The sequence below is a fragment of the Mesorhizobium newzealandense genome, from assembly GCF_042682145.1.
Taxonomy (GTDB): Bacteria; Pseudomonadota; Alphaproteobacteria; order Rhizobiales; family Rhizobiaceae; genus Mesorhizobium; species Mesorhizobium newzealandense.
Window position 1 is genome coordinate 1 of sequence record NZ_JBHUGZ010000027.1, and the last position, 55,238, is coordinate 55,238.

Genomic DNA, 55,238 nt, shown 5'->3' on the forward strand with positions numbered 1-55,238 from the left:
TCGGCCTTGATCGGGCTGTCGGTCTTGGTGGCGATGCCCATGTCGGAATCATAATAGGGCTGCGTGAACGACTGCGACTTCAGCCGCTCGGCCGTGATGGTGATCGAGGAGATGGCGACGTCGATGCGCTTCGAGGTTGTGGCGGCGAACAGCGCCTGGAAACCGAGGTCGGCGATGTCGGTGGTCATGCCGATGCGCTTGGCGGCTTCGTTGACGATGTCGACTTCAAAACCCTCGAAGGTACCGCTCTCGTTCTTGTACTCGAAGGGCGGATTGGTCGGATAGGCGCCGACATTCAGCACATCGGCGGCATAGGCGGTGGCGGGGCCGGCGGCGATGCCGATAGCGGCGGCGAGAAGAAGCAGGTTGCGACGCGTGAAGCTCATCTGTGTTCCCTCTGTTGTTGATCGGGCGGGTTGGTCCCGCACGGTTTTTTGCCGCCCCACCTCCGGCAGGGCGTCAATTCATGGCCGCGACCATGCGGTCGAGCGCGGTCGCTATCTCTTTGCGTTCTCGGCACACGCACATCCGCAGGAAGGCCGTTGCCGAACTGCCGAACAGATGGCCGGGCGCCAGCCCGACGCGCGCCGTCTCCAGAATTCTGGCGCAGGCGCGACGTGCGTCGCTCTCACCCTCCATGGCAAAGAAGGCATACATGCCGCCGCGCGGTTTCGCAGGCAGTATGATGCCCGGAATCTGCGCCAGCCGGTCATAGGCGAGGTCGAGGCCGGTTCTGATCCGTTTGCCTGATCTCCTCGACCAGCGGCTCGCCCTGGCGGATCGCCGCGACGGCACCCGCCTGGATAGGGGCTGCGGTGCCGCTGTTGACATATTGCGTCATGGCGCCGAGCTGGTCGGCCACTCCCGAAGGATGCGTCAGCCAGCCGATACGCCAGCCGGTCATCGCCCAGGCCTTGGAGAAGCTGTTGACTGAAAGCACCCGGTCGCCATCCTCGGCGATCTGCAGGATCGAGGGAGCAACATCGCCATCGAAATAGAGCCGGCCGTAGACCTCGTCGGAGATGATCCAGATGCCGGTGCGCCGGCTGAAGTCGAGCAGCGCGCGCATCTCCTCGGCTGATGCGGTCCAGCCGGTCGGGTTGGACGGCGTCGACAGGAAGATCGCCCGCGTGCGGGCGTCGCATGTGGCGAACAGCCGGTCGAGGTCGAGCTGCCAGTCGCCCCTGTAGTCGAGCGAAAACGGCCGTGGCTCGCCGCCGATCAGGTGGATGGCGTTGTGGATGTTGGGCCATTGCGGCGCGACATAGACGACGTTGGTGCCGGTATCGACCAGCAGTTCCAGCGCCAGATACAGCGCCTGCATGCCGCCCGGCGTGACCGTGGTGCGCGCGACCGGGATCGGCCGGCCATGGATGCGCGTCTGGTACTCCGACAGCGCTTCATTCAACGGCCCGTGGCCGCGCATGTTGGGAACGTAGAACGTCAGGCCTTCGTCGAAGGCCGCCTTGGCGGCATCGCGGATGAAAGCGGGCGTCACCATGTCACCTTCGCCGTACCAGAGCGCGATGACGTCGCCGAGTTCGCGCGCCCGCACGGCAAGGTTGGCGATGTTCTCGGTGTGTAGGTCACGAATTTGGGCGCGCACGCCATCGAAAGCATAGCGCGCACTGGACGATGACTGGGGCAGCATGAACGACAAGGACTGAAACCCCTCCCACCGGAGCACCACGATGGACTGCCGGCAAGCCCGTCCGGCACCGCCGTCGCCATCGATTTTGGAATGCTTATCCAAAGTGCGGCGCTTTTCAAGGTGAAAGTTTTAAGCTTAAAAAGTTTGGTCGGCCTGTTGCCCTGTCGATACGCCTTTTCGCGCTAGCTGCGCCCGTCTCGCACCAGTTCGGCACGCGCAGCGGAGGTGCTGGCGGCAGCGCCCGCCCCGAGAAACATCGTGTCACTGGCCAGCACGAAGAAGCTGGCCCCGATGGCTGCCCACTTGGCCGCGTCCTGCGGCTTTGCGCAGAAGATGCCTGACGCCCTGCCGTGAGCAACCGTCACGCCGATGATCCTGCGGATCGCCTCGGTGAGCTTGTCGGCACCTTTCGGTCCGATCGCATCGATCGACACCGAAAGATCGCCGGGACCAACGAAGATCACGTCGACACCGTCGACGGCGGCGATCGCCTCGATGTTGGCCAACCCTTCTGATGTCTCGACCTGGACCGCGACGACGATCCTGTCATTGGCGCCGGCAAGATATTCGGGAATGCGATAGCCATAGCCGGCGGCACGGCCGGGTCCGACGCCACGCTCGCCCTGCGGCGGATAGCGCGAGGCTTTGACGACCAAGGCAGCCTGGGCGGCGGTCGAGACGCGTGGGACGAGTACGCCTTGCGCGCCGCTGTCCAGCGCCGCCTGGATGGCTTCCGGTGCATGGCCGGGAACGCGCACCATCGCCGGCAGGCGATGCACGTCGGCCGCGCGCACCATGGTCTCGATCATGTCGCGCGAGATTTGGGCATGCTCCCAGTCGATGCAGAGGAAATCGAGGCCGGACTGCGCCATCACCTCGACCGCGACGGGATGGGGAATGGCCACAAAGGAACCGACGAGGTTCGCCTTGCCGATGCATTTCTGGCGGAACTCGCTCATGCCCATCCCCTTTCTCGCGCAGCCGGAATCCATATCCGCAAACGGCGGTCGCGCGAAGCTATTTCAGGCTTGAAATATTTTCGCGCGGGCCTAGCGTGTGCTCTCCCGCCGCGAGTTCCAGACATGATCAAAGCGCATCCCCTGCACGGCCCGAACAAACTGAAACTCGGCGTCTTTTCGACCAATGCCGATGGCGGGCTTGCCATCACCGATGTGCCGGAACGCTGGACGGCGAGTTGGCAGGACAATCTGACGGCGGCGCAGATCGCCGACCGCGCCGGGCTGGAATTCATGCTGCCGATCGCCCGCTGGCGCGGCTTCGGCGGCCGCAACAAGGTGCGCGAGTGGTCGTTCGAGACCTTCACCTGGGCGGCGGCGCTTGCCACGGCCACCGAGCAGATCGGCCTGTTCATGACCGTGCACGTGCCGCTGGTGCATCCGCTCTACGCCGCCAAGGCGCTGGCGACGGTCGACCATATCAGCCAGGGCCGCGCCGGCCTCAACATCGTCTGCGGCTGGAACCCGAAGGAATTCGGCATGTTCGGCACGCCGCTGGTCGAGAAGGGCTACGACCAGGCGGCCGAATGGATCGAAATCCTCGAAAGGCTTTACGCGTCGGCCGAGCCTCTCGACTATGAAGGCAGCTACTACACCCTCGAGGAGGCGGTGAGCCGGCCGGCCAGTCTGCAAGTTCCGCGCCCGGTGACGATGAACGCCGCTTTCGGCGGGCCCGGCCGCGATTTCGCCGCCGCCAGATGCGACTACCTGTTCACGACTTTTTCCGAGATGAGCGATGCCGGCAAGCACGTCGCCGACATACGCGAGCGCGCCGACAAGGTGGGCCGCGATGTCGGCGTCTACACGGTGGCACATGTCGTGTGCCGCCCGACGATGGAAGAAGCGCGGGCCTACTACACGCGCTATGCCGTTGATATGGCCGACCATGACGCGGTCGATGCCCATATGGCCGGCAAGAAGGAATTCTCGCAATCGCACGACCCACACGCCTATGACCGCTACCGGCAGCGTTTCGCCGGCGGCGCCGGCACCTATCCGCTGATCGGCACGCCGGAAACGATTGCCGCCGACATGATCGCCATTGCCGAGCAGGGCTATCAAGGGATCGCGCTGTCCTTCGTCAACTACACACAGGAGCTGCCCTATTTCTGCGATCACGTATTGCCCATTCTGAGGAAGGCTGGGCTTCGCGAATAATTTATTCCGGAATAACCAATTGGTTATTCCGGAATGACCGCCGTGGCCTGGATCTCCACCTTGGCCCGGTCCTCGACCAGCGCCATCACTTGCATGGCGGCCATCGCCGGAAAATGCCGGCCGATGACCTCACGATAGGCCTCGCCGATACCCCTGAGGTTGGCGAGGTATTCGGCCTTGTCGGTGAAATACCAGGTCATCGAGGTGATGTGCTGCGGACCGGCGCCGGCCTCGGCCAGCACCGCCACGATGTTCAGAAGTGTCTGCCGCACCTGGCCGACAAAGTCGTCGGTTTCGAACTGGCACTGCCCGTTCCAGCCGACCTGTCCGCCGACGAAGATGAGCTTGCCGCGCGCCGCGACGCCATTGGCGTAGCCGACCGGTTTCGCCCAGCCTTCCGGCTGCAGGATCTCGTGCATTCAAAACCTCCCGGTAGTCCAAAACCCAAGTCTCAATATCGAATGCCGTCAATTCTTGCGGGTCAGGCAGCGCCCATCACTTGCCGCGCAATCACCACTTTCTGCACGTCAGAGGCACCCTCGTAGATGCGCAGCGCGCGGATCTCGCGATAAAGGCTTTCGACGATGTGACCCTTGCGAACGCCGTCGCCGCCATGCAGTTGTACGGCCTTGTCGATCACCTCTTGCGCCTTGTCGGTGGCGAACAGCTTGGCCATCGCCGCTTCGCGGGTGACGCGCGCGGCGCCCATGTCCTTGGTCCAGGCGGCGCGATAGACCAGCAGCGCTGCCGCATCGACATCGAGCGCCATGTCGGCGATATGACCCTGCACCATCTGCAGTTCGGCCATCGGCGCGCCGAACAGCTTGCGCTCGGCCACACGCTTGATGCTTTCATCGAGCGCGCGGCGGGCAAAGCCGAGCGCTGCCGCACCGACAGTCGAGCGGAACACGTCGAGCACCGACATGGCGATGCGGAAGCCGTCGCCCGGTCTGCCGATCAGCGCCGCGGCGGGGAGACGGACCTTGTCGAACGACAGGCGTGCCAGCGGATGCGGCGCGATCACTTCGAGGCGTTCGGCGATGCCAAGGCCCTTGGCGTCGCCCGGCACGAGGAAAGCAGAAAGCCCCTTGGCGCCCGGTGCCTCGCCGGTACGGGCAAAGACGACATAGAGATCGGCGATGCCGCCATTGGAGATCCAGGTCTTCTCGCCAGACAGGACATAGCTGTCGCCGTCGCGGGTCGCCGTCATTTCCGTGTTTGCGACGTCCGATCCGGAGCGTGGTTCCGACAGGGCGAAGGCGGAAATCGCCTTGCCGGCGCGTGTCTTTGCCAGCCATTGCTGCTGCTCGGGCGAGCCGAACAGGCTGAGCGCGCCGGTGCCTAGCCCTTGCATGGCGAAGGCGAAATCGGCGAGCCCATCATGGCGGGCGAGCGTCTCGCGCGTGATGCACAGCGTGCGCACGTCGAGTGGTCCCGGATTGTTTGTATCGAGCGCTGTCGGCTTGAGCCAGCCGTCACTGCCGAGCTTGCCCACCAGCTCGCGGCAGGCGGCATCGACGTCATGGTGGGCGACCGGCAGGTTTGTCGTGCACCATGCGTCAAGCCGTTCGGCCAGTTCGCGATGACGATCCTCGAAGAACGGCCAGGAGAGGAAACTCTTGTCAGCCATCAATTGCCCTCGAACACCGGCTTTTCCTTGGCCACGAACGCCTTGTAGGCGCGCTCGAAATCGCGCGTCTGCATGCAGATCGCTTGCGCCTGCGCTTCGGCCTCGATCGCCTGGTCGAGACCCATCGACCATTCCTGGTTGAGCTGCGTCTTGGTGATGCCGTGGGCGAAGGTCGGGCCGGAGACGATGCGCGCCGCCATATCGAGCGCGTCGCCTTCGAGGGAGGAAGCATCGACCAGCCGGTTGTAGAACCCCCAGCGCTCGCCTTCCGCCGCCGTCATCGTGCGACCGGTGTAGAGCAGCTCGGCGGCGCGGCCCTGGCCGATGATGCGCGGCAGGATCGCACAGGCGCCCATGTCGCAGCCGGCAAGGCCGACGCGGGTGAACAGAAATGCCGTCTTGGCTTCCGGCGTGGCGATGCGGATATCGGAGCTCATGGCGACAATGGCGCCGGCGCCGACCGCAACGCCGTCGACCGCCGCAATGATCGGCTTGCCGCAATTCAGCATTGCCTTGACGAAATCGCCGGTCATGCGGGTGAAGGCGAGAAGTTCCTTCATGTCCATCTTGACCAGCGGCCCGATGATGTCGTGGACATCGCCGCCGGAGCAGAAATTGCCACCATTGGAGAGGAACACCACGGCATCGACGTCGTCGGCATAGACGAGGTCGCGAAACGTGTCGCGCAACTCGGCGTAGCTCTCGAAAGTCAGCGGGTTCTTGCGCTCGGGCCGGTCGAGCCGAACCTTTGCGATCCTGCCTTCGACTTCCCAGAGGAAGTGCTTCGGCTTGCGGCCGGCCATTCCGGTCATTCGCGTCCCTCCCAGTTGCTGCGGAACGAGGTCAGCATGCCGGTCAGCCGGCGCGCGTCGTCCTCGCTTACCTTGCCCAGCAATTCACCGATCCAGCCTTCATGCGCCGCGGCGATGATGCCGAAAGACCTCACACCTTCCTCGGTCAGCCGCACCATCGACGTGCGACGGTCGCCGTTGCGCCTCGCGCGGGCGACAAGTCCCTCTGATACGAGCCGGTCGACGATGCCTGTGACATTGCCGTTGGACACCAGCAGGAAGCGCGACAGGTCGCTCATCAGCATGCCTTCCGGCGCGCGATAGAGCGCCGCCATCACGTCGAAGCGCGGCAGCGTCGTGTTGAACTCCTTCTTCAGGCGCTCACGCAGCTCGGCCTCGATCGTGCGCGAGGCACGCAGCAGCCTTATCCACAGGCGCAAGCGGTCCTTGCCGGGTCCCGTCGGCGCGGGCAGGGGTCCGGCTACCATGTTTCGCCTCCTGAGATGGAAATCGTCTGTCCGGTGATCGATTGGGCGGCATTGCCACACAGCCACAGCACGGCGGCGGCAATTTCTTGCGGCTGGATGAAGCGACCTTGCGGGTTGGTCGAGGCGAGGCTCGACCGCGCCTGCTCGGCCGAGCGGCCGGTCTTTTCGATGATGCGCTGGATGGACTCCTCCAGCATCTCGGTCTCGACGAAACCCGGGCATACCGCGTTGACGGTGACGCCGGATTTGGCCGTCTCGGCCGCCAGGGCCCGCATCAGGCCGACGACGCCGTGCTTGGCGGCGACATAGGGCGCGACGTAGGCGTAGCCCTTCAGGCCGGCGGTGGAAGCAATGAACACGATCCTGCCCGTCTTCCGCGCGGCCATGCCGGCCAGCGCCGGCTTCACCGTCAGGAAGGCTCCGGTCAGGTTGACGTCGAGCGTCCGCTGCCAGTCGGCAAGGGTGGTCTTGTGCGCCGCTACGCTGCCGGCCATGCCGGCATTGGCGACGACGATGTCGATCGGCCCGCGCGCGGCTTCCTCCGTCTCATAGAGAGACGCCATGGCCGCCTCGTTGGTGACGTCGGCGGCAATGCCGAAGATGCGGTCGCTTTCGCCAGCCACCTTGGCGAGCTCCGCCTGGCGGCGGCCGCAAATGGTCACGTCGATGCCCGCATCCGCCAGCGCCAGCGCGATCGCCCGACCGACGCCGGAGCCGCCGCCGGTGACCAGCGCATGCTTGCCGGAGATCGCTGTCGCGGCCGTCATACTTTCAGCCCCGCCGCGGCGTCGCGTTCGGCCAGCCGATAGAGCTGGTCGCGTCCGGGCAGATAAGGGTCCGGCCATTTGACGCCGCGGTCGCCGAGCGTCACGGCGGCATGCAGCGTCCAATAGGGATCGGCGAGGTGCGGCCGTGCCAGCGCGACGAGATCGGCGCGGCCGGCCATCAGGATCGAATTGACATGGTCCGGCTCGTAGATGTTGCCGACCGCCATTGTCGCCATGCCGACCTCGTTGCGGATGCGGTCGGAGAACGGCGTCTGGAACATGCGGCCGTAGACCGGCTTTGCCAAGGCCGAGGTCTGGCCGGCCGAGACGTCGCAGATATCGACGCCGGCCTCATGCAGCAGCCGCGCGATCTCGACCGCATCGGCCGGCGTCACGCCCTCGATGCCGACCCAGTCATTGGCCGAAATGCGCATCGAGATCGGCTTCTCCGCCGGCCAAGCAGCGCGCACCGCACGGAAGATTTCCAGGGGGTAGCGCATGCGGTTTTCGAGCGAACCGCCATAGGCGTCGGTGCGCCGGTTGGTGACCGGCGTGATGAAGGACGACAGGAGGTAGCCGTGCGCGGCGTGGATCTCGAGCATGTCGAAGCCGCAGCGATCGGCCATTTCGGTCGAGGCCACGAATTCATCACGCACCTTGTCCATGTCGGCGCGATCCATCGCCTTCGGCACCTGGTTCTGCGGCGACCACGCCACGGCCGATGCCGCCATGACCGGCCAGTTGCCCGAGCCCAGCGGCACGTCGGTGCCTTCCCAGCCGAGCCGGGTCGAACCCTTGGCGCCGGAATGGCCGATCTGGGCGCAGATCTTCGCCTCGGTCTCGGTGTGGACGAAATCGACCAGCCGCTTCCACGCCACCTCATGCTCTGGCGCATAGAACCCGGGACAGCCTGGTGTGATGCGCCCCTCGGGACTGACGCAGGTCATCTCGATGTAGATGAGACCGGCGCCGCCCTTGGCGCGCTCGGCATAATGGGTGAAATGCCAGTCGGTCGGGCAGCCGTCGACGGCCTTATACTGCGCCATTGGTGAGACGACGATGCGGTTTTGCAGCGCCATGTCGCGCAGCTTGAACGGCGCGAACATCGGCGGACGACGCAGGCTGTTGCCGCCGGCACCCGCCTGGCGCTGGAACCATTCCTCCGCGCCGCCCAGCCATTCGGCATCGCGCAGCCGCAAATTCTCGTGGCTGATGCGCTGCGAGCGGGTCAAAAGCGAATAGTTGAATTGCACCGGATCGAGGCCGAGATAGCGCTCGACCTCCTCGAACCATTCGAGCGAATTGCGCGCCGCCGACTGCAGCTTGAGCACCTCGGTGCGGCGGGCATCCTCATATTTGCGGAACGCGGCGTCGAGGTCCGGCTCGGATTCGACATACTCGGCCAGCGCCACCGCACTTTCCAGCGCCAGCTTGGTGCCCGAGCCGATCGAGAAATGCGCCGATGCCGCCGCATCGCCCATCAACGCCAGATTCTTGTAGGACCAGCGCTCGCATAGCACGCGCGGGAAATTGATCCAGGCCGAGCCACGGATGTGGTTGGCATTGGTCATCAGCGCGTGGCCGCCGAGATGCCTGGCAAAGATGCGCTCGCAGACCGCGATCGATTCCTGCTGCGACATCGCGCCGAAGCCGAAGGCCTGCCAGGTCTGTTCGCTGCACTCCACGATGAACGTCGCGGTGTCGCTGTCGAACTGGTAGGCATGCGCCCACACCCAGCCATGCTCCGTCTTCTCGAAGATGAAGGTGAAGGCGTCGTCGAATTTCTGGTTGGTGCCCAGCCAGACGAACTTGCATTTACGGGTGTCGATGTCGGGCTTGAAGATGTCGACGAAGGTGTTGCGCGCCCTGGAGTTCAGGCCGTCGGCGGCGACGACCAGGTCATGCGTCTCCATGTAAGGCTTGGGGTCGGCGATGTCGGTCTCGAACATCAGCTTGACGCCGAGTTCGCGCGCGCGCCGCTGCAGCAGGACCAGCAGCCGCTTGCGGCCGATGCCGCAGAAGCCGTGGCCGGTCGAAACCGTGCGCACGCCGTCATGGATGACTGCGATATCGTCCCAATAAGCGAAATGCTTCTTGATCCAGACGGCACTGACCGGATCGTTCTTCGACAGATTGTCGAGCGTCTCGGCCGACAGCACGACGCCCCAGCCGAACGTATCGTCGGCGCGGTTGCGCTCGAACACCGTCACGTCATGCGCGGCGTCCCTCAGCTTCATGGAAATGGCAAAGTAGAGGCCGGCTGGTCCGCCGCCGAGAACCGCAACCTTCATCTGTGCGATCTCCTCTTCGCTTGCTGGCTTCAGTATCGCGCCGGAGGTAAATTATTTCAAGCTTAAAGTTTCACGTTGAAACGATTATCCGGAGATGACGTAGGCGCGCTTGCGTGTCATCGCGCAAGCACGCCCTCCAATCATTTTTCCGGGTTCTTTGGGCTCCACAGCACGGTCTCCGCGCCTTTCTCATAGGCCATCCCGTCGGGATAGCTGATCGCCTCCAGCTGCAGGCCCCAGGGCGCCTGGAAGTAGAGGATGGTCTGGCCGGCGGCTGGCCCTTCCTTAACCGGCAGCGGCCCCATGCGCGTCTTGACGCCCTTGCCATCGAGATATGCCTTGGCCGCTGCGACATCGTCGACATAGAAGGCGATGTGGAAGCCGCCTATGTCGCTGTTCTTCGGCGTCAGGTCCTTCTGGTCGGGCGCGGTGTATTTGAACAACTCGATGTTCGATCCATAGCCGCAGCGGACCATGGTGACCTGCTCGATCACCGCTTTCGGATCGACACCCAGCAGATCCTGCATGAAGGTGCCCTTGTCGTCGGCGAACGGGCCGAACGACATCGCCTTCTTGCAGCCGACCACTTCGGTGAAGAAGTCGACCGCCTGCTTCATGTCGGGGACCGTAATGCCGGTGTGATCGTGGCCGCGCATGCCGGGTATCGAGCTGGCGGCGGCCATGCCGGCGCCGCCAAGCACAGCGGCGGCGAGCGTTGCGTTTCGAAGTATCGTCTTCATGTCAGTCCTCCTCCATTGGCGGGACTTGGGTCACGCCGGTCGCACGTCCGAAGCCCGCTTTTCGGCATGCGTATGCGTTCATGTCGGCGCCTTGGCAGCGGAAGGGATGTCCAGCCACCCGGCATCGATTTCCGGCAGCGGAATGGCTGAGATCAGGTCGCGCGTATAAGCCTGCCTTGGGTTGTCGAACAAGGCATCGGTAGCGCTGGCTTCGACGATCACACCTTCGCGCATGACGATCACTTGCCGGCACAGCCGCCGGATGACAGACAAATCGTGGCTGATGAAGGCAACGGTCAGGCCCATCTCGGCCGCAAGCTTTTCCAGCAAGGTCAGGATCTGCGCCTGCGTCGACACGTCGAGGCCGGAGACGATCTCGTCGGCGAGCACGAATTTCGGCGACAGCGCCAGCGCGCGCGCAATGCCGACGCGCTGGCGCTGCCCGCCCGACAGTTCGTGGCGATAGCGGCTGGCGAAGCTTTGCGGCAGGCCGACACGCTGCAGTGCCTCGGCGACGCGGGTCTTCAGATTGTCGCCAAGGCCGTTCTGCTTGAGCGGCGCGGCGATGATGCTGGCGATGGTGCGGCGCGGATTGAGCGACGACATCGGATCCTGGAAGATCATCTGCAGGTTGCGGCGCAGTGGCCTGAGCTCCGCCTCCGGCAGATGCGTGATATCGCGGCCATCGAAGCTGACGCTGCCGGCGCTGGGCTCCAAAAGCCGCACTAGGGCACGGCCGAGTGTAGACTTGCCCGATCCGGATTCGCCGACGATGCCGGTCACCGAGCCCCTGGGCAGGTCGAAATCCAGGCCCTTCAGAATCTCGGCCAGCGGCGCGCGGCCGATCAATGGCTTGCGCGTCATGTCGGGCAAAGCGACCTTCAGCCCGCTTACGGAAAACAGTGGCTCAGCCATCGGGCCGCCTCCAGTCCCGGTCGGCAGCGGCGATCTCCGCGGCCAGTCCGGCCAGCACCGCCTCGTCCACCGGCTTCAGCGAGGCGAATGGGTCGGTGTAGCGCGGCGTGGCAGCCATCAGCGCTCGTGTGTAGGGGTGCTGCGGCGCGGCGAAGAGGGCTGCCGTTTCGGCTTCCTCCACCACCTTGCCGGCATAAAGCACCGAGACTTTCTGGCTGATCTTGGCGACGACGCCGAGATCATGGGTGACGAACAGGATCGCGGTGCCGTGTTCGCGCTGCAACTGCACGATCAGCCGCAGGATCTGCTTTTGCACGGTGACGTCGAGTGCAGTCGTGGGCTCGTCGGCGACGATCAGCCGTGGTTCGGCGGCGAAGGCGGCGGCAATCAGCACCCGCTGGCGCATGCCGCCGGACAGCTCGTGCGGATAGCTTTTCAGCACGCGGTCAGGGTCGCGGATCTGCACCTCGTCCAGCAACTGGCGAATTCGGGTATCGGCCCTCTCGCCGCTCCAGCCGAGGATGCGCACCAGCCGGTCGGTCATCTGCGGGCCGATGCGGCGCGACGGGTTGAGCGCGGTCAGCGGGTCCTGCGGGATCAGCGCCGTGCGTGCGCCGATCAGCGTGCGCCTTGCCTTTGGCTGCAGCCTGCCGAGGTCTTCGCCCTCAAGCCTTATATCACCCTCGACGATGCGCACACTCGACGGCAGCACGCCAAGCACCGCCTTGCCGATCATCGTCTTGCCGGCGCCGCTCTCGCCAACCAGCGCGCGAACCTCGCCCGGTTGAACGGCGAGCGACACCGAGCGCAGCACGCGCTGGCCGTTCGGCAGCACGGCGCTCAAGCCGCTGATGTCGAGACAGGCGCTCATCGCAGCACCGGGTCGAAACGCGTCTTCAGCGCCTCGCCGAACTGGCTGAACGACAGCACGGTCAGGATCAGCGTGATCAGCGGAAACACCAGCACCCACCAGGCCTGATGGATCGACAGCCGGCCCTCGGCGATGATGCCGCCCCAGGTCGGATCGTCGGTCGAGATCGACAGATTGACGAAGGACAGGATCGCCTCGACGATGACGGCGATGCCCATTTCCAGCGACAGCAGCGCGACGATCGACGGCACCACATTGGGCAGCACTTCGCGCAGCATGATGCCGATGCGGCCATAGCCGGCGATGCGGGCATTCTCGACATAGTCCATGCGCGACTGGCCCATCGCTTCGGCGCGGATCACCCGGCAGAAGCGCGTCCAGTCGATGACGGCGATGGCGATGATGACGGAACTCAGGCCGGTGCCGAGCACGGCGACCAAAAGGATGGCGAACAGCACCGGCGGAAACGCCATCCAGACATCGACGATGCGCGAGATGATGCGGTCGGCCCAGCCGCCGAAATAACCTGATATCAGACCGAGCGTCGAGCCGACCAGGCACGCGCCGATAGAAGCTGCGAAGGCGACGATGAAGGCGATGCGGGCGCCGAAGATCAGCCTGGACAGAAGATCGCGGCCGAGGCTGTCGGTGCCGAGCCAGTAACCGGGCTCGGCGCCGCTCATCCAGAACGGCGGCAGCCGCTCCAGCATCAAATCCTGCGCCAGCGGGTCCTGCGGCGCGACCAGCGGTGCGAGGATCGCCGCCAGCAGCGCCAGCAGCAGCCAGCCGCCGGCCAACCACAGGCGTGGGGATACGCGACGCCTAGGATCACGGACCTCATCCATGGCGCAGCCTCGGATTGAGCAGCGCATACATCATGTCGACGGTGAGGTTGATCAGCACGAACAGCAGCGCGAAGACCAGCACGATGCCCTGGATCAGCGGCAGGTCGCGGTTGATGACGGCATCGATCGCCATGTTGCCGAGGCCTTCATAGGAAAACAGCCGCTCAACGATGACCGTGCCGCCGATGAGGAAGGTGAACTGCACGCCGATAAGGGTCAGTGTCGGCAGGGCGGCATTCTTCAGCGCCTCGCGCAGGATGACCTGCGTTTCCGAAAAAACCCTTGACCCGCGCCAGCACGACATAGTCGAGATCGAGCACTTCCTTCAGCGACTGTTTCAACAGCTGCGAGATGATTGCCGCCAGTGGCAGCGCCAGCGCAACGGCCGGCATCAGCATGTGCTTCAAGAGATCCCACGTCAGGTCGAAGCGCAGCCGAAGCAAGCTCTCGAACAGGTAGAACTGGGTGACGAAGGGCAGGTCGAGCTGCGGCGACACCCGGCCGGAAATGTCGAAGATCGGCACCAGCACGCCAAACAAAAGGATCAGCACCAGGCCCCACAGGAAATCGGGAATGGAAAGCGCCGCACCGCTGGCGATGTCGATGCTGGCTTCGACCGCCGTGCCGCGCTCGCGCGCGCCGAGGATCGCCGTGGTGCCGCCGATCGTCATCGCCATGACGAGGGCAACGATGGCAAGTTCAAGCGTCGCCGGCAGCCGATTGAAGACAAGGCCGAGCACATCCTGCCGCAGCGAGATCGAGGTGCCGAAATCGCCTCTAACGACGCCGGACAGCCAGATGAAGAACTGTTGCACGATGGTCTTGTCGAGACCGTAGAGTGCGCGCAGCCGGGCGATGTCGGCATCCGTGGCGCCGGGCGGCAACATCATCGCGATCGGATCGCCCGGCGCGACGCGGATCACGACAAAGACGACGACGGCCACGCCGAACAGCGTCACCAGCATCGTCAGAAGACGGATCAGGAATCTTTGCAGGAGCATGTAAATCTTTGCAGGAGCCCGCAGGCTCGAATGCCTGTTGGAAAATGCGCGCCGTCGCTGGCGACGGCGCGCGGCAATCCCGGGTCGATATCAGGCCGGGGTCATCAGAGCAGGCAGCAACGCGCCGGACACATGCTGGACGACATTGACGCCCTTGGCATGCACGATCGGCTGCGCGTATTGGATCAGCGGCAGCACATAGGCCTGCTCGGCGATGTATTTGTCGACCGCTTTCCAGCCGGCGATGCGCTTGGCCTCGTCCTTCTCTCCCCACAGCGGGTTGATCATGTCGATCAGGTCCTGGCTGTCCCACACCGAATGCGGGCTCGGGCCATACATGGCAAAGCCGGTCGAGGTGGTCGGATCGCCGATCGCGTTGCCCCAGTTGTAGAAGGCGGCCGGTGCCAGCTTGTCGGCAGCGCGCAGCTCGTAATGCTTGGCGATCTCGTAGACTTCGATCGTCGCCTCGATGCCGACCTTGCGCCACATGCCGACGATCGCCTGGATCATCTCATAGTCCTTGGGCTTGAAGCCCTTGGTCGTCTGTATGGTGAACTTGACCGGCTTTTCCGGCGAATAGCCGGAGGCGGCGAGCAGTTCCTTGGCCTTTTCCGGATTGTGCTCGACCTTGATCGACGCATCGTAGGCCGTGTATTCCGGCGTCTCCAGCGTGTCGATCGGCTGGCCATAGCCGCGCAGCAGGCGGTCGACCAGCAGCTTCTTGTCGACGGCCATCACCGCCGCCTGGCGGACGTTCTTGTCCAGCATCGCTTCGATGTCGTTGAAGAAGATCATGCCGATGTCGGAGACGTTCTTGCACGAGCCGGCCAGCCCGTCCTTGGCGATCAGCCGGTCATACTCCTCATAGGGAATTTCGAGCGTCACCTGCGAGGAACCGGACTCGATTTCGGCAACGCGGCTCGCCGCGTCGGTGACGAACTTGATCGTGACGTTCTCGAAGGCCGGCTTGCCACCCCAGTAGTTCGGATTGGCCTTCAGCCGCAGGAAGGCGTTGCGCTCGAACTTTTCCACCATGTAGGGACCGGTGCCGATCGGCGCCTTCTCGAAACCTTCGGCACCCACCTTCTCATAATAGGCCTTCGGCATGATGTAGCCGGTCAGGAACGACATCCATTTGAAATACACCGGGTCGAACTGCACGACATCGCCAGTGATCTTGTTGCCGTCGATCTTGAAGTTGTTGACGTTCTTCCAGACGAACTGGATCGGGTTGCCGGTCTTTTCGTCGCCCGCCCGCTGCAGCGACCAGACCACGTCTTCGGGTGTGAATGGCGAGCCGTCATGCCAGGTCACGCCTTCGCGCACCGTCATCGTGATCTTGGTCCGGTCGTCGTTCCAGCCCCATTCGGTGAGCAGGCCGGGCGCGAAGGACAGGTCTGGCTTCTGCGGGATGAACTGGTCGAACACCGACTGGTAGAGCCCCTGGATCGTCGGATTGACCGCCGAAGGCCCGGTGGTCGGATCCCAGGACGGCAGGTTGACGTTGTAGGCGATCGTCAGTTCGCCGGCAGCTGCCTTGGCAATCTGCGGCAGGCCGACGGCGGCCACTCCAAGTGCCGCGGCACTGTATCCGAGCAATTCGCGTCTGTTGATTGTCATGGTCGTTCCCCTTGTTGGTTTATTGTCTTTGCGCAGCAATCTCAGTTTGGTTCAGGCTCCTCGGGCAGCAGCGCCTTGCCCTCCTTCACTTCCAAGAAATCTTCGGCTCCTACCTCCCGCCAAGCTGTTGGGCGAGCATGTAACCCGAGGCGGCACCCGTGCCGGCGCCCGGCCATGTCGCGGCACCCGTGAGGTGCAGATGCGCAACCGGTGTGTTCCAGCCGGCGAAGCCGCGCGCCGGGCGAAACAGGAAATTCTGCGCCAGGTGGTGGCTGCCGCAGACCTGGTCGCCGCCGACGAGGTTCGGGTTCTCGCGCTCCAGGTCGATCGGCGAAAACACCGCCCGGCCGAGGATATTGTTTCGCAGGCCGGGCGCGTAGCTCTCGATGATGTCAAGAACGCGCTCGGCGTAGTCGTCCTTGACCTTGTCCCAATGCGCGGGTGCGATCCTGCCGGCCGCGTCGCCGAGGATTTCGGCGGGCAGCATGCGCACCTGCACCCACAGCGCGTGTTTGCCTTCGGGCGCTCGCGTCGGATCGATCGCTGTCGGCTGGCCGACGACCAGCACCGGTTCGTCCGGCAGTATGCCCGCCATCGCCTGCTGATAGGTGCTCGACATGGCATCGAGCGACGGCGACAGATGCACATAGGCAAACTGCCGCAATTCGGCGCCGGCACGCCAGTCCGGCAGGTCGTCGAGCGCCAGATGGATCATCATCGTGCCCGGCGCGTGGCGAAATTTTTTCATCGCCGTGTCGAAGCTGGCGTTACCGGACCCATGGGGCAGCAACTTGCCGGTCAGCGCCTTGGGCGCGACGCCGGCAATGACCGCCTTGGTGGCGGTATGGATTTCACCGGAAGCGAGCCGCACGCCGGTCGCCTTGCCGGCGGAAGCCGTGATTTCGGCCACTTCGGCGCCAGTGACGATCTTGCCGCCGGCTGACGTCACCATACCCGACAGCGCCCGAATGATGGTATCTGCCCCACCCTTGCCCAGCACCATGCCGAAACTCTGGTTGGCCATCGATTCCAGATAGGGGAACACGGCACCGCCGGCGATGTCGGGGGCGAAGTCGAGATGCATGCCCCAGGTGGCGAGCGTTGCCCGCACATGGGCTGACTCGAAAGTCTCCTCCAGCCAGGCGCGTGGCGATGACAGCAGCAGTCGTCCTGTGTCGAGCGCGCCGGACACACCCTTCTTGCGCCACAGGTTCCACGCGGTGCCGGCAAGCGCGCGGGCGCTCATCGGCGATCCCAGCAGCCGGAACAGATGCTCGGCCTCCGCGGGAAAGGCGGCAACCAGCCTGCGCCATGTCGCGGCATCGGCGGCGGAGAAGGCGGCCATGCGCGACGCGGTCTTTTCCAGGTCGTTGCTGACGCCGAACCAGCGTCCGTCGGGGAAGGCGGTGGCGAAACAGTCGGCGACCGGCGCGAACTCCAGCCCTTGGCGGTTCAATTCATTTGCATATTTCCGGTGGAAGGCCGAGCCGGCAAACAGGCTCAGATTCATCGCGCCGAAATCGTGACGGAAACCCGGAAGGGTGAATTCGCGGGTCTGGACGGCGCCGCCGATTGTTCCACTGCGCTCGAAAATCCCGGTTTTCCAGCCTTTGAGCGCCAGATGCGCGGCGCATGCCAGACTGTTGTGGCCCGCCCCGACAAAGATGGCGTCGAACTCGCTCACGCCCCGTTCCCATTTCCTTTATGCTTAAAGATAATTGCAGATGCATATGTTTTCGTCTAGTAGGATATTAAGGGCCGAGACGAGCCTTGATCATCATCGACAAAGAGGGAACAGAGACCATGGACACGCAAAAACTCCTCGGCGAAGTCGCCGGCCAGCTCCTTTCAGGCGCCATCAAGGTGGTCGACCTGTCGGCGCCGCTCGGGCCCGATACGCCGCTGATCAAGCTGCCGCCGGAACTCGCCGTCGACACGCCGAAGGTCGAAATCCATAGCATCTCCCGCTATGACAAGAACGGCCCGTGGTGGGCATGGAACTGGCTGAAGCTCGGCGAACATTCGGGCACGCATTTCGACGCGCCGCAGCATTGGATCACCGGCAAGGATTATCCGGACGGCGCCACCGACACCATTCCGGCGCAGAACTTCGTCGGCCCGGTCAATGTCATCGACTGCTCGAAGGAAGCCGCCGCCGACCACGACTTCCTGCTCACCGTCGACCACATCAAGGCATGGGAAGCCAAGCATGGCGCGATCAATGCCGGGGAGTGGGTGGTGATGCGCACCGACTGGTACAAGCGCAACGGCTCCGAAGCCGAGTTCCTCAACGCCAACGAGACCGGCCCGCACACCCCCGGACCGACCGCCGAAGCCATCCAGTTCCTGATCAGCAAGGATATCAAGGGCTGGGGCAGCGAGACGATCGGCACCGACGCCGGCAAGGCCGGCGGCATGGAGCCGCCATTCCCGGCGCACACGCTGATGCACAAGGCCAACCGCTACGGACTTGCCAGCCTCTGCAACCTCGATCAGCTGCCGCCGAAGGGCGCCATCCTGATCGCGGCACCGCTCAAGATCGAGCACGGCACCGGCAGCCCGATCCGCGCTCTGGCGCTTGTGTCGAAGGGCTAAGCGAAAGCGTCTGACGTGAGCCAGCCGGATCACATCATCGTCGGCAGCGGCATCAACGCGCTGGTCTGCGCGGCGATACTTGGCGGCAAGGGCGCGAAGGTGCTCGTACTCGAGCGCAACGACCGCATCGGCGGTTGTATGCGCACCGAGGAGATCACCGCGCCCGGCTTCATCCATGACGTGATGGCGACGACCTTCGTGCTGTTCATCACCTCGCCGGCCTTTGCCGCCCTTGGCGCCGACCTCGCTAGGCACGGGCTGGAGTTCTGCCACACCGGCACGCCGACCGGCGTGCTGCGACCGGACGGCAGCCATGCCGTACTGCGCACCGACCGCGCCGCCAACATTGCCGCCCTCAACGCCATCGCGACGAACGACGGCGACCGGCATGCAGATGACGTCGGCAGCATCGAACGCAACGCCGGCCTGTTGTTCGGCCTGCTCGGCGGCAGCCTGTGGTCCTATCCGACGGCGAAGCTGCTGGCCGGCGATGCCTGGCGGCGTAGCCCGCGTGGTCTTGCCGCCTTTCTCGGCGAAGCGCTGGTGCCGGCGCGCGGCTGGCTGGAAAGCACCTATCAGTCCGAGACCGTCCGCGCGTTGTGGGCGCCCTGGGTGCTGCATGCCGGGCTTGGACCCGAGGATGCCTTCTCCGGTCAGATCGCCAAGGTCATCGCTTTCGCGCTGGAGGCCGCCGGCGCGCCGATCGTCAAGGGCGGGACGAAGAACCTGCTGTCAGCCTTCGAGGCGCTCATCACCGAGCGCGGTGGTGTCATCTCCACGGAAGCGGACGTTGCCTCCATCATCCTGAATGGGGGCCGCGCCACCGGCGTGCGGCTGGCCTCGGGCGAAACGGTCAATGCGAAGAAGAGCGTTATCTGCTCAGTGACGCCGACGCAGCTTTATGGCCGGCTGCTCGGCAGCGAGGCTCCCAAAGCCGATGTCGAGGCGACGCGGAAATTCCGCTACGGCAAAGGCAATTTTCAGATTCACTACGCTCTGGACAAGCCGCCGGCGTGGCGGGGCGAAGGCCTGGACAAGGTGGCGCTGCTGCACCTGACGCCGGGACTGGATGGCGTGTCGAAAGCCTGCAACGAGGCGGCGCGCGGCATGCTGCCGGAAGTGCCGACCATCTGTGTCGGCCAGCCGCATGCGCTCGATCCGTCGCGCTGCCCGCAGGGCAAGGCGATCCTGTGGCTGCAACTGCCCGAGGCACCGCGGCATATCAAGGGCGACGCCGCCGGCACGCTGCGGACACCGGCGGACGGTCAGTGGACCGAGGCGCTGCGGGAAGCCTATGCCGACCGCGCCGAGACCATCCTCGCCAGCCATATCGACGGCTTCAAGGACAGCATCATCGGGCGCCGTGCCTATTCGCCGGCTGATCTGGAAGCGATGAACATCAATCTGGTTGGCGGCGACCCCTATGGCGGATCCTCGACCATCGACCAGTCGTTCCTGTGGCGGCCGTTCAAGACCAGCCGCAACCACCAGACCGGCATCAAAAACCTCTACCACATCGGCGCTTCGACCCATCCGGGTGCGGGTCTGGGCGGCGGTTCCGGCTTCCTTCTGGCGGGGAGGCTGTGATGGAACAGAAGGTCGCGGAAAAGCGCCAGCGCATTTCGACCTTGGGGCAGATCGGCCTGCAGCAGTTCGCGCCCTATCTGATGAATCGCATCATGGGCCGCTACAACGCCACCTTGCGCGACGATTTCCGCAAGCAGGGACTGACTATTCCGCAGGTCCGCACGCTGGCCGTGCTGTCGGTCACCGACGGCATCACCGTCAACGACCTCTCGGTCTACACGGTGATCGAGCAGTCTACCCTGAGCCGGACACTCGACACGCTGGAGGGCCAGGGCCTGGTGCGGCGCGAGCAGGGGGTCACCGACAGCCGCATCCGCCATGTCTTCCTGACCGACGATGGCCGCGCCGAGTTCACCCGCGCCTGGCCGGCCATGCACGACGCCTTCGAGGCGATGTTCGACGATATCGACGACGCCGAATATTCCGCGCTCATCGCCACGCTTTTGAAAATGCTCAAGAACATACGCAAGCACGACATCTAGACCTACGCGCCGCCAGCGCCGGGCGGCAACGGAAGGGAGAAAAAAATGGCCGAACGGTCTTTTGCCAAGGAAGTCGAGAAGCTGCGGCTCGGCGCCGGCGAGGAATTTGCCGGCGAAGGCATTCTCGCCATCACCAAGGCGCTGCTGCAATGCGGCGTCGGCTATGTCGGCGGCTATCAGGGCGCGCCGATCAGCCATCTGATGGACGTGCTGGCCGACGCGCAGGACATTCTGGGCGAGCTCGGCGTGCATTTCGAAGCCAGCGCCTCCGAAGCCACCGCCACCGCCATGCTGGCCGCCTCGGTGCATTATCCGATCCGTGGCGCGGCGACCTTCAAGTCGACGGTCGGCACCAATGTCGCCTCCGACGCGCTCGCCAATCTGGCCTCGGGTGGCGTCACCGGCGGTGCGCTGATCATTGTCGGCGAGGATTACGGTGAAGGCTCCTCGATCATGCAGGAGCGCAGCCATGCCTTCGCCATGAAGAGCCAGGTCTGGCTGCTCGACCCACGCCCCAACTTGCCGTCGATCGTCAAGGCGGTCGAAGACGGCTTCGAGCTGTCCGAGATTTCCAACACGCCGGTCATGCTGCAGGTCCGCATCCGCTGCTGCCATGTGCACGGCCATTTCATCGCCAAGGACAACAAGCGGCCGCCGATGACGGTGGCCGATGCCCTCGACGCTCCACGCCGGGACACCGGCCGCATCGTGCTGCCGCCCGCCTCTTTCCTGCACGAGAAGGAGAAGGTGCAGAAGCGCTGGCCGGCGGCGGTGGATTTCATCCGCAAGAACAAGATCAACGAGATGTTCGGCTCGGACCACGGCTCGGTCGGCATCGTCATGCAGGGCGGCATGTACAATTCGGTCATCCGTGCCCTGCAGCGTCTCGGCCTTGCCGACATTTATGGCGATACCGATGTGCCGCTCTATGTGCTCAATGCCGTCTATCCCTTGATCGATGACGAGTTCCTGTCCTTCTGCGAGGGCAAGCAGTCCGTGCTGGTCGTCGAGGAAGGCCAGCCCAACTACATCGAGCAGGCCTTTGCCTCGATGCTGCACAAGGCCGGGCGCGGCACCAGGCTGGTCGGCAAGGAGCATCTGCCGATGGCCGGCGAATACACCGGCCAGGTCATGCTCGACGGCATCGGCGCCTTCCTGCGCGCCGAGGCACCGCATCTTCTGCCGGGCGAGGTGCGGGCACCCAACAAGGTCGGAGACGGCGTCGATACCGCCGACCTGATCAATGTCGTGCCCGGCCGCCCGCCGGGCTTCTGCATCGGCTGCCCGGAGCGGCCGATCTTCGCCGCCACCAAGCTGGTCGAGCAGGAGCTTGGCAAGCATCACATCGCCTCCGACATCGGCTGCCATCTGTTCTCGATCATGCCGCCTTTCGAGCTCGGCGCCACCACGATGGGTTACGGACTGGGGCCGGCTTCGGCTTCGGCGTTCAATTCGCCCGATGCCAAGCGCCGGTCGATCTCCTTTGTCGGTGACGGCGGCTTCTGGCACAACGGCCTGACCTCCTCGATCGGCAACGCGGTGTTCAACAAGAACGACGGCGTCATCGTCATCGTCGATAATTTTTACTCGGCCGCCACCGGCGGCCAGGACATTCTCTCATCGCGCGCCGGCAACAAGACCAAGTCGACGAAGCATCCGATCACCGAGGCGGTGAAAGGCATGGGCGTCAAATGGCTGCGCCACATCGACCGCACCTATGACGTCGGCAAGATGCAGGACACGCTGCGCGAGGCGCTGACCACCGACGAGAAGGGGCCGAAGGTTATCGTCGCCTCGTCCGAATGCATGCTCAATCGCCAGCGCCGCGAAAAGCCGCTGGTCGACAAGGCGATCAAGGGTGGCGAGCGGGTGGTCAAGCCGAAGTTCGGCGTCGACGAGGACATCTGCACCGGCGACCATGCCTGCATGCGGCTGTCCGGTTGCCCGTCGCTGTCGGTCAAGTCGCTCGATGATCCGCTGCGCGACGATCCGGTGGCGCATATCGACCAGAGTTGCGTTGGCTGCGGCAATTGCGGCGAGGTCGCCGATGCGGCGGTGCTCTGCCCGTCCTTCTATCGCGCCGACGTCGTGCACAATCCGGGCCGCTGGGACCGCTTCCTCGAAACCGCCCGCCGCGCCACCATCAGCCTGTTGCAGCGCCGCCGCGAAAGCCGGCGCCTGACCTTCGCCGATGCTTGACGCTGTCCCGCCATTTCGCCCCCGGGCCGGTGCTCACGACGACGAGCGCGTCATCAAGCTCGCGGTGCTGGCGGTCGGTGGCCAGGGCGGCGGCGTGCTGGCCGACTGGATCACCGACGTCGCCGAGCGCAATGGTTATGTCGCGCAATCGACCTCGGTCGCCGGCGTCGCCCAGCGCACCGGCGCCACCATCTACTATGTCGAGATGGCCCGCGACACCGGCCGGCTGCCGGTCTTCGCGCTGTCGCCCTCACAAGGCGACGTCGACATATTGATCGCGGCGGAACTGATGGAGGCCGGCCGCGCCATCATCCGCGGTTTCGTCACGCCCGAACGTACCACGCTGATCGCCTCGTCGCACCGCATCGCCGCGGTGTCGGAAAAGATCGAACCGGGCGACGGCCGGGCCTCGTCTTCCAAGGTGCATGCGACGGCGGAGGCCGCATCGAAGCGTTTCATCGCCTTCGACATGGAAAAGATCGCCGCCGACAACGGCTCGATGATCTCAGCCAGCCTGCTGGGCGCGCTGGCCGGCTCCGACGTGCTGCCGTTCACCCGCGAAAGCTACGAACAGGCGATCGGTGCCGGCGGCCGTGGTGCGAAGGCCAGCCTTGCCGCTTTCGGCGCCGCGTTCGACCGCGCGCGCGGCATGGCGGCACCATCGCCAAAGACAGCCGAGCCTGCGATTGTCGGATCGGCCCCGGGCGCCGGACCCGTGAGTGGCCCGCAAAACCTGCTGCACGGCTGGCAGGCCCTGGCCGCCCGTATCGATGTGATGCCCGTGCCGGTGCGCGACATGGCGCTGCGCGGCTTGCGAAAAGTGGTCGACTATCAGGACATCGCCTACGGGCGCGACTATCTCGACCGGCTCGACAAGGCCATCGCGCTGGACGGGCCGGATCGCGGATATGGCTTGTCCATCGCTGCCGCAAAGCATCTGGCCAACGCCCTGTGCTACGACGACATGATCCGCGTCGCGGATCTGAAGACGCGCTCGACGCGCGACAGGCGCGTGCGCCGCGAGGTCGGCGTCAAGGACGGCTCGATCCTGCAGGTGACCGAATATTTCCATCCACGCATCGAGGAGTTCTGCGGTACTTTGCCGGCAAGCCTCGGCAGCTACATCGAGAACCGGCCGAAGCTTGCCGCCTTTCTCGATCGCCGCATCAACCACGGCCGCCGCATCCGCACCGACAGTTTCGCCGGCTTTGCAGCACTTTGGTTCATCGGCGGCCTGCGCCGCTGGCGCCGCAGCCTGCTGCGCCACAAGGTCGAAGCCGCGCATCTCGAGCGCTGGTACGCGTTGGCGCTTGGCTACGTGCCGGCTGACTACGCACTGGCCGTCGAAATCCTCAATTGCCGCCGGCTGATCAAGGGCTACAGCGACACCCATGTCCGCGCCCAATCCAAGTTCGACCGGGTGCTGTCGGCGCTCGATCTGGTCAAGGGTCGCGCGGATGCCGCCGACTGGATCCGCCGTCTCCGCGAGATGGCGCTGAAGGACGAAAAGGGCGACATGCTCGACGGCGCGCTGAAGACCGTGGCGTCGCTGGGGCCGGATCCGGTCGACTGAGTTCTCCGAGCAGGTGGTGTTTCGTAGATGGGAGCAGCCCTGAATCGACGCGCCGGCACAGATGCGCATCCGCCTCGGCCGATTTCACGCGATGAGGTCCCGCATAGGTCTCACAGCGGCCGAATCGGGAAACACCTTGTCGCCGAGCACTGCGGCCGAAAGGCCGAACTGATCGGCGAGCAGCCCCTTCAGCACCGCCCTGACATCGCTGGTCGGCGCCAGATCGCGGCGTTCGTAAAGCTGAGCCGGCTTCAATCCCGGCCAGTCGGCGATGACGCGCCCACCCTTGATCGCGCCGCCGGCCAGCAGCACCACGGTGCCGGTGCCATGATCGGTGCCGACGGTGCCGTTGATTTGGGCAGTGCGTCCGAACTCGGTGATGGCGACGATCGCCGTGTCCTTCCAGCGCTCGCCCAAGCCCTTCTCGAATTCCTCGAAGGCGCCGTCGAGGCCGCCGAGCAAGGTGGCGAGACGGCCGGTCGCACCGCCCTCGTTGACATGCGTGTCCCAGCCATCGAAGGCAAGGGCTGCAATGCGCGGCCCGTCATCGGCCGCGATCAGCTTGGCGGCGCCCTGTGCCGCCTGCCGCATCCCCGACGCACTGTCGAGACCACCCTTCGGCTTCATTGACTTGCCCATCTTGTCGTCCAGGGCCATCCGGTCGGCATCGAGCCCATTTTGCAGGGCCACAGCGAGAACCGGGTCGCGGTGCTGGTAGAGATCGAGAACGCGCGCCGCCAGCCCGTCGCTGGGCGCCGGCAGCGATTGCGGCGCCCAGCCAAGCACCGGTGCTGCCCCGCGGATCACCAGCGGCGTCGATGGCCCGACTGCCAGCCCGCTAAGTGTCGCCACACGGTCGCCCGGCGGCAGGCTCTCGAGCGCCCGATTAAGCCAGCCGGTGGCGACATGGCCGGGGCCGACAAAGCCGCTTTCCAGCACGTCCTGGCCGTCGAAATGCGAGCGCTCGCGATAGCCGGTCGCGGCCGCATGCACGACCGCCGCCTGATTGCCCCTGAACAACCGCGCAAACACCGGCATCGCCGGATTGAGCGCGAAGAAGCCGTCGAGCGGCAGCGCCGCATGCGGACCGGCCAGCGACAGGGCGATGTCGCCATGCAGGCCGGCATAGTCGGGATCGCCGATCGGACCGACCGCCGACAGGCCGTCAAGCGCGCCGCGCAGCACTATGACGATCAGGCGCGGATCGCGATTGTCGGCGGCGCGGGCAAAGCGGGGCATATAGGCCCAGGCAAACAGCGCACCGCCGGTCATCAAGACGGCGCGGCGGGAGGGATCGGGGACTTCGCACAGCAGGCTCATGACATCGTCTCCACGGGAGCTATCGTCGCTGGAATGATCTGCGCTGGGATTATCGACGTTGGAATTCCGGAGCCATCAGCAACAGTGCCAGCCCTTGCTGCTTGGATTCGGCCCGGGCGATCGCTTGCCTCGTCTCCGGTGAGGCGGCAGGGCCGATCAGCGCATCGAGCATGTCGTTGGGATTGCCGATCTCCCTGACCTGCCGTGCTGCCTGCCAGGCGATGTCGAGGCGGATCTTCATGCCCTCCGCCGAGGCCCAGCCGTCGGCCCCGTCGGAAAAGCCGTTCGGTCCCGGCGGCTGCCAGAGCGGCTCGCCCAGCGCGCTGAGCCAGCCGAGCGACTGGCCGGGATCGTTCGCCGGGCCGGGACCGGCCGCCCTTCGGATGGCGGCGACATAGTCGAAGGGCGAGCGCATCTTCGTCAACGGCGTCGACCACGCCTCCGGCATGTCGACGAGGGCGCCCGCCAGCGCCCGCAGATTGCCGTCGGTCTTGGTGAAGACCTTGGCGAGGCGGGCGATAGTGGCCGGCGGGGGCGTATCGGCGATGAAATGGCGGGCCAGTTTGGTGGCGATGTGCTGCGCCGTTGCAGGATGACGGGCGATATCGTTGAGGGCCGCCTCGGCCTGTCCCATGCCGCCGGCAGGATAGGTCTTGCCGAGCAGCACCGCATCACCCGGCTCATGTGCGTTTGCGTTGAAGACGGCACTGCCGGGTTCGCCCAGTCGACCTTCGCGACCGGCCATCGTCCAGCCGGTGAGGATGCGGGCGAAGCTGGTGACATCGGCTTGGCCATAGCCGCTGCCGACGCCGAGCGTGTGCAATTCCAGGATTTCACGAGCGAGGTTTTCATTGAGCCCGCGCTTGCGGTTCTTGCCCGCACGCGAGTCCGGGCCAACCGACTGCTGGTTGTCGAGATAGAACAGCATCGCCGGATGATGTTCCACCGCCAGCAGCATGTCGGCGAAGCGGCCGAGCACAAAAGGGCGGATGGCTTCCCGCTCGAAGGCGCCGGCGCTGGCACGAACGATATTGTCCTTTGCAACCGAGACACAGAAATGGTTCGACCAGAAACAGACGAGCCGTTCGACGAAGCCGGCCTTGGCCCGAATGGCCTTGTCGAAACGCGCCTGCGCTTCCGCCCGGAACAATGTCGCCTCGACCGGCGGCACGGCGGGTTTGACGCCCGGCGTGGGCGCCGGCATGGGTTGGGCAGCCATGCCAGGCGTGTCCTGTGCAGGCATGGCTTGGGCGCTCGCCGTCGCTGGCTGCGCTGCCGCGGCGGCCATGCGGTCCAGTTTGCGCTGGAAATTTGCCGCCATGCTGGCCTGGATGGCGGGCGTGCTGCCCAGCAAGCCGGCATAGGCGGGATCGTCAAGCGAGATCATGGCGATGTCGGCTTGCCGCAGCTCCATCTTGAGATAGCCGCGCGGGTCGCCGGCAAGCATCTCGCGGTCGCCGGGTGTTGCGCCGAACCCGAAGCGGTTGAACACGACGAGTGCCGGATCTGGCGGCAAGGAGTTGGAGGCCGGGACAGCCAAGTCAGCTCTCCATTGCTGGAGCCTCATGCGCCTGGCGCATGAGGCCCGTTCGAGCCGTTTTCGTGCCTATTCAACCGGGTCGGGGAGGCCGGCACGGCCGGCCCCGCGCATTCCTACCAGTGATGCCGGCGGTGCCAGACATGGTGCCGATGCCAGGCGTAGAAGGCCGGGCCGTGCCAATGGTAGCGAGGGTAGACCACCACGCGGTTGGGCACGCAGCGTCCCCAGGGATTGGGATGCCAGCCCGGTCCACAGCCCCAGGCGACATGCTCGACCAGCGCCGGCGCGGCAAGTGGCGCCATTGGCATCGCCGAGGATGCCGCGACCGTCGCAACCGTTCCGGTCACGGCAAGAGCGGCGGTGAGCGCATATTTTGTCAGATGATTCATGGTCATACTCCGAAAGTTTCCAAGGTTGAAAACCTGTTCGCACCACACGGTCCGGCAGGTCCTGCCCTTCTCCTGTTAAACGGCGCCGTCGGCGTTTTCCGTCGGTCGTCACGGCGATTTTTTTGGCACCGCCGACGATTGCTGTCCGGCGCGTCTTGTGAGCCCTTCCGCCAGAACGCTGCGACCCTCGGCGGAGCTTGCCGCCGCGAACTCGACGATGCGCTGCTCCAGCCGCGTGCGCACGGTGACGTCGGCATTGCGGGCCCGCTCCAGCGCCGCCGACAGGGCCGTCGTGTCCAGAACCGGCTGTTGCAGCAGGTCTGCTGCTTCGCGCCTGGCTTGCTGGCCATCGAGAATGACCTGACGGGAGTCACGGCGAACGTCGCGCAACGCCTTGCGGAATACCGTGCGATCCTGCTCGGGAAGCCGGCCACCGGCCGCCTCCAGTGAGTAGCCCTGGCCTGACTTGCCGCTTCTTATCCAGATGGCTCCGCCGGCCAGCGCTCCGGCCAGGAAGACGTTGAGCACCACCGACGCGATGACGAGGTTTCGGCTCATGTTCATAGGTCCTCCTCGATCGTGTCGCGGTCCGGGCCGGCATCGCCGAACGCTGTCGCGTTGGCATCCAGCACATAGTGGTCCGGCTGGACCTCGGGCGTGACGATGCTCACCAGGGCCAATCCCGCCACGGCGCCGGCCAGACCAATGCCGGCAAGCCCCAGCCCCAGCCACCAGAACCGCTGGCGCCGGCGTTGGACGAGGTGCCGGCCGGCGGCCTGCAGGATGGCGCTATGCAGGGCCTTGCCCGGGGCCTCGACGTGATAGCTGTCAAGCAGACCGTCAAGTGTCCCGGCATGATGCAGGATGGCCTGGCCAGCCGTGTTTGCGGCAAAGATCGCGCCAGCCATCCGTTCGGCCTCCGGCCATCGCCGCAAGTCGCCGCCATAGGCCGCCGCCAGGGCGGCAAAGCGCTTGGCATCCATTGCCGGCTCGTTCCTGGACCCTTCAGCCATGGTCTTCCCCTTGCCCATCGGCGCTGCTTGCCCGGTTCTCACTCATCGGCGCAATCCCTGGCCAGTATGGTCTGCAGCGACCGCCGGCCGCGCGAAAGCAGGCTCTCCAGAGCGTCGACACTGATCTGCAAGGTCGCCGCCGCCTCGATGTTGGACATCTCCTGGTAGTAGACCAGGATGATCGCTTCGCGCTGGCGCGGCGCTATGCCCTGCAACGCCTGTTCGACCCGAAGCGCGTCCTCTTGCGGATGGGCATCGGGAAGTGTCGAGGGGTCGACCATTTCCGGCAGGTCGTCGGTCACCCATTCGCGCCTGCGGCGCAGCCGGTCGTAGCAGAGGTTCAGCGTCACCCGGTGGATCCAGCTGTCGAAGTGCGCATTGCCGCGCCGCCAGCCCGAGGCATGGCGCCAGATGCGTAGAAAGGTCTCCTGCGCGATATCCTCGGCCTCCGCCGCATCGCCGAGCATGCGCACGGCAAGCGCCAGGATACGCGGCAGTTTGCGCGCGACCAGGGTTTGCACGGCTGCCGGATCGCCGGCGCCGACACGGCGAACCAGCTCCTCGTCCGGATCGGCGCTCATCAGCCGGCGCACTCCCGATGTTCATCGCGCGTCATTGCCTCTTGGTCATTGCTCCGGCTTGGGAGCGGTTTTATGGCTCGACAGCTCGTCGGCCGTCAGGACGCCGTCGGCATTCTTGTCCAGCCTGGCAAAGCGCTTGGCGAAGAATGCATCGAGTTCGGCGCGGTCGATGAAACCGTCATGGTTGGAATCGAGACGTGCAAAGGATTTTGTGGGGTCGCCCTTGACGTTGCGTTTCGCCTGAAAGGCTGTCCATTCCAGCAGGCTGATCTTGCCATCGCTGTCGGTGTCGGCCGCCATGATCGCCTTCTCCCGCCGCTTCTGGAACTTGGCCAGCGTGATGTCGGACCTGGCTGCTGGGGCAACCGGTGCGGCGGTCGGCGGTGTAGGTGTAGGGGAAGGCGGCTGCGTCGCTGTCTGGGCGAGAGCCGCAGCGGTCTGCAAACTCAAGGCAACGATGATTATCGAACGGCTGATCATGCTTGGCGTCTCCGGGTTGGGCGTCGCCGACGGCCTGTGCCGCCATCACGCTTCAACCGTTAAACGCCGCGATGAAAGAAATCCGTCGGTCGCGAATGCCGATCCGTTCGCGCGGTGGGACGAACGACTTTGCGCTGCGCCGCCGCCACTCTCGCCGCAGCCGCGTTATCCGAGCCGCTAGTCTGATTCGTCAGCCGCGACCAACTGGTCTGGCTTGAAGCCGGCATGTTGCGGGGTCCACACGTCACCCTCACGGTTGAACCAATGGCACATAAATATGCCTGAGGCCGCGCCGTCGCTTATTGTCATCCTGGGGCCTCCGGACTTCAGCTTGACGACGTCTCCGGTCTTGAAATTGTTGGACATTTTTTGACCTCCCATGCTGAGGCCATGAGTTTCACACCAAACCAGGGTCCCGACAATGGCAGATGCGCTCCGCCGGGTTGCAATCCTTTGCTCCGGCGGATCGACGACGTGAGCACGATCGGCCAGGTCGAACGCAGTGCGCCGCAGCTCGGTTTCGGTAAGGTCGAGAACGTCGCCAACGGCGTTCTGATCGGCATGGTTAGCGGCGGTCCGATCGATCGCCTCAGCCTTAACCTTTCCGTAAATATTTGGCCGCTATTTCGACAACGATGGCCTCGTGGCGGAGCGGCTACGCTGGAGACGGCAAATCTCTGAAGCCTCGGTTCGATCCCGAGGCGAGGCCTCCAACCTCACCAAGATGTTCGCCCAATTTCCCCTGGCGCCAGCCGGTCGGCACTGAAAAAGGTTGCGAGCGGACGAAGTCCGTTGCTTCACGCTGGCGGGCCTGAGAGCTTCCTGATGGGGGTGATACATCGAGGACAGCCGACTGATATTTAGGCCATCCATTTGAACTTGTTGAAATTTTACTGGAAAATATGGTGCCGCTTAGGTGACTCGAACACCTGACCCCATCATTACGAATGATGCGCCAAGGCATTGATATCGATACGGATACATACTCGAAACTCTAGCGTCGAGAATTTTGTTACCTGTCTTGTTACCTATTCGGCGAAGAAAGACGGCACGATATCGGGGTAAGTGATTGAAAAGTTTGGTGCCGCTTAGGTGACTCGAACACCTGACCCCATCATTACGAATGATGTGCTCTACCAACTGAGCTAAAGCGGCACGGGAGGCTGAGACCTCCAAGATGGGCTGGGTGATAGACTCAACCGGCCGCGAATTCAAGATGCGACTTGGCAATTCCTGCGAGGGTGTCGTGCCGACGTCGAAAGCCGGCCGTATCGGCCCTGCGCGTGAAAATCGATGAAACATGCTGTTTTCGTTGCCGGAACAGCGCCGCAATGGACTTTGCACACCCTGACGAGGCAGAATGCGCCGCTCGCCCGTTGATTGATTGGTCGCCTGCGGCTAACGATCATGGCAAGGTTGGGCAAACGTGCAGAGGGACCCGCTTGGACGCGATCGAAAAAGCGATCCGCAACGCCCTGGAGAAAGGCAATGCCGAGGACCGCGCGTTCCGCGAAAGGGTCTATCGGTCGGCTTTTGCCGCGCTCGACCGCGCGCTCCAGGCCAATCCCGATGTGACCGTGGAAGTCGCCATCAAACGCCGCAAGTCGATCCAGGCGAAAATCACCGAAATCGAATCCGAGTACCTGCCGGCAGTGCCGGATGTCGGTCCGCAGGGCGATGCACCGGCGGTCGAGCTTGGTGCCGACACCGCTCCTGCGGTCGAGACCGGTCAACCGGCGTCATCACCCGCCGTCGTCGTCGACGCGCCCGTGCCATCCGTGGTCGACGCGCCCATGCCATCCGCCTCCGATGCACCGCTCTCGCGTGTGCTGCCGGTCGTTCCCGACATCATGCCGGACGCTACCCTTCCCGGCGCGCCGGCCATCGACATGTCGGCTCCGGCGTCGGCAGGCGCTGCGGCGGAAGTCGCACCCGACCGCGATGAACGGCGCATAAGGGGGCGTCGCCTGCCGCTGACCGCCATCTTCCTGACCGTGACGCTGCTTGCCGCTGTCGGCATCGGCCTGTTCTTCGCCGTGCAGACTGGTGTGTTCAAGACGCAGGCGCAGCTCGATACCGCGCCGCCCGAAGCACCGCCGACCGTCGAAGGCGACGATTTCACACCGGCCGATGGCGGCCCGGCAAAGCCCGGTGCCGCAGACCAGTCGCGCGACTGGATCAACGTGTTTTCGCCGACCGACGCGTCGCATGTCAGCGCCCCGTCGGATGCCAAGGCCGAGGTGATGAAGGACGATACCGGATCGTTCCTGCGCATCCGTTCCGGTGCCTCCGGTTCGGCGATCAGCTTCGACGTCGGGCAAGGCGTGCTGGAGAAGCTCGCCGGCAAACATGCCGTGTTCGACATCATCGCCCGCTCCGAAGAGGGTAAGGAGACGCAGATTTCCGTCGACTGCAATTTCGGCGAACTGGGCGACTGCGGCCGCAAGCGCTACGCGGTCGGCCAACAGCAGAACGAATATCTGTTCGACGTGCAGTTTCCCGACAAGCACCCGGGCTCGGCCGGCACGATCGCCGTCAATTCCGACTTCGACAAGCAGGGTAAGGCCGCGGACATCTACGAAATCCGTGTCTCGGTAGAGAAGTAAGACTCAAAGCTCGACTTACATCACCGGTTTGGGGCTGAGTAGATCACCCCAGGCCGGAGCGGATTCCAACGCGGTGAAGTCGCCCGCCGCAATTTCCTGACACACGGTCATCAGCGCTCCACCGACTGCGCGGGCAATCGAGCCACCGACGCTTATCCGCCGCACACCCGCCTGCGCAATCTGGTCAAAGGTCAATCCGGAGACACCTTGGCCGAGCACGTGATTTACCGGAGCGCCGACCGAGCGGCAAAGCCTCTGGAGGGAGGCCAGGTCTGGCACGCCGGGCGCATAGAGAACCTCGGCGCCAAGGGACTCGAAGACCTTGAGACGGCGAATTGCCTCATCGAGATCATATGCTCCTTTGCCCACGCCATCGGCGCGGGCCGTCAACACGATGTTGTATCTTCGGCCAGCGTCGGCCGCGGCAGCTACCCGCGCGACGGCGGTATCATAATCGCGTATCGGCAAATCGGAATTCGGCTGCCTGTCCTCGATAGAAACGCCCGCCAGTCCAACCTCCGCCGCGAGTCGAACGGTCTCGGCAACACCTTCGGGGCTGTCTTCGTAGCCGTCCTCCAGATCCGCGGTAACCGGAACATCGGTCGAAGCCGCTATCTCGGCAGCGTATGCCAAGCTCTCATCGCGACCGACTTCCAATGCTCCGTCTTTCCTGCCTTTGGAGAACGCATATGCCGACGATGTCGTGGCGAGCGCTTTGAAGCCCAAGCTGACCATCATCCGGGCGCCGGCTATGTCCCATGGATTGGGGATCATGAAGCAACCGGATTTGTGCAGAGCACGAAATCGGTCAACCTTGTCAGATCGGGAAATCATATGCGCTCCTGCCTGGAATGGGCGATCAAGCTGGGAGCATATGACCACAAAAGCAACCATTTTCCCGCCTGGCTTCCCAAGCCAAGCGGCTTACAGCCGGGGTCTAGCGATCGAGCAGCGCCTGCAGTGTCTCGATGCGGTCGGCCTCGTTGGCCGGCTTGTCCCAGCGCAATCGTGAAATACGGGGAAAGCGCATGGCGACGCCGGATTTGTGCCGGGTCGAGCGGTTGAGTCCTTCGAACGCGACTTCCAGCACCAGGCCGTTGTCACGGTCGGCCCGCACCGAGCGCACCGGCCCGAAGCGTTCGACCGTGTTGTCGCGGACATATTTGTCGATCTGCTTCAGCTCCTCGTCGGTGAAACCGAAATAGGCCTTGCCGACCGGCACCAGTTCCTCCTCGCCTTCCCCGCCGGACCAGACGCCGAACGTGTAGTCCGAGTAGAAGCTCGAACGCTTGCCATGGCCGCGTTGGGCATACATCAGCACGGCATCCACCGTGTGCGGATCGCGCTTCCACTTGAACCACGGGCCTTTCGGCCGCCCGGCGACATAGGGTGATTCCCAGCGCTTCAGCATCACGCCTTCGATGATCGGATGCGGCGGCGCCCGGCGCAGTTCCTCCAGCGCCTGCCAGTCGGCGAAGTCGACGAATGGCGAAAGATCGAAACGGCTCGGGTCGAGTGTTCCGACAAAGGTTTCCAGACGGCCGCGCCGCTCGCTAAACGGCAACGCGCGTAAATCCTCGGCGCCGATCTGCAGCACATCGTAGCAGCGCATGAAGGCTGGATATTGCTGCTGCATCTTCGGCGTCACCGTCTTGCGGTTCAGCCTCTGCTGCAAATCCGAGAAGGTGCCCGTCGCCTGCCGGGGATTACCGACCAGCAGTTCGCCGTCCAGCGTTGCGGAAAAATGCATGGCGTCGGCGAGGTCCGGAAAGGCGCTGGAGACATCGTCGCCAGTGCGTGAATAGAGCCGGCGGATACCGCCTTCGGCGACCGCCTGGACACGGATGCCGTCCCATTTCCATTCTGCCGCATAATCCGCGGGCTCGAGCTTTTCGAGATCGCCGGCGCCGACCGGGTTTGACAGCATCACCGGGCGAAACAACGCCATCGCTGTGTTCTTGGGCTTTTCGGCCTTGCCTTCCAGCCAGGCGAACAGCGCCGTGTAAGGCTGCGACAGACCATGCCAAAGCTCCTCGATCTCGGTGACATCGACTTTGCCGAAATCCGCCAGCGCCTGTTTGGCCAGGCGCGCCGACACGCCGATGCGCAGGCCACCGGTGACCAGCTTGATGATGGCAAAGCGGGCCGAGATGCCGGCGCTGTCGAGCAGCCCGGCCAGCACCTTCGGTCCGTCGGAGCGGCTTGCCGCCTGCAGTTTGGCGACGACCTCGCCGAGCGTCGGCTCACGGTTCGGGATGTTCCCGGGCGTTTGCGGCCAGACCAGCGACACCGTTTCGGCGAGATCGCCGACATAGTCGTAGGAATAGCCGAACAGCACCGGATCCATGCGCTCGGTGACCAGGGTGCGCAGCATCGCCGGCTTGACCGCGGCTATGGTGAGATCGCCGGTGATGGCAGCCAGCGCCAGGCCTCGATCGGGATCCTCGACGCCGCGGAAATAGTCGGTCAGCAGGGTGAGCTTGCCGTTGCGAGACGGCGTCAGCACCAGGCGGTCGAGTAGCTCGGCGAAGCGGTTCATGCCATCAATCGCCCTCGTCCTCGTAGCCGACAAGGTGCAGCGGTCGCGCCGCGATGCCTTCGAGCTCGCACCAGCGCACCAGCGCTTCCTCGCGGCCATGTGTCACCCAGATCTCCTCGGCTCCGGTCTCCTTGATGGTGGCGGTCAGCTCGTCCCAGTCGGCATGGTCCGAGATGATCAGCGGCAACTCGACGCCGCCTTGCTTGGCACGCTGGCGGATGCGCATCCAGCCCGAGGCGAAGCACGAGATCGGATCGGGAAAGCGCCGCGCCCAGCGGTCGGCGAAAGCCGAAGGCGGACCGACCACGATGGCGCCCGCGAAATCTTGCCTGCCGCCCTCCACCGTTGCCGGTTCGAGCGTCCCGAGGTCGATGCCCTGGCTCTGGTAATAGTCGCTGAGCCTGGCCAGCGCGCCATGGATGTAGATCGGCATGTCGTAGCCGGCGTCGCGCAACAGCCGCATCACCCGCTGCGCCTTGCCGAGCGCATAGGCGCCGACCAGATGCGAGCGTTCGGGAAACTGCGCCGCCGATTTCAGCAGGCGGGCGATCTCTTCCGTGTCGGGTGGATGGCGAAACACCGGCAGGCCGAAAGTCGCCTCGGTGATGAATACATCGCATTGGATGGGCTCGAATGGCGCGCAGGTCGCGTCTTTCCGCCGCTTGTAGTCGCCGGAAGCGACGATGCGCGTGCCCTGGTGCTCGACGGCGATCTGCGCCGAGCCCAGCACATGCCCGGCTGGATGGAAGCTGATGCCGACGCCGTTGAGGACAATCGTCTCGCCAAGCTGTGCTGCCTGCGTCGTGTCGGCAAAATTCTCGCCATAGCGCAAGCCCATGATGTCGAGCGTCTGCTGTGTTGCCAGTACGGAACGGTGGCCGGAACGCGCATGATCGGAATGGCCATGCGTGATCAGCGCCCGGTTCACCGGCCGCACCGGGTCGATGAAGAAATCGCCCGGCGGGCAGTAGAGGCCCTCGGGCCGGGGATGGAGCAGGTCTGAGGCGCGCATGATCCCAAGATAGGATATAATTCCGCTGCGGGAAGCCTGTTGTAAGTGACTGCTGACTCCCGCATACAGCACCGCCGGCTTCGTCCGCCGACAGGACCCATCGCCATGAAACCGCTCCAGGCCTCGTCCGGCGACTTGAACGCCGATCGCCGCGCCGATTATGCCGAGATGCTTCACGCGGATGGCGATCATGCGGCGGCAGTGGAATTGCTGCTCGGCGCACTGGAACTGACGCCGCAATGGGCGATGGGCTGGTTTCGCCTCGGCGAAATGCAGCAGGCGGCGGGTGCTCCGGACCTGGCCGCGCAGGCATGGACGGTGTCGCTGCAACTCGATCCGACGGATCGTCAGGGTGCCGCCCTGAATCTGCAATTGATCGGCAAGGCACCGCGGACCGACGCACTGCCGAGCGCCTTCGTCGAGACGCTGTTCGACCACTATGCCGAGAGCTTCGATGAATCGCTGGTCGACAGGCTGGGGTACCGGCTGCCCGAGTTGCTCGATCAGGCCATTCGAACCGCCAGGCCGGGCCGCTTTCCGCTGGCGCTCGATCTCGGCTGCGGCACCGGGCTGATGGGGCAGAGGCTGCGGCCGATCGCCGATCGGCTGGAGGGATATGACATTTCGGCCAGGATGCTGAAGCAGGCGCGGGCCAAGGGCGTCTACGATGTCCTTGGCAAGGCCGATCTGCGGGATTTTTCCTATGCCGGCCCGAAAGCCGATCTGGTGACGGTCGCCGATGTCTTCATCTATGTCGGTGCGCTCGACAGCGTGGTGAAGTCGATTGCCGGCTTGCTGGCCAGGGATGGCCTTTTCGCCTTTTCCGTCGAGAGCTTGGCCGGCACTGGCGATTTTGTGTTGCAGCCGTCGCGCCGCTACGCACATTCGCAACATTATGTGCGTGACGTCCTGGCTGCCGGCGGGTTTTCGATCCTGTCGCTGGAAACGACCGTGATCCGGCAGGATCGCCGGGAACCCGTCGACGGGCTGGTCGTTGTGGCAGGCAAGCCGCCGGCAGGTTGAGGCGGCAGTCTTTCATCGTCCCGGCAGGCATCCGTGCTGCGAAAAAGTCCGATTTGCATGCGCGACTGATATTTGCGATCTGGTCGCATCAAGGCGGGATATCAGGAGGAGCATAGTCGATGCGCTGGAACATGATTGTCTTGGCATCTTGCCTTGTGGCCACCGGCTGCGCGGGCAGTTCAATGGCCGAGCGGCAGGACGCCGACATACAGTCCTCCCTGCAGTATGACAGCGTGCCCTGCGACCAGCTGCTGGCGCAGCGCAACGGGCTGGCGCAGCAATATCATCTGTCGACGAAGGCCAAGCCGACATTTTCCAATCCGGCGATGGGCTTCGGCCCGTTCACGCCGGACGTGCGCTCCAAGACCAAGCGCGACGCCGACAAGGCGACCGGCGAGATCGATGCCATGAACCGGTCGATTGATCGCCGCGACTGCGGCCAGCCGGACAAGCAGAAGAAGCTCCTGCCTGGCTAGATCGGGCGCCCATCGGCCTGAAATAGAAACGTTCGCGCGCGCCCAGAAGGACGCCAGTCCGCTCTAATACCCCGCCTTGCGGTCCACCAGATTGTCGAGCTTTTCGCCGCGTTCGAAAGCGTCCATCTGGCGCAGCATGATCGGCACCAGGTGGACGGGGTCGGAGGTCGCCGCCGCGTGCGGCGTCACGAACACTTTCGGATGTCCCCACAGCGGACTGGTCTTCGGCAGCGGCTCGACCTCGAACACATCGAGGCTTGCCTCCTTCAGCGTGCCGTCATCCAGCGCCCGCATGATGTCGGCGTCCTTCTGCAGGCGGCCACGTCCGGCATTGATCAGCACCGAGCCGCCGAGGCCGTTGCGTTTCCTCAGCTCCTTCAGCACGCCGTAGTTGATGATGCCGTGCGTGTCCGGCGTCAGCGGCAGAAGCACGACCAGGATATCGGTCGCCTTGAGGAAGGGGATCAATCCGGCCTCGCCGGAATAGGTCGCAACGCCTTTCATCGGCCGCTCGCTGCGTGACCAGCCATTGACGGCAAAGCCGAGCGACAAAAGCACCGAGGCCGCGGCGCGGCCGAGATTGCCGAGCCCCATGATGCCGACCGAAATATCACTGGCTGGCCGCTGCTGTGGTTCGTGCCAGATCTTCTTCGGCTGCTGCGACCGGTAGAGCAGGCCCTGGCGGTGATGGTCAAGCACCCGCCAGACGACATATTCGGTCATGTACTGGGTGAGGTTGTCGGCGACGACCTTGACGATAGGCACGTCGGGCAGGCCGGGATCGGCGAAGATGTGGTCAACGCCGGCGCCGATCGAGAAAATGGCGCGCAGATTGGGCAGCGACGCCAGAAGGTTCGGCTTCTGCTTCCACACCACCGCGTAGGTGATCGAAGGGTCGCTGGCGCCGTCGGGCTCAAGCACCACCTCGCGCTCGGCCGACAGCAGGTCGCGCCAGCGCTGCGGATGAAAGCCGGTGACGGCAAGCAGGATGCGGCCTTTTTCCATCTTGGTCTTCTAGTCCCTTTTTACGCAAATCACTCGCTGACGATGCCGACTGGCGCCGTTTCGATCTTGAAGGCGGCCGAGATCAGTGCCCGAGTATAGTCCGTTTGCGGATTTTCAAAAATCTGCTCGGAAGGCCCGGCTTCGACGATCCTGCCGTTGCGCATGACGATGACGTCGTTGGCCAGCGCCCGGATGACCTTGAGGTCGTGGCTGATGAACAGATAGGCAAGGTCGTGTTTGGCCTGCAGGCTGCGCAACAGGTCGACGACCTGCGCCTGCACGCTCATGTCGAGCGCCGATGTCGGCTCGTCGAGCATGACAAAACGCGGGTTGAGCACCATGGCGCGCGCAATGGCGACACGCTGGCGCTGGCCGCCGGAAAACTCGTGCGGGTAGCGGTTGCGTGTCGCAGGGTCTAGCCCCACTTCCTTCAGCACATCGGCGACGCGCGCGTCGCGCTGGTCGGGCGACAGCTTCGCCTCGTGGATCTTCAGGCCTTCCTCGATGATCTCGGCGATCGACATGCGCGGGCTGAGCGAGCCGAACGGATCCTGGAAGACGATCTGCAATTCGCGCCGCAACGGCCGCATGGCGTTGAAGGAGAGCTGGTTGATATCGCGCCCGTTGAACTGGATGCTTCCGGTCGACGAGATCATCCGCGCCAGCGCCAGGCCGAGCGTCGTCTTGCCGGAGCCGGATTCGCCGACCACGCCCAGCGTCTGGCCGGCGCGTACGGTGACATCGATGCCGTCGACCGCTTTCACATTGTCGACGGTGCGGCGGAAGAAGCCCTGCTTGATCGGAAACCAGACCTTGATGTCCTTGCCGGTCATGACAGGCTTGGCAGCGGCGTTGGCGGCCGGCGGCTTGCCTTTCGGCTCGGCGGCCAGCAGATGGCGCGTATAGGGGTGCTGCGGGTTGGCGAAGATCTCCTTGGTCAGCCCGGTCTCGACGATCTTGCCCTTGGTCATCACGCAGACCCGGTCGGCGATCTTGCGCACGATGCCGAGGTCGTGGGTGATGAACAGCATCGACATGCCCTTGCGGCTCTTCAAGCCGGCCAGCAGCTCGAGGATCTGCGCCTGCACGGTGACGTCGAGCGCCGTCGTCGGCTCGTCGGCGATCAGCAGTTCGGGTTCATTGGCCAGCGCCATGGCGATCATCACGCGCTGGCGCTGGCCGCCGGACAGCTGGTGCGGATAGGCATCGAGGCGCTTTTGCGGATCGCGGATGCCGACCTCGTTGAGCAAGGCCAGCGTGCGCGCCTTGGCCGGGCGGTCGGCCATGCCCTGATGCAGCTTCAGGATCTCGACGATCTGCTGCTCGATCGTGTGCAGCGGATTGAGCGAGGTCATCGGCTCCTGGAAGATCATGGTGATCTTGTTGCCGCGCACCTGCCGCAACTGCTTTTCGCTCATCGCAAGCAGGTCGGCACCCTGGAACAGGATCTTTCCCGATGGGTGGCTGGCGCTGGGATAGGGCAAGAGCTTCAGCACCGACAGCGCCGAGACCGATTTGCCGGAGCCGGATTCGCCGACCAGCGCCACCGTCTCGCCCTTGGCGATGTCGAACGAGATGTGGTCGACGGCCATCGACTGCTGTCCGCCTTGCGCAAAGGCGACGCTGAGATCTCGCACACTGAGCAAGGGAGTGTCGCTCATCTGAACGTCTTGCGCGGATCGAAGGCGTCGCGCGTCGCCTCGCCGACGAAGACCAGCAGCGACAGCATCAGCGAGATAACGACGAAGCCGGAAATGCCGAGCCACGGCGCGTTGAGATTGCGCTGCGCCTGCTTCAACAGTTCGCCAAGCGAGGCCGAGCCAGGCGGCAGGCCGAAGCCGAGATAGTCGAGCGAGGTCAGCGTCGAGATCGAGCCGCTGAGCAGGAAGGGCATGAAGGTCAGTGTCGCCACCATGGCGTTGGGCAACAGGTGCCTAAACATGATGGTGCGGTTGGGCACGCCCAGTGCGCGGGCCGCGTTGACATATTCGAAGTTGCGGGCGCGCAGGAACTCGGCCCGCACCACGCCAACCAGCGCCACCCAGGAGAACAACAGCATCAGGCCGAGCAGGATGAAGAAGCCCGGCGGCAGGATGGCGGCGACGATCAGCAGCAGATAGAGCACCGGAATCGCCGACCAGATTTCGATGAAGCGTTGGAACAGGAGATCGGTCCAGCCGCCGAAATAGCCTTGTACGGCGCCGGCCGCGACGCCGATCAAGGCCGAGCCGGCGGTCAGGATCAGGCCGAACAGCACCGAAATGCGGAAGCCGTAGATGACGCGCGCCAGCACGTCGCGCGCCTGGTCGTCGGTGCCGAGCCAGTTCCAGTTGCCGACGATGCAGGCCGGGTCGGCTGCCCCTTGTGGATACTGGATGCAGCGCGCCTTGGCGTCATACTGCCAGGACGGCTTGGCGGGTGCTGCTTCCGGAATGGCGTTGTTGACAGTCTGGTAGGAGTAGCGCACCGGCGGCCAGATCATCCAGCCATTGGCGTTGATCTCGTCCTGGATGACCGGGTCGCGATAGTCGGTGATGGCATAGAAGCCGCCGAATTTTTCCTCGGGGTAGGCGACCAGCACCGGAAACAGAATCTCGCCCTTGTAGGAGGCGATGATCGGTTTGTCGTTGGCGATCAGTTCGGCAAACAGCGACAGCACGAACAGGACGAGGAAGATCCACAGCGACCAGTAGCCGCGCCGGTTGGCTTTGAAGTTCTGCAGGCGGCGCTTGTTGAGCGGCGACAGGAAGGGCCGCGCGATCCGCTCCGGTGCCGCCTGCGTGGTGGCGGTCGTGTCCGACATCAGACGTCTCTCCGCTCGAAATCGATGCGCGGATCGACCCAAGTGTAGAGCAGGTCGGACAGCAATCCGACGAACAGCCCGAGCAGCGAGAAGATGTAGAGGTTGGCGAACACCACCGGATAGTCGCGTTCGACCACCGACCTGAAGCCGAGCAGGCCGAGGCCATCGAGGGAAAAGATGTTCTCGATCAGCAGCGAACCGGTGAAGAAGGCCGAGATGAAGGCGCCCGGAAAACCGGCGATGACGATAAGCATGGCGTTGCGGAAGACGTGGCCGTAGAGCACCTGCCGTTCCGACAGGCCCTTGGCGCGCGCCGTCACCACATACTGCTTGCGGATCTCCTCCAGGAACGAGTTCTTGGTCAACAGCGTGGTGGTGGCGAAGGCCGACAGCACCAGCGCCGTCAGCGGCAAGGTCATGTGCCAGAAATAGTCGACGATCTTGCCCGACCAGGACAACTGGTCCCAATTGTCGGATGTCAGGCCGCGCAGCGGAAACCAGTCCCAGAACGAGCCGCCGGCAAACAGCACCATCAGCATGATGCCGAACAGGAAGCCTGGAATGGCATAGCCGACAATGACGACGCCGCTGGTCCAGACGTCGAAGGGCGTGCCGTCCTTGACCGCCTTGCGGATGCCGAGCGGGATCGAGATCAGATAGGACAAAAGCGTGATCCACAGCCCGATCGAGATCGACACCGGCATTTTTTCCAGGATCAGGTCGAGCACCGAAATGTCGCGGAAATAGCTGTCGCCGAAATCGAAGCGGGCGTAGTTCCACAGCATCATGCCGAAGCGCTCGAGCGGCGGCTTGTCGAAGCCGAACTGCTTCTCCAGCTTCTTGATGAATTCCGGATCGAGACCCTGCGCGCCCCGATATTTCGAGCTGACATCGCCGGCGGCATCGAAATTGGCGCTGCCGCCTGCGTCGCCACCGCCGCTACCGAGGCGATCGCTGCCGCCCTGGTTGGTCAGCCGGGCGATGACCTGTTCGACCGGGCCGCCGGGGGCGAACTGGATGACGGCGAAGGATATCGCCATGATGCCGAACAGGGTCGGGATCATCAACAGGATGCGGCGCAGGATATAGGCGCCCATCAGGCCTTTTGCCCTGCTTGAGCGAACATCTCAGCCTTTGCCAATTTTTGCCGCCTTGCCCTTATCGAACCACCACAGCGTCTCGACCGGAAAGCCGAAATCGGGCTTCTGCTCGAGAAAACCGAACATGTCCCAAAAGGCGACGCGGTGATTCGCCAGATAGTATGTTGGAATCCAGTCTAGTCGCGCGCGCAAGACCCGGTCGAGCGCTCTGAGCGCGGTAACGAGATCGCTTCGGCTCGGCGCCTTGCCGGCCGCCACGATCAGCGCGTCGATGGCTTTGCTCTCAGTCCCGGGATAATTGCGCTGTCCCGGCGTTTTCGCCATCCGGGAATCATAGAGCATCTCCAGGCCGTCAACAGTCGGCGTCGCCCCGATCGACCAATGCAGCACGGTAAGATCGAAGTCGAAATCGCTGTGCCGCTGTTCATACTGTGCCGAATCGACTTGCCGGATCGAGGCGTCGATCCCGATCGCCTTCATATTCTCGGACCATGGGGTGAAGATGCGAACGATGCCGTCATCTTCTGCCAGCATTTCAACCTGCAGCCGCTCACCCTTGTCGTTGACGACAAAACTGCCGGCGCGCTTCCAGCCGGCTTGCGCAAGCAATCTCGAAGCTTCGCCCAGCAGCTTGCGGTCATGGCCCGAACCGTCGGACAGAGGCTGCGTCACGGCTTCGCCAAAGACCTCCGGCGCCAACTCGGCCCGGAACGGCTCCAGCAGGGCCAATTCCCCAGACGAGGGCAGACCTTCGGCCTTGTAGTCCGACCGTTCGAAGTTCGATTGAGAGCGCTCGTAAGAGCCGTAAAACAGCGCCCGCTTCATCCATTCGAAATCGAAGCATCTGGCTATCGCCCGCCGCACCCGCTCGTCGCGGAATTGTGGACGACGCTGGTTCAGCGCGACACCCTGCATGTCTGGCGTCTTTTCCCCGGGAAACTCCCGTTTGACGACCTTGCCGTCCTTCAGCGCCGGAAAGTCGTAACCGGTCGCCCATACCCGTGCGGTAAATTCCTCCCGGAAATGCGTGTCACCTTTCTTGAAGGCTTCAAACGCGGCCTGCCGATCAAGATAGAAGTCGATGCGGATGCGGTCGAAATTGTAAAGGCCGCGGTTCACGGCGAGATCTCGGCCCCAATAGTCGGCGACGCGTTCATATTCGACGGTCTGTCCGGCTGCCACGCGCCCGACTTTGTACGGTCCCGAGCCGAGCGGCGGCGTCATCGTCGAGGCATCGAAATCATGGGCCGTATAAAAGGCCTTGGACACGATCGGCATGGACACGATCGCAAGGATGTTTTGTGCCGACTGTTCGCCGTTGAAGGTGAGATCGAGGGTGACGGGATCGGTCGCGACCGCTTTCGTCATGTAGCGCAGCGCCTTGGAAAGGTTCGGATGGCCCTGGTCTTTGTAGAGTTTCAAGGCGAAGGCAACGTCTTCAGCGGTCAGCGGCGAGCCGTCATTGAACCGTGCTTGCGGTCGCAGGCTGAAGCGGAAGCTGTTGCGGTCTTGCGACAAGGTCACGGACTCGGCAAGCAGGCCATAGACCGCGTCCGGCTCATCGAGCGCGCTTGCCATCAGGGAATCGAAACAGAGTTCCGTGCGCGGCGGCGAATCTCCTTTCAACACCAGGGAATTCAACGTGTTGAAAGTCAGGGAGCTTTGATTGAGGGTGGCGTTCGGCGGTGCGAAATTCATCTGGCCGCCCTTGGGAGCGTCCGGGTTGACATAGTCGAAATGCGCGAAGTCCGGCTTGTATTTCAGGTCGCCGAAGGCCGACAGGCCGTGCAGCTTGGTGCCGGTCGGGATGGTGGCGAAGGCCTTGCCGGGCAGCAAGGCGGCGGCCGCGGCAGCACTGCCCAAAGCAAGGAAATCGCGGCGGGCAAGGACCGTTATCAATTGCTGCCCCTGTATTTGGTGGCCAGCGCTTTTTCCTTGCCGAGGTCGATCCACCAGGAATTCTGGTCGGCGCCGACATAGGCTGGCTGCTTGTCGGGAATGCCGAATTTGTTCCAGTAAGCCAACCAGACCACGGCTCGATAATACTGTGGCACGACGTAGTAATTCCACAACAACACCCGGTCGAGCGCATGGGTGGCGGCAACCAGATCATCGCGGTCGGTAGCGAAGATGATGCGGTCGACCAGATCGTCGACGACCGGATTCTTGATGCCGGCGTAATTGCGCGAGCCGGGCCGATCGGCGGCCTTCGAACTCCAGAAATCCCGTTGCTCGTTTCCTGGTGATTCAGACTGACCAAGCTGCGATATGATGACGTCGAAATCGAAATTGTTGACGCGATTCACGTACTGGGTCTGGTCGATCAGGCGCAGAGTCGCATCGACGCCGATCTTGCGCAGATTGGCGATATAGGGGCTGGAGATCACCTGGTCGGTGTCGTTCCAGCCAAGGATTTCGAACTTGAACGGCTCGCCGGTCTTGGCATTGACCATCTTGCCGCCCTTGATCACCCAGCCTGCCTTGGCGAAGAGATCGACGGCCTGCTTCAGGTACTTCCGTTCTGCTTGCGGCGAATCGTAGACCGGGAGCTTAAATTCCTGGGTGAACAGTTCGGGCGGCAGCTTGTCGCGATGCTTTTCCAGAATCTCCAGTTCCTTGCCTTGCGGCAATCCGCTCGACGCCAGTTCGGTGCCCTGGAAATAGCTTGATGTGCGGGTGTTGAAACCGAAGAACAGGGTTCGGTTCATGCTCTCGAAGTCGAATGGGTAGGTCAGTGCCTCGCGAACAAGGCGATCCTGGAACAGCGGACGCCTCTGGTTCAGCATGAAAGCCTGCATCGGCTCAGGCGAGGTGGTCTTGAATTCCTGCTTGATAACGTCGCCGGTTTTGACTGCCGGAAAATCATAGGCCGTTTTCCAGCGCCTCGAACTGTTTTCCGGCTTCACGTCATCCAATCCGCCCTTGGTGAAGGCGAGCCAGGCAGCATTGTCGTCCAGAATATAGGTGAAGCGTTGCGTGTCGAAATTCTCGCGGCCGATCTTCACCGGCAGCTTGGCCGCCCAGTAATCCGGCACGCGCTGCCAGACGATTTCCGAGCCCGGCTTGAAGCTGGCGATCTTGTAGGCAGCGGAGCCGAGCGGGATTTCCAGCGTCGGCTTGGTGACGTCGCGCTTCTTGCCGTTGGCATCGTCGGCTTCCCACCAGTGTTTGGGCAGCACGGCGAGGTCGCCGATGATCTTCGGCAGTTCCCGGTTGCCCTTCTGGCTGAAATGGAATTCGACTTCGCGGTCCGAAATCGCCACGGCATCGGTGACATTCTCGAAATAGCGGCTGTACATCGGGCTGTTGGCCTTCAGCACCTGGAACGACCAGATGACGTCATCGACAGTAATCGGCTGGCCGTCGTGCCATTTGGCACGCGGGTCGAGCCGGTAGGTCGCCGAGGAATAGTCGGCCGGATATTTGTAGGCGTCGGCAATGAGCGGATGGCTGGTGCTGCCTTCGTCGGTCGCCTGCTCCATCAGCGTGTCATAGAGCAGGCCGCCGCCGAAGCCGATCAGGCCGGCGGCCGGCGATCCCTGGACGATATAGGGGTTGAAGCTGTCATAAGTGCCGAGCACCACCGAATTCAGCGTGCCGCCCTTGGGCGCATTCGGGTTGACGTAGTCATAGTGCTGAAAATTGTCGCCGTATTTGGACTCGCCGATCAGCGATGAGGTGGTGCGCCATTCGTCGGCCTGGGTCGCTTGCAATCCCGCCGCCAGCAGGGCCGCCGTCAGCAACGACTTGAGAAGCGTTCGGCCAACCGTCATGCACTATCCTCTTCGCGCTGCGTGTCCCTGATCAATCCAGACAGGCAATCTAGATGATTTGCCGCTCGTGAAAACCGCAATGCGCGGCTTTGTCGCTGCATATGCGATCATCCTAACAAAAAAGCCGGGCTGAACCCGGCTTTTTCAAGATCGTCGAGGTGACAATTTGTTTATTGGGCAGGCGCCGGTGCCGGTGCGGCGGGAGCTGGCGCAGCCGGAGCCGCGGGCGCCGCCGGCTTGGCGGGAGCGGCAGCCTCAGCCGGCTTCGCCGGGGCGGCTGCATCGGCAGGCTTGGCGGGCGCGGTCGCATCGGCGGCAGCCCCTGGCGCCGGCAGCGGCTTGGGATTCTCCGACAGCGTGCGCAGATAGGCGATGACGTTGGCACGGTCCTCGTCCTTGGGCAGGCCGGCAAAGCCCATGGCCGTGCCTTTCACGAATTTCTTCGGCGAGGTGATGAAGTGGTTGATGTTGTCGTAGGTCCACTTCTCGGTGCCGCCCTTGGAGAATTCCTTCATGCCGGCCGAATAGGCGAAGCCTTCATGCTCTGCGACCGGACGGTCGATGAGATCCCACAGATCGGGGCCGACCTTGTTGGGGCCGCCCTTTTCGCCGGAATGGCAGGCCTGGCATTTCTTGAACACGGCAGCGCCCGCCTCGACATTGGCGGTCGCCAGCAGGTCGGCGATCGGCTTGGCTGCGGCGGCAGGAGCGGCCGGGCCGCCTTCCGCGGGCTCGGCAGCTTCGATGGCGAAACCGGGTTTTTCCGGGGCCGGCGAGGCAAACAGCGCATCGGACACAAGGCCGACCGAGAAGACCACGAAAACGGTTCCGAGCAATCCGGCGAGCAGCTTGTTGACTTCGTTGGAATCCATACGCCCCTTGCTCCCTTTTCCGGCGGACCGAACCGTCCACTCCGTCCGTCGGTATCGTGACCCACCCTGCGAAGGCGGTCAAATCGGGCGGAAACTAGGTCTTTTGCTCGGGCGTTGCAACACCTATAAGGGCGCTTCCAGTGAGACCTTTTGCCACTTTTCCCTTCCTCTTTCGAGACGTCTTGCAACGCGCATGTCCACGCTGATCCTGATCCCGGCCCGCATGGCCTCGACCCGCCTGCCGGGCAAGCCGCTGGCCGACATCGCCGGCGCGCCGATGATCGTCCATGTCGCCCGCCGCGCTGCCGAGGCCGGCCTCGGCCGGGTGGTGGTGGCTACCGACACGCAAAGCGTGGCGGAAGCGGTGCGCGCGCACGGGTTCGAGGCCGTGATGACGCGCGTGGACCATGAATCCGGCTCCGACCGCATCCACGAGGCGCTGGTCGCGCTTGATCCTGAGCGTAAGGTCGAAACGATCATCAATGTGCAGGGCGACCTGCCGACGATCGATCCGCAAATCATCATCGCTTCGCTAAGGCCTTTCGAGAATGCCGCGGTGGATATCGCCACGCTCGGCGTCGAGATCGTCCGCGACGAGGAAAAGACCAATCCGAACGTCGTCAAGATCGTCGGTTCGCCGCTCTCCGGCACCCGGCTGAGGGCGCTCTATTTCACCCGCGCCACCGCACCATGGGGCGAGGGCGCGCTGTATCACCATGTCGGCCTCTATGCTTATCGCCGCGCGGCACTCGAGCGCTTCGTTGCGCTGAAGCCGTCGCCGCTCGAACGGCGCGAGCGGCTGGAACAGCTGCGGGCGCTGGAAGCCGGCATGCGCATCGACGCCGAGATCGTTCGCTTGCTGCCGCTTGGCGTCGACACGCCCGAAGACCTCGAACGCGCCAGAACCATCCTTTCAAACTGAACAATCCCTTCGACCAGAGACACTTTGAATCGAGACTTGGGCATGCCTGAAAAGACCAACAGAATATCCTTCCAGGGCGAACCGGGCGCCAATTCCGACACCGCCAGCCGCAACGTCTATCCCTCGATGGAGCCGTTGCCGTGCCCGACCTTCGAGGATGCGTTCAACGCGGTCGAGACGGGCAAGGCCGATCTCGCCATGATCCCGATCGAGAACACCATTGCCGGGCGCGTCGCCGACATCCATCATTTGCTGCCGGAATCGAAGCTGCATATCGTTGGCGAATATTTCCTGCCGATCCATTTTCAGCTGATGGTGCTGCCCGGCGTCAAACGCGATGAGATCAAGACCGTCCACAGCCACATCCACGCGCTTGGCCAGTGCCGCAAATACATTCGCAAGAACGGCTGGAAGGCAGTGGTCGCGGGCGACACGGCGGGTGCCGCCAAGCTGGTCTCCGAGGTCAAGGACCGCACCATGGCGGCGCTGGCGCCGGCGCTGGCCGCGACGCTCTACGGGCTCGATATCATCGAGGAGAATGTCGAGGACACCGACTCCAACGTCACCCGCTTTGTCGTTCTGACCAAGAACAAGCAGTGGGCCGAGCGTCCGTCAGCCGACACCAGGATGATGACGACCTTCATCTTCCGCGTCCGCAACGTGCCGGCCGCGCTCTACAAGGCGATGGGCGGTTTTGCCACCAACGGCATCAATATGACCAAGCTGGAAAGCTACCAGTTGGGGGCTTTCACGGCGACGCTGTTTTACGCCGACATCGAGGGCCATCCCGACGATCCGCTGGTCAAGCTGGCGCTGGACGAACTTCGCTTCTTCTCCCGCGAAGTGCGGATCCTGGGCGTCTACCCGGCCAGCGAATCGCGCGAGCAGTGGAAGGTGGCCGACTAGATCACCGCGCCCAGCGGCACATAGTCGATTTCGAGAAAGGTCTCGACTTCCGGGACCCAGCGGTCGCGCACGAAGGCGACGTGGTCGGGATGGTCGTTATACCTCGTGTAGGCGGCCTGGTCGGCGAACTCCATCGAGAAGCCGAAGCGATAGTCGTTCTTGGGGCTGACCTGCCGCAATTGCTCGAAATGCGTGACGCCCCTGATCGCCGAGAGGGCTTTCTTGGCGTCGACCAGGAACCTCTTTTCCTCCAGCGAATGCGGCGGATGCTTCAGCGTGAAGACGACGGTGTGACGGATCATTTTCTGCTCCTGCAATGTCTTTCGGTATTGACTGCCATCATTCGCTGTCGACCCAGGCGCGAATGAGGTGATGGGCAATGGCGCCTTTCGGTGGCGTGATCAGATTGCCGGGATGCTCCCTGGTCAGCATCAAACGCACTTCGTCGCGGGCAAACCAGCGGCAGTCCTCCAGTTCGTTGAGGTCGGCCTGGATGTCATCGTTGAGCGGCTCGCCGAAGCAGCCGATCATCAGCGAATAGGGAAACGGCCAGGGCTGGCTGGCATGGTAGACGACGCGGCCAAGCCGGATCCCGGCCTCCTCCAGGGTCTCGCGGCGCACCGCAGCTTCGATCGTCTCGCCCGGTTCGATGAAGCCGGCAAGGGCCGAGTACATGCCTGGCCCGAAATGCCGGCCGCGCCCGAGCAGGCACTTTTCCCGCGTTGCCGTCAGCATGATCGCCACCGGGTCGGTGCGCGGAAAATGCTCGGTGCCGCAATTTGGGCAATGGCGCTTGTAGCCGCCGGCCCGCATCTGTGATTCGGTGCCGCATTTGCTGCAGAAGCGATGGCTTGCGTGCCAGGCGAGCAGGGCGGCACCTTGCGCCATCGCGCCGGCTGCCGCCTCGTCGATCAGCCCTTGCATGTAGACCGAGCGGTAGTCGATTGCCTTGATGGTCTCGGGCAGATGTTCGGCGTCGACGCCGGCGGGCACCGCCAGCACGGGTCCCCGTTCGGAAAAGCCGAGCAGGACTCCCTGGGCGAAAGAAACCTTGAAGGGCTTGCTCTCGGCGGCACCGAACCAGGGGTCGAGACCGCCACCCTCGCCGAGCTTCAGATAGAGCCGGCCGCCATTCATCAACAGCAGTCGCGTCGTCGGATCGGCGAGCGCCTTGTCGACGGAATTGTCGGCGCGGTTCTCGGATTGCCGGTCGATCATGTTGCCGGCAAAGCCGACGAACTGGCTCGGCTCGCGCAACGGCGCGTCAAACAGGCGGAAGCTCATGCGGACTCTGATGCTTTGGGATGGACACGGGGAAGGCTTATAGCGCCGCCTTGATCGTTTGGGCAAACCGGCGCAGGTCGGAACGCTGATAGGGCTCACGCAGGCCATGTCCCCACACCGGGCCCGGCCAGCCGGGATCGCCTTCCGAACGCGCGATGACATGGATGTGCAACTGGCGCACGATGTTGCCGAGCGCGCCGGTGTTGATCTTGGTGCAGCCGGTCACCTTTTTCAGCGCCTGTGCCACCATATTGGTCTCGAAGGTCAGCATCGCCTGGTCGAGTGGCGTCATGTCGTGGATTTCCTCCGCGCCCGGCCGCTGCGGCACCAGTAGCAGCCATGGCCAGCGACGATCGTTCATCACCCGCAATTCGCACAGCCCAAGCCACATCAATTGCTCGCTGTCCGCCTCCAGCCGGGCGTCCAGCGTGAATCCGGCCTCCAGGCCCGGCAGCATCGGCGTTTCCCTTGCTTTTCTTGGTTTCCTCAAACTCATGACGCTAGAGCGGCAGCAACAGGGCTGCAAGCGAATCATTGATCCGCAGCGGTTCGCGCCGCTGATTTGCCTGCGCACTTGCATTTCATCGCCGAATTGCCGATATGGGAAGCGGGAGGTTGGTGGTGGACGATCCACTCGCCAACCGGGTCAGGTCCGGAAGGAAGCAGCCCTAACGAGCCCGGAACGGGTCATTGTTCCAGCCTCCCACCTCATCGGCCCCTCTCGCGACATTGACGACGCATTGCAGCGCGGGCGAGACTATGCGCAGGAATAGGCCGCCTTCGGGCGCGGTTATTTGGAGCTTTACGGGCGAATGAGCGAAGCCGGAAATTCGGGAACGGACAAGGCCGCCGCCTATCGTGTGCTGGCGCGCAAATACCGTCCTTCGAACTTCTCCGAGCTGGTCGGCCAGGAGCCGATGGTGCGCACCCTCACCAACGCCTTTGCCACCGGCCGCATTGCCCAGGCCTGGATGCTGACCGGCGTACGCGGCGTCGGCAAGACCACGACGGCGCGCATTCTGGCGCGAGCGCTGAATTACAAGACCGCCACATCAGACCAGCCTTCGGTCGAGCTTGCCGTGCTCGGCGAGCATTGCCAGGCGATCATGGAAGGCCGCCATGTCGACGTCATCGAGATGGATGCCGCCTCGCACACCGGCATCGACGACATCAGGGACATCATCGAGCGCGTGCGCTACGCTCCGGTCTCGGCGCGCTATAAGGTCTACATCATCGACGAAGTGCACATGCTTTCCACCCAGGCCTTCAACGGCCTGCTGAAGACGCTGGAAGAGCCGCCGCCGCACGTCAAGTTCATCTTCGCCACCACCGAAATCCGCAAGGTTCCGATCACCGTTTTGTCGCGCTGCCAGCGCTTTGATCTCAGGCGCATCGACGCCAGCGCACTGGTCGCGCACCTCTCCTCGATTTCGGCCAAGGAAGGCATTTCGGTCGACGACGACGCGCTGGCGATGATCGCCCGCGCCGCCGAGGGCTCGGCCCGTGATTCGCTCTCCATCCTCGACCAGGCGATCGCGCATGGCGCGGGCAGTGTCAGCGCCGATGCGGTGCGCGCGATGCTGGGGCTGGCCGACCGCGCCCGCATCGTCGACCTGTTCGAGCATGTAATGAAGGGTGATGTGGCGGCAGCGCTTGGGGAGTTCCGCGCGCAGTACGATACCGGCGCCGATCCGGCCGCCGTGCTGACCGATCTTGCCGAGTTCAACCACCTCGTCACCCGGCTGCGTTTCGTGCCGTCGGCCGTCGACGATGCGGCGCTGTCGCAGGACGAGCGCCAACGCGGCGCGGATTTCGCCAGGACGCTGTCGGTCAGGGTGCTGTCGCGGACCTGGCAGATGCTGCTCAAGGGCATTCCCGAGGTGCAATCCTCCAACCGGCCGGTGAGTGCCGCCGAGATGGTGCTCATCCGGCTGGCCCACGCCGCCGACCTGCCGACGCTGGACGAGGCGTTGAGATCGCTCGAGGGCGCGGCGCCGGTTCAAAATGGCGCGTCGCGCCCCAATGGCGCGCCGACGGAGTCCGGCAATGGTGGCGGCGCCAGCGCGGTTACACAAAGCCGCATGCCATCCGGGCCAGGCGGCGCGCAGACCATGCGGCTGGTCGAGGCCACGCCCGCCCCTGTCGCCTTCGTCGCGCCCCCTCAGCCGGTGCTGGAGACGCAGCAGGTACCGCTGAAATCGCTGGCCGACATCGTTGCCCTTGCCGACGCGCAGCGTGACATCGCCTTCAAGGTGCTGGTCAAGAGCTGTATCCGTCTCGTGCGCATCGAGCCCGGCCGCATCGACGTCGGTCTGACAGCTGACGCACCCAAGATGCTGCTCAACGACCTGACGACGAAGCTGCGTGCCTGGACCGGCCGCAGCTGGCTGGTCTCGCTGTCGAAGGAGGAGGGCGGCCAGACGCTCGCCGAAATGGAATCGACCAAGCGCGAGACCGCCTTCCTCGACGCCAAGAGCGATCCGACCGTTGCCGCCATTCTGGCGCGGTTCCCCGGCGCCAAGATCATCGACGTGCGCATTCCCGACGCGCCGGAAGCCGATACGGCCGAGGCCGAAGTGCCGGTCGAGCCGCCGGCGGACGACGACGAGACCTGACCACAGCACGAATCCGCAAAGGACCCGACCATGAAAGATCTTCTCGGCCTGATGGGCAAGGCGAAGGAAATGCAGGCCAAGTTCCAGGCCATGCAGGACGAGATCGCCACCTTGGAGGCGTCCGGCCAGGCCGGCGGCGGCCTGGTCAACGTGACGCTGACCGGAAAATTCGAGATGAAGTCGCTGAAGATCGACCCGTCCCTGTTCAAGGAAGACGATGTCGAGATCCTGGAAGACCTGGTGCTGGCCGCCCACAATGACGCCAAGACCAAGGTCGAGCAGATCATGCAGGAAAAGACCAAGGCGCTGACCGCCGGCCTGCCGATCCCGCCAGGAATGAAACTGCCCTTCTAACGTTTCAGCGGCAGCGCGCCATGACCGAAGAGCCCTCCGAAAGACTGATCGAGCAGCGTGTCCGCAACCGGATCTACGAGGTCCTGGAGATCCTGGCCGATTGCGACGCCGGTGTCGATCTCGTCGGCATCAAGGGCTACTTCGACCTGTTCGAGGATTACGTGCATCGCCCGTCGATCGAGGCCGGCACGTCGGCGCTGTCGAGGGACGAGCGCGTGATCGTGCTCGAGATCGCCGAATTCCTGGAGGCGGCCGGCGAGACAAATCCGGACTTCACCAAGGCCGAATTCATCGAAAGCGACTGGCCGGGAAAGATCGCGCCAACGGCCAGGGACGCGCTGGTGCTGTTCCTCAGGCGCGGCCTGTTTTCGGAGAAGGTCGAAGAGCTTGAACCTGGCCAGTCGGCCGCGATACCGGCTGGGCGGTAACCGGGAAAAGCCACGCAACTGTTCCAATTTGGCAACAGTGCCTCATTAATAACGTTTTAGCCATCATTTTGCCTGAAAGTGTCTCATTCTTGCCGCAGCCTGGGGGCGGGCGTCGAAATGAGGGTTACCTTTTGATTGTCATGCGATGGAAGACGCCGCTGTTGCTCGGCGCCGTCATTTCACCCCTGTTTTTGGCTGCCTGTAGCCAGACCACTTCACACGGCATGTCCGTAGCCAGCCTGACCGACGCCATCACGCCGAATTTCCTGAGCTCCCGCTCATACAGCCACACGCCGAAGGACAAGCAGTGTCTGGAACGGGCGATGTTCTTCGAGTCCAACCGGTCGAGCCGCGACGGCATGATCGCGGTCGGCACGGTGGTGATGAACCGGCTGCGCTCCGGCAACCACGGCAGCACCATCTGTGAGGTGGTAGGCGAGCGTGGGCAGTTCGCGCCCGGCGTCATGACCCGGTCGATGAATTCGCGGGCGATGCCCGATGTCGAGGAAGCCGCCGATGCCGTGCTCAAGGGTGAGCGCAAGGCCAAGCTGAAGAACACGATGTACTTCCACACCGCCGGGCTGCGCTTCCCGTACAAGAACATGCATTACACCATGGTTGCCGGCGGCAATGCCTTCTACGAGAAGCGTGGCCGCAACTGGCAGCCGCTGCCGGATGAACCGCAGGTCGCCATCGCCTCGGCGGCTCCCGAAATGGTGAAGCCGGCCGCGCCAGTGACGCTGGTCGCTTCCGCCGAGCCGGTGCGTCCGGCCAAGCCGGCGACAGTTCGGTCCGCACCTGCCCAACAAACCTACATGACCGCCTCGGTGGCGCCGACCGCGAAATCCGCGCGCGTCTCGGTGGAGCCGACGGTGGTGGCGATGCAGGAGCCGATGGAAGAACCGGATGCCGCCCGTTTTGGCGGAACTCTGGCCAAGCCGGTCATCTCCTCGGTTGCGAACGCGCCGCAAGAGGCGGCGATGGGGTTCCAGTCGACGCCTGAGAACACCGATGCCATCGGCGCGATGATCGTCAGCCAGGGCCGGCCGCTCGAAGCCAACTGATCTGCAGTCCATGGTCCGCCCCATGGGTCCGCAAGTGTAATATGGCGGCTCATGCGGTCGCGGGATGTTCCAAAGAGCTCTGAAAAATCCTAGATCAGAGCGATGTCCAAGCGAATCGCCGGTCCCGAGATCGAACGCCTGATCCAGCTCCTGGCCAAGGTGCCGGGCCTGGGTCCCCGTTCGGCCAGGCGCGCGGCACTGCACCTGATCAAGAAGAAGGAGCAACTGCTGTCGCCGCTCGCCGCCGCCATGGCCGAGGCGGCCGACAAGGTGCGCATCTGCTCGACCTGCGGCAATGTCGATACGGCGGACCCCTGCATGATCTGCACCGATCCGCGCCGTGACGCTGGCACCATCATCGTCGTCGAGGACGTTTCCGACCTGTGGGCGCTGGAGCGGGCGGCAGCGATGAATGTGCGCTACCACGTGCTCGGCGGCACGCTATCGCCGCTCGACGGCGTCGGCCCCGACCAGCTCAACATCCGTCAGCTGATCGACCGCGTCGCCGGCGGCGAAGTCAGGGAGATCATCCTCGCTGTCAACGCCACGGTCGAGGGTCAGACCACCGCGCATTACATCACCGACCAACTGTCCGGCTTCGACCTCAAGGTGACACGTCTGGCGCATGGCGTGCCGGTCGGTGGTGAGCTCGATTATCTCGATGAAGGCACGCTGGCCGCAGCGCTGCGCTCGCGGACGGCGTTTTGACGCAATTGGCGGAGAAGGATGCTCCTGAGATGACTGCATTCCTTCGCGCCCCGCTCTACGAACTGGCCATTGCGATTTTCCTCGCAATCCTTATCGCCCTGGGCGCCGCAGCCCCCGCCTCCGCCGCAAAGATCGACGACCAGTTCCGTGCCTGGCTGCAAAACGACCTGTGGCCGCAAGCCAAGGCGAAAGGCATCTCCAGGAA

Annotated in this window: 56 protein-coding genes, 2 tRNA genes, 1 other RNA gene and 1 pseudogene (1 of these 60 running past the window's edge); 20 read left to right on the plus strand and 40 right to left on the minus strand. The window is 64.0% G+C overall.

From position 1 onward, the window contains the following. From ACFSOZ_RS31995 to ACFSOZ_RS32010, 4 genes are all read right to left on the minus strand, one after another. A partial coding sequence (locus tag ACFSOZ_RS31995) for an ABC transporter substrate-binding protein (protein WP_379104770.1) occupies positions 1-386 on the minus strand: 386 nt, incomplete at its 3' end. 73 nt (positions 387-459) lie between these two features. Next, entirely contained in the window at positions 460-657 is a 198-nt protein-coding gene (locus ACFSOZ_RS32000) for a hypothetical protein (protein WP_379104772.1), read from the minus strand. Positions 658-709: 52 nt separating this feature from the next. Further along, positions 710-1,651, minus strand: coding sequence for an aminotransferase class I/II-fold pyridoxal phosphate-dependent enzyme (locus ACFSOZ_RS32005; RefSeq protein WP_379104892.1), 942 nt, complete (start codon positions 1,649-1,651; stop codon positions 710-712). A 182-nt stretch (positions 1,652-1,833) separates the two neighbouring features. Beyond that, positions 1,834-2,610 carry an HpcH/HpaI aldolase family protein gene (locus ACFSOZ_RS32010; RefSeq protein WP_379101660.1) on the minus strand — a complete coding sequence of 259 codons (777 nt, stop codon included), beginning with the start codon at positions 2,608-2,610 and terminating at the stop codon, positions 1,834-1,836. A gap of 123 nt (positions 2,611-2,733) precedes the next feature. Between ACFSOZ_RS32010 and ACFSOZ_RS32015 the strand changes: the two genes are divergently transcribed. Next, complete coding sequence (locus ACFSOZ_RS32015) at positions 2,734-3,825, plus strand: LLM class flavin-dependent oxidoreductase (protein WP_379104775.1); 1,092 nt, start codon at positions 2,734-2,736, stop codon at positions 3,823-3,825. Positions 3,826-3,848: 23 nt separating this feature from the next. Here ACFSOZ_RS32015 and ACFSOZ_RS32020 read toward each other — a convergent pair whose 3' ends face one another. The 13 genes and pseudogenes from ACFSOZ_RS32020 to ACFSOZ_RS32080 all read right to left on the minus strand — a co-directional run bounded on the left by ACFSOZ_RS32020 (position 3,849) and on the right by ACFSOZ_RS32080 (position 17,468). Further along, positions 3,849-4,244, minus strand: coding sequence for a RidA family protein (locus ACFSOZ_RS32020; protein WP_379104778.1), 396 nt, complete (start codon positions 4,242-4,244; stop codon positions 3,849-3,851). Positions 4,245-4,306: 62 nt separating this feature from the next. Continuing rightward, on the minus strand, positions 4,307-5,455 hold the full coding sequence (locus tag ACFSOZ_RS32025) for an acyl-CoA dehydrogenase family protein (protein ID WP_379104781.1): 1,149 nt from the start codon (positions 5,453-5,455) through the stop codon (positions 4,307-4,309). Then, positions 5,455-6,267, minus strand: coding sequence for an enoyl-CoA hydratase family protein (locus ACFSOZ_RS32030; protein ID WP_379104783.1), 813 nt, complete (start codon positions 6,265-6,267; stop codon positions 5,455-5,457). Before ACFSOZ_RS32030 ends, ACFSOZ_RS32025 begins: the two co-directional genes overlap by 1 nt. Continuing rightward, positions 6,264-6,734 (minus strand): MarR family winged helix-turn-helix transcriptional regulator, encoded by a 471-nt coding sequence (locus ACFSOZ_RS32035; RefSeq protein WP_379104786.1) that lies wholly within the window; start codon positions 6,732-6,734, stop codon positions 6,264-6,266. Before ACFSOZ_RS32035 ends, ACFSOZ_RS32030 begins: the two co-directional genes overlap by 4 nt. After that, positions 6,728-7,501, minus strand: a complete 774-nt coding sequence (locus tag ACFSOZ_RS32040; protein ID WP_379104789.1) for an SDR family NAD(P)-dependent oxidoreductase — start codon at positions 7,499-7,501, stop codon at positions 6,728-6,730. The genes ACFSOZ_RS32035 and ACFSOZ_RS32040 overlap by 7 nt, the downstream gene beginning before the upstream one ends. Beyond that, complete coding sequence (locus ACFSOZ_RS32045; RefSeq protein WP_379104792.1) at positions 7,498-9,792, minus strand: bifunctional salicylyl-CoA 5-hydroxylase/oxidoreductase; 2,295 nt, start codon at positions 9,790-9,792, stop codon at positions 7,498-7,500. The genes ACFSOZ_RS32040 and ACFSOZ_RS32045 overlap by 4 nt, the downstream gene beginning before the upstream one ends. Positions 9,793-9,932: 140 nt before the next feature. Then, positions 9,933-10,532 (minus strand): VOC family protein, encoded by a 600-nt coding sequence (locus tag ACFSOZ_RS32050; protein WP_379104795.1) that lies wholly within the window; start codon positions 10,530-10,532, stop codon positions 9,933-9,935. Positions 10,533-10,610: 78 nt separating this feature from the next. Further along, positions 10,611-11,447: an ATP-binding cassette domain-containing protein gene (locus ACFSOZ_RS32055; protein WP_379104798.1), complete on the minus strand. Its 837-nt coding sequence runs from the start codon at positions 11,445-11,447 to the stop codon at positions 10,611-10,613. Next, complete coding sequence (locus tag ACFSOZ_RS32060; RefSeq protein WP_379104801.1) at positions 11,440-12,318, minus strand: ABC transporter ATP-binding protein; 879 nt, start codon at positions 12,316-12,318, stop codon at positions 11,440-11,442. Before ACFSOZ_RS32060 ends, ACFSOZ_RS32055 begins: the two co-directional genes overlap by 8 nt. Then, positions 12,315-13,163, minus strand: coding sequence for an ABC transporter permease (locus ACFSOZ_RS32065; RefSeq protein ID WP_379104804.1), 849 nt, complete (start codon positions 13,161-13,163; stop codon positions 12,315-12,317). Before ACFSOZ_RS32065 ends, ACFSOZ_RS32060 begins: the two co-directional genes overlap by 4 nt. Continuing rightward, positions 13,156-14,164 (minus strand): annotated as a pseudogene (locus ACFSOZ_RS32070) (ABC transporter permease). Before ACFSOZ_RS32070 ends, ACFSOZ_RS32065 begins: the two are co-directional and overlap by 8 nt. 90 nt (positions 14,165-14,254) lie before the next feature. After that, positions 14,255-15,784, minus strand: a complete 1,530-nt coding sequence (locus ACFSOZ_RS32075) for an ABC transporter substrate-binding protein (RefSeq protein ID WP_379104806.1) — start codon at positions 15,782-15,784, stop codon at positions 14,255-14,257. Between the two features lie 109 nt (positions 15,785-15,893). Continuing rightward, positions 15,894-17,468, minus strand: coding sequence for a phytoene desaturase family protein (locus tag ACFSOZ_RS32080; RefSeq protein ID WP_379104807.1), 1,575 nt, complete (start codon positions 17,466-17,468; stop codon positions 15,894-15,896). A gap of 119 nt (positions 17,469-17,587) precedes the next feature. Here ACFSOZ_RS32080 and ACFSOZ_RS32085 point away from each other — a divergent pair, with 119 nt between their 5' ends. The 5 genes from ACFSOZ_RS32085 to ACFSOZ_RS32105 are packed head-to-tail and all read left to right on the plus strand — an operon-like array spanning position 17,588 to position 24,220. Beyond that, positions 17,588-18,379: a cyclase family protein gene (locus tag ACFSOZ_RS32085; protein WP_379104809.1), complete on the plus strand. Its 792-nt coding sequence runs from the start codon at positions 17,588-17,590 to the stop codon at positions 18,377-18,379. 15 nt (positions 18,380-18,394) lie between these two features. Then, positions 18,395-19,966, plus strand: a complete 1,572-nt coding sequence (locus ACFSOZ_RS32090) for a phytoene desaturase family protein (RefSeq protein WP_379104812.1) — start codon at positions 18,395-18,397, stop codon at positions 19,964-19,966. Further along, a complete protein-coding gene (locus tag ACFSOZ_RS32095; RefSeq protein ID WP_111544741.1) occupies positions 19,966-20,448 on the plus strand; it encodes a MarR family winged helix-turn-helix transcriptional regulator in 483 nt (160 codons plus the stop codon). The genes ACFSOZ_RS32090 and ACFSOZ_RS32095 overlap by 1 nt, the downstream gene beginning before the upstream one ends. A 45-nt stretch (positions 20,449-20,493) precedes the next feature. Continuing rightward, a complete protein-coding gene (locus ACFSOZ_RS32100) occupies positions 20,494-22,647 on the plus strand; it encodes a thiamine pyrophosphate-dependent enzyme (protein WP_379104815.1) in 2,154 nt (717 codons plus the stop codon). Then, positions 22,640-24,220: an indolepyruvate oxidoreductase subunit beta family protein gene (locus ACFSOZ_RS32105; protein ID WP_379104818.1), complete on the plus strand. Its 1,581-nt coding sequence runs from the start codon at positions 22,640-22,642 to the stop codon at positions 24,218-24,220. Before ACFSOZ_RS32100 ends, ACFSOZ_RS32105 begins: the two co-directional genes overlap by 8 nt. An 84-nt stretch (positions 24,221-24,304) precedes the next feature. Here ACFSOZ_RS32105 and ACFSOZ_RS32110 read toward each other — a convergent pair whose 3' ends face one another. From ACFSOZ_RS32110 to ACFSOZ_RS32140, 7 genes are all read right to left on the minus strand, one after another. Continuing rightward, positions 24,305-25,540: a DUF1501 domain-containing protein gene (locus ACFSOZ_RS32110; RefSeq protein WP_379104820.1), complete on the minus strand. Its 1,236-nt coding sequence runs from the start codon at positions 25,538-25,540 to the stop codon at positions 24,305-24,307. Positions 25,541-25,589: 49 nt separating this feature from the next. After that, the gene (locus ACFSOZ_RS32115; protein WP_379104822.1) at positions 25,590-27,107 is read right to left on the minus strand and encodes a DUF1800 domain-containing protein; all 1,518 of its coding nucleotides are present in this window, start codon (positions 27,105-27,107) and stop codon (positions 25,590-25,592) included. Positions 27,108-27,193: 86 nt separating this feature from the next. After that, positions 27,194-27,469, minus strand: coding sequence for a GCG_CRPN prefix-to-repeats domain-containing protein (locus tag ACFSOZ_RS32120; protein ID WP_379104823.1), 276 nt, complete (start codon positions 27,467-27,469; stop codon positions 27,194-27,196). Between the two features lie 108 nt (positions 27,470-27,577). Then, a complete protein-coding gene (locus tag ACFSOZ_RS32125) occupies positions 27,578-28,027 on the minus strand; it encodes a periplasmic heavy metal sensor (RefSeq protein ID WP_379104825.1) in 450 nt (149 codons plus the stop codon). 2 nt (positions 28,028-28,029) lie between these two features. Then, the gene (locus tag ACFSOZ_RS32130; protein WP_379104826.1) at positions 28,030-28,482 is read right to left on the minus strand and encodes a hypothetical protein; all 453 of its coding nucleotides are present in this window, start codon (positions 28,480-28,482) and stop codon (positions 28,030-28,032) included. 38 nt (positions 28,483-28,520) lie between these two features. Further along, positions 28,521-29,063 (minus strand): RNA polymerase sigma factor, encoded by a 543-nt coding sequence (locus tag ACFSOZ_RS32135; protein ID WP_379104828.1) that lies wholly within the window; start codon positions 29,061-29,063, stop codon positions 28,521-28,523. Between the two features lie 45 nt (positions 29,064-29,108). Further along, entirely contained in the window at positions 29,109-29,363 is a 255-nt protein-coding gene (locus ACFSOZ_RS32140) for an EF-hand domain-containing protein (protein ID WP_379104830.1), read from the minus strand. On the opposite strand from ACFSOZ_RS32140, the gene ACFSOZ_RS32145 reads away from it, so the two are divergent. Beyond that, on the plus strand, positions 29,362-29,724 hold the full coding sequence (locus tag ACFSOZ_RS32145; RefSeq protein ID WP_379104832.1) for a hypothetical protein: 363 nt from the start codon (positions 29,362-29,364) through the stop codon (positions 29,722-29,724). The genes ACFSOZ_RS32140 and ACFSOZ_RS32145 overlap by 2 nt on opposite strands. On the opposite strand, the gene ACFSOZ_RS32150 is transcribed toward ACFSOZ_RS32145, so the two are convergent. Continuing rightward, on the minus strand, positions 29,721-29,924 hold the full coding sequence (locus tag ACFSOZ_RS32150; RefSeq protein ID WP_379104834.1) for a YodC family protein: 204 nt from the start codon (positions 29,922-29,924) through the stop codon (positions 29,721-29,723). The two genes, ACFSOZ_RS32145 and ACFSOZ_RS32150, sit on opposite strands and share 4 nt — an antisense overlap. A 93-nt stretch (positions 29,925-30,017) precedes the next feature. On the opposite strand from ACFSOZ_RS32150, the gene ACFSOZ_RS32155 reads away from it, so the two are divergent. Then, on the plus strand, positions 30,018-30,224 hold the full coding sequence (locus tag ACFSOZ_RS32155; protein ID WP_379104836.1) for a hypothetical protein: 207 nt from the start codon (positions 30,018-30,020) through the stop codon (positions 30,222-30,224). Positions 30,225-30,446: 222 nt separating this feature from the next. Here the strand turns inward: ACFSOZ_RS32155 and ACFSOZ_RS32160 are convergent. Together ACFSOZ_RS32160 and ACFSOZ_RS32165 are read right to left on the minus strand one after the other, a co-directional pair. Beyond that, a tRNA-Thr gene (locus tag ACFSOZ_RS32160) sits at positions 30,447-30,593 on the minus strand. A gap of 29 nt (positions 30,594-30,622) precedes the next feature. Continuing rightward, positions 30,623-30,698, minus strand: a tRNA-Thr gene (locus ACFSOZ_RS32165). A gap of 287 nt (positions 30,699-30,985) precedes the next feature. On the opposite strand from ACFSOZ_RS32165, the gene ACFSOZ_RS32170 reads away from it, so the two are divergent. Further along, positions 30,986-32,149 carry a hypothetical protein gene (locus tag ACFSOZ_RS32170; protein ID WP_379104838.1) on the plus strand — a complete coding sequence of 388 codons (1,164 nt, stop codon included), beginning with the start codon at positions 30,986-30,988 and terminating at the stop codon, positions 32,147-32,149. 15 nt (positions 32,150-32,164) lie between these two features. Here the strand turns inward: ACFSOZ_RS32170 and ACFSOZ_RS32175 are convergent, their stop codons facing one another. From ACFSOZ_RS32175 to ACFSOZ_RS32185, 3 genes are all read right to left on the minus strand, one after another. Next, the gene (locus ACFSOZ_RS32175; protein WP_379104839.1) at positions 32,165-32,983 is read right to left on the minus strand and encodes an isocitrate lyase/PEP mutase family protein; all 819 of its coding nucleotides are present in this window, start codon (positions 32,981-32,983) and stop codon (positions 32,165-32,167) included. A 103-nt stretch (positions 32,984-33,086) separates the two neighbouring features. Then, positions 33,087-34,688, minus strand: a complete 1,602-nt coding sequence (locus ACFSOZ_RS32180; protein ID WP_379104841.1) for a cisplatin damage response ATP-dependent DNA ligase — start codon at positions 34,686-34,688, stop codon at positions 33,087-33,089. A gap of 4 nt (positions 34,689-34,692) precedes the next feature. Next, the gene (locus ACFSOZ_RS32185) at positions 34,693-35,700 is read right to left on the minus strand and encodes a ligase-associated DNA damage response exonuclease (RefSeq protein ID WP_379104843.1); all 1,008 of its coding nucleotides are present in this window, start codon (positions 35,698-35,700) and stop codon (positions 34,693-34,695) included. 105 nt (positions 35,701-35,805) lie between these two features. On the opposite strand from ACFSOZ_RS32185, the gene ACFSOZ_RS32190 reads away from it, so the two are divergent. Next, a complete protein-coding gene (locus ACFSOZ_RS32190) occupies positions 35,806-36,723 on the plus strand; it encodes a methyltransferase domain-containing protein (RefSeq protein ID WP_379104845.1) in 918 nt (305 codons plus the stop codon). A gap of 182 nt (positions 36,724-36,905) precedes the next feature. Then, on the plus strand, positions 36,906-37,199 hold the full coding sequence (locus tag ACFSOZ_RS32195) for a hypothetical protein (RefSeq protein ID WP_379104847.1): 294 nt from the start codon (positions 36,906-36,908) through the stop codon (positions 37,197-37,199). A gap of 63 nt (positions 37,200-37,262) precedes the next feature. Here the strand turns inward: ACFSOZ_RS32195 and ACFSOZ_RS32200 are convergent, their stop codons facing one another. From ACFSOZ_RS32200 to ACFSOZ_RS32230, 7 genes are all read right to left on the minus strand, one after another. Continuing rightward, complete coding sequence (locus tag ACFSOZ_RS32200) at positions 37,263-38,204, minus strand: 2-hydroxyacid dehydrogenase (protein ID WP_379104849.1); 942 nt, start codon at positions 38,202-38,204, stop codon at positions 37,263-37,265. 29 nt (positions 38,205-38,233) lie between these two features. Next, a complete protein-coding gene (locus ACFSOZ_RS32205) occupies positions 38,234-39,865 on the minus strand; it encodes an ABC transporter ATP-binding protein (protein WP_379104850.1) in 1,632 nt (543 codons plus the stop codon). Next, positions 39,862-41,007 (minus strand): ABC transporter permease, encoded by a 1,146-nt coding sequence (locus ACFSOZ_RS32210; protein WP_379104852.1) that lies wholly within the window; start codon positions 41,005-41,007, stop codon positions 39,862-39,864. Before ACFSOZ_RS32210 ends, ACFSOZ_RS32205 begins: the two co-directional genes overlap by 4 nt. After that, entirely contained in the window at positions 41,007-42,104 is a 1,098-nt protein-coding gene (locus ACFSOZ_RS32215) for a microcin C ABC transporter permease YejB (RefSeq protein ID WP_379104854.1), read from the minus strand. The genes ACFSOZ_RS32210 and ACFSOZ_RS32215 overlap by 1 nt, the downstream gene beginning before the upstream one ends. Positions 42,105-42,134: 30 nt before the next feature. After that, a complete protein-coding gene (locus ACFSOZ_RS32220; RefSeq protein WP_379104894.1) occupies positions 42,135-44,003 on the minus strand; it encodes an extracellular solute-binding protein in 1,869 nt (622 codons plus the stop codon). Continuing rightward, entirely contained in the window at positions 44,003-45,880 is a 1,878-nt protein-coding gene (locus ACFSOZ_RS32225) for an extracellular solute-binding protein (RefSeq protein WP_379104856.1), read from the minus strand. Before ACFSOZ_RS32225 ends, ACFSOZ_RS32220 begins: the two co-directional genes overlap by 1 nt. Before the next feature lie 170 nt (positions 45,881-46,050). Continuing rightward, positions 46,051-46,752: a c-type cytochrome gene (locus ACFSOZ_RS32230; protein ID WP_379104858.1), complete on the minus strand. Its 702-nt coding sequence runs from the start codon at positions 46,750-46,752 to the stop codon at positions 46,051-46,053. A 193-nt stretch (positions 46,753-46,945) separates the two neighbouring features. Here ACFSOZ_RS32230 and ACFSOZ_RS32235 point away from each other — a divergent pair, with 193 nt between their 5' ends. Both ACFSOZ_RS32235 and ACFSOZ_RS32240 read left to right on the plus strand, forming a co-directional pair. Then, positions 46,946-47,674: a 3-deoxy-manno-octulosonate cytidylyltransferase gene (locus tag ACFSOZ_RS32235; protein ID WP_379104860.1), complete on the plus strand. Its 729-nt coding sequence runs from the start codon at positions 46,946-46,948 to the stop codon at positions 47,672-47,674. Positions 47,675-47,716: 42 nt separating this feature from the next. Further along, the gene (locus ACFSOZ_RS32240) at positions 47,717-48,580 is read left to right on the plus strand and encodes a prephenate dehydratase (protein ID WP_379104861.1); all 864 of its coding nucleotides are present in this window, start codon (positions 47,717-47,719) and stop codon (positions 48,578-48,580) included. Here the strand turns inward: ACFSOZ_RS32240 and ACFSOZ_RS32245 are convergent. Genes ACFSOZ_RS32245 through ACFSOZ_RS32255 form a run of 3 tightly spaced genes read right to left on the minus strand, consistent with a single transcriptional unit; the run spans position 48,577 to position 50,321 of the window. Then, a complete protein-coding gene (locus ACFSOZ_RS32245) occupies positions 48,577-48,882 on the minus strand; it encodes a Dabb family protein (RefSeq protein WP_379104863.1) in 306 nt (101 codons plus the stop codon). The two genes, ACFSOZ_RS32240 and ACFSOZ_RS32245, sit on opposite strands and share 4 nt — an antisense overlap. A 37-nt stretch (positions 48,883-48,919) precedes the next feature. Next, on the minus strand, positions 48,920-49,864 hold the full coding sequence (gene nudC, locus ACFSOZ_RS32250; protein ID WP_379104865.1) for an NAD(+) diphosphatase: 945 nt from the start codon (positions 49,862-49,864) through the stop codon (positions 48,920-48,922). A 37-nt stretch (positions 49,865-49,901) separates the two neighbouring features. Then, on the minus strand, positions 49,902-50,321 hold the full coding sequence (locus ACFSOZ_RS32255; protein ID WP_379104867.1) for an HIT domain-containing protein: 420 nt from the start codon (positions 50,319-50,321) through the stop codon (positions 49,902-49,904). A gap of 153 nt (positions 50,322-50,474) precedes the next feature. Here ACFSOZ_RS32255 and ffs point away from each other — a divergent pair. The 7 genes from ffs to ACFSOZ_RS32290 all read left to right on the plus strand — a co-directional run. Beyond that, positions 50,475-50,571, plus strand: an RNA gene (gene ffs / locus ACFSOZ_RS32260) — signal recognition particle sRNA small type. 105 nt (positions 50,572-50,676) lie between these two features. Then, on the plus strand, positions 50,677-52,479 hold the full coding sequence (locus ACFSOZ_RS32265; RefSeq protein WP_379104869.1) for a DNA polymerase III subunit gamma/tau: 1,803 nt from the start codon (positions 50,677-50,679) through the stop codon (positions 52,477-52,479). Positions 52,480-52,509: 30 nt separating this feature from the next. Continuing rightward, on the plus strand, positions 52,510-52,833 hold the full coding sequence (locus ACFSOZ_RS32270; protein ID WP_013527931.1) for a YbaB/EbfC family nucleoid-associated protein: 324 nt from the start codon (positions 52,510-52,512) through the stop codon (positions 52,831-52,833). Between the two features lie 20 nt (positions 52,834-52,853). Continuing rightward, positions 52,854-53,261 (plus strand): hypothetical protein, encoded by a 408-nt coding sequence (locus tag ACFSOZ_RS32275; RefSeq protein WP_379104871.1) that lies wholly within the window; start codon positions 52,854-52,856, stop codon positions 53,259-53,261. Positions 53,262-53,392: 131 nt separating this feature from the next. Continuing rightward, a complete protein-coding gene (locus ACFSOZ_RS32280) occupies positions 53,393-54,325 on the plus strand; it encodes a cell wall hydrolase (protein ID WP_379104874.1) in 933 nt (310 codons plus the stop codon). A gap of 102 nt (positions 54,326-54,427) precedes the next feature. Continuing rightward, a complete protein-coding gene (gene recR / locus ACFSOZ_RS32285; RefSeq protein ID WP_379104875.1) occupies positions 54,428-55,033 on the plus strand; it encodes a recombination mediator RecR in 606 nt (201 codons plus the stop codon). Between the two features lie 29 nt (positions 55,034-55,062). Beyond that, positions 55,063-55,238: the beginning of a lytic murein transglycosylase gene (locus ACFSOZ_RS32290; protein ID WP_379104877.1), read on the plus strand. It continues 1,087 nt past the right edge of the window; the window shows 176 of its 1,263 coding nt (coding positions 1-176); the start codon lies at positions 55,063-55,065; the stop codon falls past the right edge of the window.

Bases quoted from the DNA above. Each gene is read 5' to 3' on its own strand.
- ACFSOZ_RS32185 (WP_379104843.1), bottom strand. From the start codon at position 35,700: ATGCGCGCCTCAGACCTGCTCCATCCCCGGCCCGAGGGCCTCTACTGC.
- ACFSOZ_RS32020 (WP_379104778.1), bottom strand. From the start codon at position 4,244: ATGCACGAGATCCTGCAGCCGGAAGGCTGGGCGAAACCGGTCGGCTAC.
- ACFSOZ_RS32270 (WP_013527931.1), top strand. From the start codon at position 52,510: ATGAAAGATCTTCTCGGCCTGATGGGCAAGGCGAAGGAAATGCAGGCC.
- ACFSOZ_RS32115 (WP_379104822.1), bottom strand. From the start codon at position 27,107: ATGAGGCTCCAGCAATGGAGAGCTGACTTGGCTGTCCCGGCCTCCAAC.
- ACFSOZ_RS32110 (WP_379104820.1), bottom strand. From the start codon at position 25,540: ATGAGCCTGCTGTGCGAAGTCCCCGATCCCTCCCGCCGCGCCGTCTTG.
- ACFSOZ_RS32010 (WP_379101660.1), bottom strand. From the start codon at position 2,610: ATGAGCGAGTTCCGCCAGAAATGCATCGGCAAGGCGAACCTCGTCGGT.
- ACFSOZ_RS32240 (WP_379104861.1), top strand. From the start codon at position 47,717: ATGCCTGAAAAGACCAACAGAATATCCTTCCAGGGCGAACCGGGCGCC.
- ACFSOZ_RS32060 (WP_379104801.1), bottom strand. From the start codon at position 12,318: ATGAGCGCCTGTCTCGACATCAGCGGCTTGAGCGCCGTGCTGCCGAAC.
- ACFSOZ_RS32120 (WP_379104823.1), bottom strand. From the start codon at position 27,469: ATGAATCATCTGACAAAATATGCGCTCACCGCCGCTCTTGCCGTGACC.
- ACFSOZ_RS32235 (WP_379104860.1), top strand. From the start codon at position 46,946: ATGTCCACGCTGATCCTGATCCCGGCCCGCATGGCCTCGACCCGCCTG.
- ACFSOZ_RS32005 (WP_379104892.1), bottom strand. From the start codon at position 1,651: ATGCTGCCCCAGTCATCGTCCAGTGCGCGCTATGCTTTCGATGGCGTG.
- ACFSOZ_RS32075 (WP_379104806.1), bottom strand. From the start codon at position 15,784: ATGACAATCAACAGACGCGAATTGCTCGGATACAGTGCCGCGGCACTT.
- recR (WP_379104875.1), top strand. From the start codon at position 54,428: ATGTCCAAGCGAATCGCCGGTCCCGAGATCGAACGCCTGATCCAGCTC.
- ACFSOZ_RS32140 (WP_379104830.1), bottom strand. From the start codon at position 29,363: ATGGCGGCCGACACCGACAGCGATGGCAAGATCAGCCTGCTGGAATGG.
- ACFSOZ_RS32025 (WP_379104781.1), bottom strand. From the start codon at position 5,455: ATGGCTGACAAGAGTTTCCTCTCCTGGCCGTTCTTCGAGGATCGTCAT.
- ACFSOZ_RS32085 (WP_379104809.1), top strand. From the start codon at position 17,588: ATGGACACGCAAAAACTCCTCGGCGAAGTCGCCGGCCAGCTCCTTTCA.
- ACFSOZ_RS32225 (WP_379104856.1), bottom strand. From the start codon at position 45,880: ATGACGGTTGGCCGAACGCTTCTCAAGTCGTTGCTGACGGCGGCCCTG.
- ACFSOZ_RS32030 (WP_379104783.1), bottom strand. From the start codon at position 6,267: ATGACCGGAATGGCCGGCCGCAAGCCGAAGCACTTCCTCTGGGAAGTC.
- ACFSOZ_RS32210 (WP_379104852.1), bottom strand. From the start codon at position 41,007: ATGTCGGACACGACCGCCACCACGCAGGCGGCACCGGAGCGGATCGCG.
- ACFSOZ_RS32015 (WP_379104775.1), top strand. From the start codon at position 2,734: ATGATCAAAGCGCATCCCCTGCACGGCCCGAACAAACTGAAACTCGGC.
- ACFSOZ_RS32105 (WP_379104818.1), top strand. From the start codon at position 22,640: ATGCTTGACGCTGTCCCGCCATTTCGCCCCCGGGCCGGTGCTCACGAC.
- ACFSOZ_RS32125 (WP_379104825.1), bottom strand. From the start codon at position 28,027: ATGAGCCGAAACCTCGTCATCGCGTCGGTGGTGCTCAACGTCTTCCTG.
- ACFSOZ_RS32135 (WP_379104828.1), bottom strand. From the start codon at position 29,063: ATGAGCGCCGATCCGGACGAGGAGCTGGTTCGCCGTGTCGGCGCCGGC.
- nudC (WP_379104865.1), bottom strand. From the start codon at position 49,864: ATGAGCTTCCGCCTGTTTGACGCGCCGTTGCGCGAGCCGAGCCAGTTC.
- ACFSOZ_RS32175 (WP_379104839.1), bottom strand. From the start codon at position 32,983: ATGATTTCCCGATCTGACAAGGTTGACCGATTTCGTGCTCTGCACAAA.
- ACFSOZ_RS32230 (WP_379104858.1), bottom strand. From the start codon at position 46,752: ATGGATTCCAACGAAGTCAACAAGCTGCTCGCCGGATTGCTCGGAACC.
- ACFSOZ_RS32065 (WP_379104804.1), bottom strand. From the start codon at position 13,163: ATGGATGAGGTCCGTGATCCTAGGCGTCGCGTATCCCCACGCCTGTGG.
- ACFSOZ_RS32000 (WP_379104772.1), bottom strand. From the start codon at position 657: ATGTATGCCTTCTTTGCCATGGAGGGTGAGAGCGACGCACGTCGCGCC.
- ACFSOZ_RS32195 (WP_379104847.1), top strand. From the start codon at position 36,906: ATGGCCGAGCGGCAGGACGCCGACATACAGTCCTCCCTGCAGTATGAC.
- ACFSOZ_RS32045 (WP_379104792.1), bottom strand. From the start codon at position 9,792: ATGAAGGTTGCGGTTCTCGGCGGCGGACCAGCCGGCCTCTACTTTGCC.
- ACFSOZ_RS32215 (WP_379104854.1), bottom strand. From the start codon at position 42,104: ATGGGCGCCTATATCCTGCGCCGCATCCTGTTGATGATCCCGACCCTG.
- ACFSOZ_RS32145 (WP_379104832.1), top strand. From the start codon at position 29,362: ATGATCGCCTTCTCCCGCCGCTTCTGGAACTTGGCCAGCGTGATGTCG.
- ACFSOZ_RS32095 (WP_111544741.1), top strand. From the start codon at position 19,966: ATGGAACAGAAGGTCGCGGAAAAGCGCCAGCGCATTTCGACCTTGGGG.
- ACFSOZ_RS32050 (WP_379104795.1), bottom strand. From the start codon at position 10,532: ATGAAGACGATACTTCGAAACGCAACGCTCGCCGCCGCTGTGCTTGGC.
- ACFSOZ_RS32100 (WP_379104815.1), top strand. From the start codon at position 20,494: ATGGCCGAACGGTCTTTTGCCAAGGAAGTCGAGAAGCTGCGGCTCGGC.
- ACFSOZ_RS32035 (WP_379104786.1), bottom strand. From the start codon at position 6,734: ATGGTAGCCGGACCCCTGCCCGCGCCGACGGGACCCGGCAAGGACCGC.
- ACFSOZ_RS32275 (WP_379104871.1), top strand. From the start codon at position 52,854: ATGACCGAAGAGCCCTCCGAAAGACTGATCGAGCAGCGTGTCCGCAAC.
- ACFSOZ_RS32190 (WP_379104845.1), top strand. From the start codon at position 35,806: ATGAAACCGCTCCAGGCCTCGTCCGGCGACTTGAACGCCGATCGCCGC.
- ACFSOZ_RS32245 (WP_379104863.1), bottom strand. From the start codon at position 48,882: ATGATCCGTCACACCGTCGTCTTCACGCTGAAGCATCCGCCGCATTCG.
- ACFSOZ_RS32255 (WP_379104867.1), bottom strand. From the start codon at position 50,321: ATGCTGCCGGGCCTGGAGGCCGGATTCACGCTGGACGCCCGGCTGGAG.
- ACFSOZ_RS32265 (WP_379104869.1), top strand. From the start codon at position 50,677: ATGAGCGAAGCCGGAAATTCGGGAACGGACAAGGCCGCCGCCTATCGT.
- ACFSOZ_RS32150 (WP_379104834.1), bottom strand. From the start codon at position 29,924: ATGGGAGGTCAAAAAATGTCCAACAATTTCAAGACCGGAGACGTCGTC.
- ACFSOZ_RS32040 (WP_379104789.1), bottom strand. From the start codon at position 7,501: ATGACGGCCGCGACAGCGATCTCCGGCAAGCATGCGCTGGTCACCGGC.
- ACFSOZ_RS32130 (WP_379104826.1), bottom strand. From the start codon at position 28,482: ATGGCTGAAGGGTCCAGGAACGAGCCGGCAATGGATGCCAAGCGCTTT.
- ACFSOZ_RS32055 (WP_379104798.1), bottom strand. From the start codon at position 11,447: ATGGCTGAGCCACTGTTTTCCGTAAGCGGGCTGAAGGTCGCTTTGCCC.
- ACFSOZ_RS32180 (WP_379104841.1), bottom strand. From the start codon at position 34,688: ATGAACCGCTTCGCCGAGCTACTCGACCGCCTGGTGCTGACGCCGTCT.
- ACFSOZ_RS32200 (WP_379104849.1), bottom strand. From the start codon at position 38,204: ATGGAAAAAGGCCGCATCCTGCTTGCCGTCACCGGCTTTCATCCGCAG.
- ACFSOZ_RS32205 (WP_379104850.1), bottom strand. From the start codon at position 39,865: ATGAGCGACACTCCCTTGCTCAGTGTGCGAGATCTCAGCGTCGCCTTT.